This window comes from Acinetobacter sp. HA (genome assembly GCF_000264725.1).
GTDB classification, from domain to species: Bacteria; Pseudomonadota; Gammaproteobacteria; order Pseudomonadales; family Moraxellaceae; genus Acinetobacter; species Acinetobacter schindleri.
In genome coordinates this window covers 57,672-115,342 of the sequence record NZ_AJXD01000049.1, presented here as the reverse complement: position 1 = coordinate 115,342, position 57,671 = coordinate 57,672, and the positions used below count along the sequence as shown (strand labels likewise).

The 57,671-nt window shown below is 44.9% G+C and carries 51 protein-coding genes and 3 pseudogenes; 24 read left to right on the top strand and 30 right to left on the bottom strand.

The window, feature by feature from the left end:
- Positions 1 to 215: 215 nt before the first annotated feature.
- The 3 genes from mhpT to HADU_RS10105 all read left to right on the top strand — a co-directional run bounded on the left by mhpT (position 216) and on the right by HADU_RS10105 (position 3,735).
- A complete protein-coding gene (gene mhpT / locus HADU_RS10115) occupies positions 216 to 1,430 on the top strand; it encodes a 3-(3-hydroxy-phenyl)propionate transporter MhpT (RefSeq protein WP_008305867.1) in 1,215 nt (404 codons plus the stop codon).
- A 608-nt stretch (positions 1,431 to 2,038) separates the two neighbouring features.
- Positions 2,039 to 2,668 (top strand): bifunctional nicotinamidase/pyrazinamidase, encoded by a 630-nt coding sequence (gene pncA / locus HADU_RS10110; protein ID WP_008305864.1) that lies wholly within the window; start codon positions 2,039 to 2,041, stop codon positions 2,666 to 2,668.
- A gap of 113 nt (positions 2,669 to 2,781) precedes the next feature.
- The gene (locus HADU_RS10105) at positions 2,782 to 3,735 is read left to right on the top strand and encodes a bile acid:sodium symporter family protein (RefSeq protein ID WP_008305862.1); all 954 of its coding nucleotides are present in this window, start codon (positions 2,782 to 2,784) and stop codon (positions 3,733 to 3,735) included.
- A 67-nt stretch (positions 3,736 to 3,802) separates the two neighbouring features.
- Here the strand turns inward: HADU_RS10105 and HADU_RS10100 are convergent, their stop codons facing one another.
- A complete protein-coding gene (locus HADU_RS10100) occupies positions 3,803 to 5,056 on the bottom strand; it encodes a hypothetical protein (RefSeq protein ID WP_008305860.1) in 1,254 nt (417 codons plus the stop codon).
- A 77-nt stretch (positions 5,057 to 5,133) separates the two neighbouring features.
- Between HADU_RS10100 and serB the strand changes: the two genes are divergently transcribed.
- From serB to HADU_RS10085, 3 genes are all read left to right on the top strand, one after another.
- The gene (gene serB / locus HADU_RS10095; RefSeq protein WP_008305858.1) at positions 5,134 to 6,360 is read left to right on the top strand and encodes a phosphoserine phosphatase SerB; all 1,227 of its coding nucleotides are present in this window, start codon (positions 5,134 to 5,136) and stop codon (positions 6,358 to 6,360) included.
- Between the two features lie 411 nt (positions 6,361 to 6,771).
- Complete coding sequence (gene aciT / locus HADU_RS10090; RefSeq protein WP_004890907.1) at positions 6,772 to 7,107, top strand: ciprofloxacin tolerance protein AciT; 336 nt, start codon at positions 6,772 to 6,774, stop codon at positions 7,105 to 7,107.
- Positions 7,108 to 7,250: 143 nt separating this feature from the next.
- The gene (locus HADU_RS10085; protein ID WP_008305855.1) at positions 7,251 to 7,730 is read left to right on the top strand and encodes a hypothetical protein; all 480 of its coding nucleotides are present in this window, start codon (positions 7,251 to 7,253) and stop codon (positions 7,728 to 7,730) included.
- Between the two features lie 319 nt (positions 7,731 to 8,049).
- Here the strand turns inward: HADU_RS10085 and dtd are convergent, their stop codons facing one another.
- Positions 8,050 to 8,490, bottom strand: a complete 441-nt coding sequence (gene dtd / locus HADU_RS10080) for a D-aminoacyl-tRNA deacylase (protein ID WP_008305853.1) — start codon at positions 8,488 to 8,490, stop codon at positions 8,050 to 8,052.
- 222 nt (positions 8,491 to 8,712) lie between these two features.
- On the opposite strand from dtd, the gene HADU_RS10075 reads away from it, so the two are divergent.
- The 5 genes from HADU_RS10075 to asd all read left to right on the top strand — a co-directional run bounded on the left by HADU_RS10075 (position 8,713) and on the right by asd (position 14,133).
- Positions 8,713 to 10,227 (top strand): catalase, encoded by a 1,515-nt coding sequence (locus tag HADU_RS10075; RefSeq protein ID WP_008305852.1) that lies wholly within the window; start codon positions 8,713 to 8,715, stop codon positions 10,225 to 10,227.
- Between the two features lie 185 nt (positions 10,228 to 10,412).
- Positions 10,413 to 10,943: an ankyrin repeat domain-containing protein gene (locus tag HADU_RS10070; protein WP_008305849.1), complete on the top strand. Its 531-nt coding sequence runs from the start codon at positions 10,413 to 10,415 to the stop codon at positions 10,941 to 10,943.
- A gap of 118 nt (positions 10,944 to 11,061) precedes the next feature.
- The gene (gene pncB / locus HADU_RS10065) at positions 11,062 to 12,273 is read left to right on the top strand and encodes a nicotinate phosphoribosyltransferase (RefSeq protein WP_008305847.1); all 1,212 of its coding nucleotides are present in this window, start codon (positions 11,062 to 11,064) and stop codon (positions 12,271 to 12,273) included.
- A gap of 163 nt (positions 12,274 to 12,436) precedes the next feature.
- On the top strand, positions 12,437 to 13,285 hold the full coding sequence (locus HADU_RS10060) for a sulfurtransferase (RefSeq protein ID WP_008305845.1): 849 nt from the start codon (positions 12,437 to 12,439) through the stop codon (positions 13,283 to 13,285).
- A complete protein-coding gene (gene asd, locus HADU_RS10055; protein WP_004813864.1) occupies positions 13,282 to 14,133 on the top strand; it encodes an archaetidylserine decarboxylase in 852 nt (283 codons plus the stop codon). Before HADU_RS10060 ends, asd begins: the two co-directional genes overlap by 4 nt.
- Before the next feature lie 91 nt (positions 14,134 to 14,224).
- On the opposite strand, the gene HADU_RS10050 is transcribed toward asd, so the two are convergent.
- Both HADU_RS10050 and argS read right to left on the bottom strand, forming a co-directional pair.
- Positions 14,225 to 14,839 carry an SPOR domain-containing protein gene (locus HADU_RS10050; protein ID WP_004813862.1) on the bottom strand — a complete coding sequence of 205 codons (615 nt, stop codon included), beginning with the start codon at positions 14,837 to 14,839 and terminating at the stop codon, positions 14,225 to 14,227.
- Between the two features lie 238 nt (positions 14,840 to 15,077).
- Positions 15,078 to 16,867, bottom strand: a pseudogene (gene argS, locus HADU_RS10045) (arginine--tRNA ligase).
- A 255-nt stretch (positions 16,868 to 17,122) separates the two neighbouring features.
- On the opposite strand from argS, the gene HADU_RS10040 reads away from it, so the two are divergent.
- Positions 17,123 to 17,410: a DUF2798 domain-containing protein gene (locus HADU_RS10040; RefSeq protein ID WP_004890882.1), complete on the top strand. Its 288-nt coding sequence runs from the start codon at positions 17,123 to 17,125 to the stop codon at positions 17,408 to 17,410.
- A 298-nt stretch (positions 17,411 to 17,708) separates the two neighbouring features.
- Here HADU_RS10040 and HADU_RS10035 read toward each other — a convergent pair whose 3' ends face one another.
- Genes HADU_RS10035 through HADU_RS10025 form a run of 3 tightly spaced genes read right to left on the bottom strand, consistent with a single transcriptional unit; the run spans position 17,709 to position 20,162 of the window.
- Positions 17,709 to 19,010 (bottom strand): DUF445 domain-containing protein, encoded by a 1,302-nt coding sequence (locus HADU_RS10035; protein ID WP_004890880.1) that lies wholly within the window; start codon positions 19,008 to 19,010, stop codon positions 17,709 to 17,711.
- Between the two features lie 8 nt (positions 19,011 to 19,018).
- Positions 19,019 to 19,573, bottom strand: coding sequence for a CC0125/CC1285 family lipoprotein (locus HADU_RS10030; protein WP_004890876.1), 555 nt, complete (start codon positions 19,571 to 19,573; stop codon positions 19,019 to 19,021).
- A 49-nt stretch (positions 19,574 to 19,622) separates the two neighbouring features.
- The gene (locus tag HADU_RS10025; RefSeq protein ID WP_004813851.1) at positions 19,623 to 20,162 is read right to left on the bottom strand and encodes a DUF924 family protein; all 540 of its coding nucleotides are present in this window, start codon (positions 20,160 to 20,162) and stop codon (positions 19,623 to 19,625) included.
- Positions 20,163 to 20,372: 210 nt separating this feature from the next.
- On the opposite strand from HADU_RS10025, the gene gshA reads away from it, so the two are divergent.
- Together gshA and HADU_RS10015 are read left to right on the top strand one after the other, a co-directional pair.
- Complete coding sequence (gshA, locus tag HADU_RS10020; protein ID WP_008305840.1) at positions 20,373 to 21,950, top strand: glutamate--cysteine ligase; 1,578 nt, start codon at positions 20,373 to 20,375, stop codon at positions 21,948 to 21,950.
- Between the two features lie 18 nt (positions 21,951 to 21,968).
- A complete protein-coding gene (locus HADU_RS10015; protein ID WP_008305837.1) occupies positions 21,969 to 22,496 on the top strand; it encodes a disulfide bond formation protein B in 528 nt (175 codons plus the stop codon).
- Positions 22,497 to 22,539: 43 nt separating this feature from the next.
- Here the strand turns inward: HADU_RS10015 and HADU_RS10010 are convergent, their stop codons facing one another.
- Positions 22,540 to 23,871 (bottom strand): hypothetical protein, encoded by a 1,332-nt coding sequence (locus tag HADU_RS10010; protein WP_008305835.1) that lies wholly within the window; start codon positions 23,869 to 23,871, stop codon positions 22,540 to 22,542.
- 247 nt (positions 23,872 to 24,118) lie between these two features.
- Here HADU_RS10010 and HADU_RS10005 point away from each other — a divergent pair, with 247 nt between their 5' ends.
- Positions 24,119 to 24,712: a YqiA/YcfP family alpha/beta fold hydrolase gene (locus HADU_RS10005; protein WP_008305833.1), complete on the top strand. Its 594-nt coding sequence runs from the start codon at positions 24,119 to 24,121 to the stop codon at positions 24,710 to 24,712.
- A 1-nt stretch (position 24,713) separates the two neighbouring features.
- Positions 24,714 to 26,594 carry a DNA topoisomerase IV subunit B gene (parE, locus tag HADU_RS10000; RefSeq protein ID WP_008305831.1) on the top strand — a complete coding sequence of 627 codons (1,881 nt, stop codon included), beginning with the start codon at positions 24,714 to 24,716 and terminating at the stop codon, positions 26,592 to 26,594.
- A gap of 59 nt (positions 26,595 to 26,653) precedes the next feature.
- Here the strand turns inward: parE and HADU_RS09995 are convergent, their stop codons facing one another.
- The 9 genes from HADU_RS09995 to urtA form a co-directional block, all read right to left on the bottom strand.
- Positions 26,654 to 26,950: an FmdB family zinc ribbon protein gene (locus HADU_RS09995; protein ID WP_008305829.1), complete on the bottom strand. Its 297-nt coding sequence runs from the start codon at positions 26,948 to 26,950 to the stop codon at positions 26,654 to 26,656.
- A 108-nt stretch (positions 26,951 to 27,058) separates the two neighbouring features.
- Entirely contained in the window at positions 27,059 to 28,237 is a 1,179-nt protein-coding gene (fmdA, locus tag HADU_RS09990) for a formamidase (protein ID WP_008305828.1), read from the bottom strand.
- Positions 28,238 to 28,268: 31 nt separating this feature from the next.
- Entirely contained in the window at positions 28,269 to 29,393 is a 1,125-nt protein-coding gene (locus HADU_RS09985; protein WP_004890859.1) for an AAA family ATPase, read from the bottom strand.
- Between the two features lie 26 nt (positions 29,394 to 29,419).
- Complete coding sequence (locus HADU_RS09980) at positions 29,420 to 30,463, bottom strand: aliphatic amidase (RefSeq protein WP_004813842.1); 1,044 nt, start codon at positions 30,461 to 30,463, stop codon at positions 29,420 to 29,422.
- A gap of 242 nt (positions 30,464 to 30,705) precedes the next feature.
- The gene (gene urtE / locus HADU_RS09975; RefSeq protein WP_004890856.1) at positions 30,706 to 31,404 is read right to left on the bottom strand and encodes an urea ABC transporter ATP-binding subunit UrtE; all 699 of its coding nucleotides are present in this window, start codon (positions 31,402 to 31,404) and stop codon (positions 30,706 to 30,708) included.
- A gap of 10 nt (positions 31,405 to 31,414) precedes the next feature.
- The gene (urtD, locus tag HADU_RS09970) at positions 31,415 to 32,173 is read right to left on the bottom strand and encodes an urea ABC transporter ATP-binding protein UrtD (protein WP_008305820.1); all 759 of its coding nucleotides are present in this window, start codon (positions 32,171 to 32,173) and stop codon (positions 31,415 to 31,417) included.
- Positions 32,170 to 33,333 (bottom strand): urea ABC transporter permease subunit UrtC, encoded by a 1,164-nt coding sequence (urtC, locus tag HADU_RS09965; RefSeq protein WP_004890852.1) that lies wholly within the window; start codon positions 33,331 to 33,333, stop codon positions 32,170 to 32,172. The genes urtD and urtC overlap by 4 nt, the downstream gene beginning before the upstream one ends.
- A gap of 18 nt (positions 33,334 to 33,351) precedes the next feature.
- Positions 33,352 to 34,272: an urea ABC transporter permease subunit UrtB gene (gene urtB / locus HADU_RS09960; protein ID WP_000365952.1), complete on the bottom strand. Its 921-nt coding sequence runs from the start codon at positions 34,270 to 34,272 to the stop codon at positions 33,352 to 33,354.
- Positions 34,273 to 34,353: 81 nt separating this feature from the next.
- The gene (gene urtA / locus HADU_RS09955) at positions 34,354 to 35,592 is read right to left on the bottom strand and encodes an urea ABC transporter substrate-binding protein (RefSeq protein WP_004813834.1); all 1,239 of its coding nucleotides are present in this window, start codon (positions 35,590 to 35,592) and stop codon (positions 34,354 to 34,356) included.
- 204 nt (positions 35,593 to 35,796) lie between these two features.
- Between urtA and HADU_RS09950 the strand changes: the two are divergent.
- Together HADU_RS09950 and HADU_RS09945 are read left to right on the top strand one after the other, a co-directional pair.
- Positions 35,797 to 39,250, top strand: a pseudogene (locus tag HADU_RS09950) (ATP-binding protein).
- A 13-nt stretch (positions 39,251 to 39,263) separates the two neighbouring features.
- Positions 39,264 to 40,184 carry a response regulator gene (locus HADU_RS09945; protein ID WP_008305806.1) on the top strand — a complete coding sequence of 307 codons (921 nt, stop codon included), beginning with the start codon at positions 39,264 to 39,266 and terminating at the stop codon, positions 40,182 to 40,184.
- A gap of 77 nt (positions 40,185 to 40,261) precedes the next feature.
- Here HADU_RS09945 and HADU_RS09940 read toward each other — a convergent pair whose 3' ends face one another.
- The 4 genes from HADU_RS09940 to alc all read right to left on the bottom strand — a co-directional run bounded on the left by HADU_RS09940 (position 40,262) and on the right by alc (position 43,520).
- Positions 40,262 to 40,819, bottom strand: coding sequence for a hypothetical protein (locus tag HADU_RS09940; RefSeq protein WP_004813826.1), 558 nt, complete (start codon positions 40,817 to 40,819; stop codon positions 40,262 to 40,264).
- A 135-nt stretch (positions 40,820 to 40,954) separates the two neighbouring features.
- Positions 40,955 to 41,677, bottom strand: a complete 723-nt coding sequence (locus HADU_RS09935) for a hypothetical protein (protein WP_008305805.1) — start codon at positions 41,675 to 41,677, stop codon at positions 40,955 to 40,957.
- A gap of 71 nt (positions 41,678 to 41,748) precedes the next feature.
- Positions 41,749 to 42,258: an ureidoglycolate lyase gene (locus HADU_RS09930; RefSeq protein WP_008305804.1), complete on the bottom strand. Its 510-nt coding sequence runs from the start codon at positions 42,256 to 42,258 to the stop codon at positions 41,749 to 41,751.
- Between the two features lie 254 nt (positions 42,259 to 42,512).
- Positions 42,513 to 43,520: an allantoicase gene (gene alc, locus HADU_RS09925; protein WP_008305803.1), complete on the bottom strand. Its 1,008-nt coding sequence runs from the start codon at positions 43,518 to 43,520 to the stop codon at positions 42,513 to 42,515.
- Positions 43,521 to 43,737: 217 nt separating this feature from the next.
- On the opposite strand from alc, the gene hpxO reads away from it, so the two are divergent.
- Entirely contained in the window at positions 43,738 to 44,895 is a 1,158-nt protein-coding gene (gene hpxO, locus HADU_RS09920) for an FAD-dependent urate hydroxylase HpxO (RefSeq protein ID WP_008305802.1), read from the top strand.
- Between the two features lie 127 nt (positions 44,896 to 45,022).
- Here hpxO and HADU_RS09915 read toward each other — a convergent pair whose 3' ends face one another.
- The 6 genes from HADU_RS09915 to puuE all read right to left on the bottom strand — a co-directional run bounded on the left by HADU_RS09915 (position 45,023) and on the right by puuE (position 49,822).
- A complete protein-coding gene (locus HADU_RS09915) occupies positions 45,023 to 45,541 on the bottom strand; it encodes a GNAT family N-acetyltransferase (protein WP_008305800.1) in 519 nt (172 codons plus the stop codon).
- Positions 45,542 to 45,619: 78 nt separating this feature from the next.
- Complete coding sequence (locus HADU_RS09910; protein WP_008305798.1) at positions 45,620 to 46,357, bottom strand: outer membrane protein OmpK; 738 nt, start codon at positions 46,355 to 46,357, stop codon at positions 45,620 to 45,622.
- A 120-nt stretch (positions 46,358 to 46,477) separates the two neighbouring features.
- On the bottom strand, positions 46,478 to 47,836 hold the full coding sequence (locus HADU_RS09905) for a nucleobase:cation symporter-2 family protein (RefSeq protein ID WP_008305796.1): 1,359 nt from the start codon (positions 47,834 to 47,836) through the stop codon (positions 46,478 to 46,480).
- Positions 47,837 to 47,875: 39 nt separating this feature from the next.
- Positions 47,876 to 48,202: a hydroxyisourate hydrolase gene (gene uraH, locus HADU_RS09900; protein WP_005220531.1), complete on the bottom strand. Its 327-nt coding sequence runs from the start codon at positions 48,200 to 48,202 to the stop codon at positions 47,876 to 47,878.
- Positions 48,199 to 48,702, bottom strand: coding sequence for a 2-oxo-4-hydroxy-4-carboxy-5-ureidoimidazoline decarboxylase (gene uraD / locus HADU_RS09895; protein ID WP_008305794.1), 504 nt, complete (start codon positions 48,700 to 48,702; stop codon positions 48,199 to 48,201). The genes uraH and uraD overlap by 4 nt, the downstream gene beginning before the upstream one ends.
- A gap of 145 nt (positions 48,703 to 48,847) precedes the next feature.
- Entirely contained in the window at positions 48,848 to 49,822 is a 975-nt protein-coding gene (gene puuE / locus HADU_RS09890; RefSeq protein ID WP_008305791.1) for an allantoinase PuuE, read from the bottom strand.
- Positions 49,823 to 50,061: 239 nt separating this feature from the next.
- Here puuE and HADU_RS09885 point away from each other — a divergent pair, with 239 nt between their 5' ends.
- The 4 genes and pseudogenes from HADU_RS09885 to dsbD all read left to right on the top strand — a co-directional run bounded on the left by HADU_RS09885 (position 50,062) and on the right by dsbD (position 53,723).
- Positions 50,062 to 50,427 (top strand): HPF/RaiA family ribosome-associated protein, encoded by a 366-nt coding sequence (locus HADU_RS09885; RefSeq protein WP_004813805.1) that lies wholly within the window; start codon positions 50,062 to 50,064, stop codon positions 50,425 to 50,427.
- Between the two features lie 128 nt (positions 50,428 to 50,555).
- The gene (locus HADU_RS09880; protein ID WP_008305788.1) at positions 50,556 to 51,098 is read left to right on the top strand and encodes an ankyrin repeat domain-containing protein; all 543 of its coding nucleotides are present in this window, start codon (positions 50,556 to 50,558) and stop codon (positions 51,096 to 51,098) included.
- Between the two features lie 26 nt (positions 51,099 to 51,124).
- Positions 51,125 to 51,880 (top strand): transporter, encoded by a 756-nt coding sequence (locus HADU_RS09875; RefSeq protein WP_008305786.1) that lies wholly within the window; start codon positions 51,125 to 51,127, stop codon positions 51,878 to 51,880.
- Between the two features lie 18 nt (positions 51,881 to 51,898).
- Positions 51,899 to 53,723: pseudogene (dsbD, locus tag HADU_RS09870) on the top strand (protein-disulfide reductase DsbD).
- Between the two features lie 42 nt (positions 53,724 to 53,765).
- Here dsbD and HADU_RS09865 read toward each other — a convergent pair.
- Together HADU_RS09865 and HADU_RS09860 are read right to left on the bottom strand one after the other, a co-directional pair.
- A complete protein-coding gene (locus HADU_RS09865; RefSeq protein WP_008305784.1) occupies positions 53,766 to 54,968 on the bottom strand; it encodes a GGDEF domain-containing protein in 1,203 nt (400 codons plus the stop codon).
- 284 nt (positions 54,969 to 55,252) lie between these two features.
- Positions 55,253 to 56,164 (bottom strand): alpha/beta hydrolase, encoded by a 912-nt coding sequence (locus tag HADU_RS09860; protein ID WP_008305782.1) that lies wholly within the window; start codon positions 56,162 to 56,164, stop codon positions 55,253 to 55,255.
- A gap of 158 nt (positions 56,165 to 56,322) precedes the next feature.
- Here HADU_RS09860 and HADU_RS09855 point away from each other — a divergent pair, with 158 nt between their 5' ends.
- Positions 56,323 to 56,760 (top strand): DUF2147 domain-containing protein, encoded by a 438-nt coding sequence (locus tag HADU_RS09855; RefSeq protein WP_004813793.1) that lies wholly within the window; start codon positions 56,323 to 56,325, stop codon positions 56,758 to 56,760.
- A 92-nt stretch (positions 56,761 to 56,852) separates the two neighbouring features.
- On the opposite strand, the gene HADU_RS09850 is transcribed toward HADU_RS09855, so the two are convergent.
- On the bottom strand, positions 56,853 to 57,203 hold the full coding sequence (locus HADU_RS09850) for a Spx/MgsR family RNA polymerase-binding regulatory protein (protein WP_008305779.1): 351 nt from the start codon (positions 57,201 to 57,203) through the stop codon (positions 56,853 to 56,855).
- Between the last annotated feature and the right edge of the window lie 468 nt (positions 57,204 to 57,671).

The following is a 57,671-nucleotide window of genomic DNA, read 5'->3' as shown; positions in this document are numbered from 1 at the left end:
GGTTTGATGTATAAGTCTAAATCCAAAAATACTGGGATTTTAATACTTCTCATTAATTGCTTTTTTGACTTTATCGAACAGCATCTTAAAGTCATTAATTTTCTGGATTTTTCAGTATATCCGAGCAAATTGTTCAACTTATTGGTAGTTAATTCTCTTTAGCGGCTCATAGATGATGGCCTCTCTTTTGAACGCTGATTGAACAAGGATATTCCATGGAAAAATCAGACAATAAGCACGCGATCATCACGGTAGGGATCTGCTTTCTGATCGCTGCGATTGAAGGCCTGGATATTCAGGCTGCCGGGATTGCCGCTGCTGGTATTCGTGAGCACTTTGGTCTTGATAGCTCACAATTGGGTGTATTTTTTAGTGCAGGGATTCTGGGCTTATTGCCTGGTGCACTGGTCGGTGGTCGTATTGCGGACCGTATTGGCCGTAAGACTGTTTTGATCTGGTCTACAGCGGTGTTCGCTGTATTCACACTTTGTACAGTATGGGTCAATAGCTTTAACTCATTATTGGCTGTACGTTTCTTGGCAGGTGCGGGTCTTGGAGCGGCAATGCCAATTTTAATTACGCTTGCATCTGAAGCTGTCACACCTGCAAATCGTGGTCGTGCAGTCGGCTTGATGTACTGTGGTATGCCAGTCGGTGCAGCAATTCTGTCACTGATTGCAGCGACTGAATTTGGTGCAAACTGGAAAAACATTTTCTACCTTGGGGGATTATTACCAATCATCGTGATTCCAGTGATGATGTTCTTATTGCCTGAGTCTAAAGAGTACTTAAAAGCGAAAGATCTAGCAGAAAATGCACCTGCTGATGCTGCGCCTAAAGGTGCGTTTAAAGACCTGTTTAACTCACAAAACCTGCTACGTACCATATTCATCTGGGTAAGCTACTTCTTCACATTGATGGTGGTATACATCATGCTGAGCTGGTTGCCATCTCTATTCCAAGAACTTGGCTTCACACATAAAGAAAGTGCTACGGCTCAGTTCTACTTCATGCTCAGTGCGACTGTAGGTACAGTGATTTTAGGTGTGTTAACTGACCGCTGGAAGAAAGCATACGTCATTCTATTAATGTACGGCGGTATCTTGGCAGGTCTATTGGCGCTAAACGCCGCAGGTTCATTAACACAAATGTACATGGCATCAGCGCTAGTGGGTGCATTCGTTATTGGCTGTCAAGGTGTATTGTATGCCTTCGGTGGTATCGTTTACTCAACAGAAGTTCGTGGTACGGGTGTTGGTGTGGCATCAGCAGTAGGCCGTATTGGTGCAATGCTTGGACCAGCAATTGCAGGTAGTCTGTTAACTGCAGGCTTCGGTGCGGCGGGTGTAATCTCAGCAGCGATCCCATGTATTATTATCTCAGCAGTATTCATGTTGTTCTTGGTTCGTAAAATGAACAGTGCGGCATAAGCGAAACTGAATAAAAAACCCGCAGGATGCGGGTTTTTTTATGCCTTAAAGGATGATTCAAACGACATAAATGAACCTCTTAAAACTTATATCGCTATTCGACTTTAGCCATATTTGTCATGATTGCACTGAAAAATAATTACAAATAGGAAAGAGTGCTTGGCTCAAAAACTGCGCATCGAGCATTTCCTACAACCACATCAAAACTATACGCTATGAATCATTCAGGACGAAATTGAGCTTGAGTTATCTCATCTCCTTGAAACTCAAACACACTCTTTCTGGACGGGCATAGCTCAGCTTTGAAGATCAAGCGCGTATGATGATGTCAATCTATAGATCAATGTCTTTAAGCTAATGATGCAATGCCGGAATATTTTGATTGGCTATATACGACGTTACACACGGGCTTATTGTTACTTTCATGTGGCATCGCTAGGTAAAGCCAAAATCTACTTACGTTTTTGTGCGCCATTTGGCCCAAGAATTGCCCGAATATGATTTTTGTCAGAATGCGCAGTCATTCTATTTTTGTCACTGGGACTAAAAAACAGCATGGTTTTTAGGCTATGCTTGGGCATCATCAAGATTTCAAGGAATGAGAGCGTATGCAGCAGAATGCCGCGTTGATTGTTGTGGATGTTCAGAAGGGATTTACCCCGGGAGGTAATCTGGCAGTCGCAGGTGCGGATCAGATTATTCCGAATATCAATCAACTAGGACAATACTTTAGTAATATTGTACTGACCCAGGACTGGCATCCAGAAAATCACATTTCCTTTGCAGCTCATCATCCTGACAAAGCTGCCTATGACACGATCCAGCTAGAGTATGGCCCTCAGGTGCTCTGGCCAAGCCACTGTGTGCAGGGCACTGCGGATGCTGAACTGCATCCAGAATTGGATCTGCCACAAGCGCAGCTGATTATTCGCAAAGGCTTTCATCAAAATATCGACAGTTACTCTGCTTTTATGGAAGCAGACCGGAAAACCAGTACCGGTCTGGCAGGTTATCTGCGAGAACGTGGTATCGATACGGTATTTATTGTTGGAATTGCCACCGATTTCTGTGTGGCGTGGACAGCGATGGATGCCTGCAAACTGGGCTTTAAGTCCTATGTAATTGCGGATGCTACTAAAGGCATTGACCTGAATGGTTCACTGCAACATGCTTGGCAGGACATGCTGGCTCAAGGGGTAAAAAGGATTTATCTGAAAGATATAATCGATGTGGCTTAAGCGCTGGCTTTTTATTTTTGAGCTGATCTGCTTTCAGACGAGTTGATATATTTATATATTTTGAGGCATCAAACGATGCCTCGATTTCCTTTTAAATGCCCCCGGATTTCCCCATGTCAGCACTCCTTCAATTTAGCCAGTTTGTCCAAAAGACCTTTGCTTTGTGGGTGATTCTGTTTTCTGCCATTGCCCTGATGCTACCGGAGCTTTTTGTCTGGCTACGTGCCTATATTCCCTGGATGTTGGGCCTGATCATGCTAGGTATGGGCATGACCATGACAGTAGGCGATTTTAAAAGTGTGTTACAGAGTCCAAAAGCAGTGGCAATTGGAGTTGTGGCCCAGTTTATGGTGATGCCAGGGCTGGCTTTTCTCCTATGTCAGCTGTTCCAGCTCCCGGCTGAAATTGCGATTGGGGTAATCCTGGTGGGTTGCTGCCCGGGTGGAACTGCATCCAATGTGATTACCTACATGGCCAAGGGCAATACCGCGCTGTCTGTGGCCTGTACTTCGGTTTCAACTTTGCTGGCACCTGTTTTAACCCCGGCTATTTTCTATCTGCTGGCCAGTCAGTGGATTGAGATCAATGCCTGGTCAATGCTGGTATCAATTCTGCAAGTGGTATTATTTCCGATTATTTTGGGCCTGATTATCCGTGCCATTTTAAAGGCTAAAGTTGAGGCTTATATCCAGGTAATGCCACTGATCTCGGTGATTGCGATTGTCGCAATTGTCGCCGCAATTATTGCTGGCAGCAAAACCCAGATTCTGGAATCCGGACTAATGATTTTAGGCATTGTCGCCTTACACAATGGCCTGGGTTATTTACTCGGTTATTGGGCCAGCAGGATCTTTAAACTGGCTGAAATTGACTGCCGTGCGGTATCGATAGAAGTGGGCATGCAGAATTCTGGTCTAGGTGTGGCTTTGGCTGCGACTCATTTTGCTGCATCTCCCATCACAGCCGTACCGAGTGCCATTTTTAGCTTATGGCACAATATTTCTGGACCAGCCTTGGCCACTAATTGGGCAGCCAGAAAACCCGCTGAGACTGATCAGCAGAACTGATGCCAGCAGAAACAAGGAATAAAAAAAGCCCGATGCTAAGATCGGGCTTTTTACTCTTCAAAATTTATTAGGATGCTTTGGATTGTTTAGATTTCAGGATATCGGTTCGGAAGCTTTGCGCCAGTTCTGCCATCTCGGCATCCATCCCATTCATCACGAAAGCATGACGGGTCAGGACATTGGTTGGATTTGGCATGCTGACCAGTTCATAGTGATCAGAAATAGATTTAAGTAAGAAGTTCGGGACATGTACCGCACTTTCACGCGCTATCAGTTGCTGTGCCAGACGTTCAGCCGCTTGAGCTGAATTCAGCTGCATTTCATCCACTTTCGAAGCAATCGCGCTACGTGTCTGCAAGACAAAACGTTTATCTTCACGGTAGCGTTTGTACAGCACTTCAGAAAGTAACTGGAAGACATAGCTGATTAGGGTGAGGCAGGCGAGGGCATTGGGCTTGTCTGCGGCAATACTCAGTGTTGCACCTTTTTCATCAAACTTGTGTACCGTCCAGACATCCGAACTGTTCAGTTTATAATGTTGTACGCACAGTTCAGTGGCCTTATTTAGGAAGATCTGACACAAGTTGAAATAAGGCACAGACACAGTCTTGTTGACCGAATCCAGCAGCTGTTTGGGATCATAGAACTGGATATTCAGTGAAAGAGTATCTTTTTCGACTACAGCCGGCGTGCTGTCTTTTTCCTTTGGCTTATTGTGAACCGCTTGCTGTGCCTGAGCAATTGCCAAAGCTGCATTGTGTTTTTCCTGTTCCAGTGCCTGAGTCAGCGTCTGAATTTCAAATTTCAGACGTGATTCATTATTGATGCGCGCCAGGTATTCACTGCGGCTTGGACGGGCAATGGAGCGATAAGCTAACCATAATAAACTATGCAGAATGAAAGAGAATAAAATCGCTGTCCACTGGGTACGCAGAATTTCACCGATACTTGGCTCAATCAAAGTAATCTCAACTGAACCGACTTTTTTCTCGTTAAGTAATGCTTCGCGGACAAAAACCTCGCCATCTCGGGTTTTCGTCAGACCACCAGTGGCTAAAACCTGAGCATTTGCATCCAGGATGCGAATTGAGGCAACACTTGGGTTAGTGGAATAACGATTCGCCAGTAAAGCCAGTGAAACACGATTGGCTGGATCCAGCTCAGCCAGGCTGTCTGTCACCAGTTGACTGGTCATGAGCTGACCTTGGCTGGCACGGTTTTCATTCAGCTGGTGAGTGGTTGCCAATACCAGTAAGAAGGTATGAAGGGCAAAACTTATAATCAGTAGGCTAGCAAATAGCCCTTGTCTAGGCGCATTCAACGTAAACTTCCAAGGCAATTCTATTCAAATTCGATTATGATTCTAACAATAGTTGTAGCTCAGACCCGAGTCAATTCATGCGAGAAATCATTCTTATATCATTCTTAGGACCCGACCAGCCTAATCAATTTACACGATTAATGCAGGTTTTGTCCGCTCATTCCTTACAGATCCTGGATGTTGGACAAGCGGTTATTCATAACCAGTTGACCTTAGGTATTGTTGTATCTTCGGACGATCAGACCGCTACCGCATTAGCCATGAAGGAAATCCTCATTCTAGCACATGATATCGGGTTAACAGTGCGCTTTAAACCGATCTCTGTCACAGAATACAATCAATGGGTCAAAGAAGGTGGTCAGACCCGCTATATCGTGACCGCATTGGCCCCGGAATTAAAGGCTTCTCACCTGCAAGCCGTGACCCAGATCGTGTCCAGTCAAGGCTTTAATATTGAAACTGTAACCCGACTCTCCGGTCGTCCGGTACTGGACGGTGATGATACGGAGGCTGGACCAAAACGTGCCTGTATACAGTTCAGCCTGAAAGGCCAGATGCTAGATGCCGCAGCAATGCGTACAGCCTGCCTCAGCCTGTCTACGGCACTGAATGTCGATGTTGCAGTTCAGGAAGATAATGTTTATCGCCGTAACCGTCGTCTGGTCTGCTTTGATATGGATTCAACCCTGATCGAGCAGGAAGTGATTGACGAGCTGGCGATTGAAGCAGGTGTCGGTGCACAGGTGGCTGAAATCACCGAACGTGCAATGCAGGGCGAGTTAGACTTCCAGCAAAGCTTCCGTGCACGTGTAGCACTACTAAAAGGCATGGATGCATCTGTGCTGCCGAAGATCGCAGAACGTCTGACCATTACTGAGGGTGCAGAACGTCTGATCTCTACCTTAAAAGCACTGGGTTATCGCACTGCAATTCTTTCTGGCGGTTTCCAGTACTTTGCTGAGCATCTGCAAGCCAAACTAGGCATTGATGAGGTCCATGCCAATGTCCTCGATGTTGAGGATGGGATTGTGACAGGTGAAGTCAAAGGTCATATTGTTGATGGTGCGCGTAAGGCGCATCTGTTAATGACGATTGCTGAAGAGATGGGTATTTCCCTGGAACAGGCAATTGCCGTGGGTGATGGGGCCAATGACCTGCCAATGCTATCGATTGCCGGTTTAGGTGTCGCATTCCGTGCCAAGCCACTGGTCCGTCAGAATGCCAATCAGGCGATTTCCAGTGTCGGTCTGGATGGCGTGCTGTACCTACTTGGTGTGCATGATAAAGATCTCAGCCGTGCCTGAGATTAGCGATTTTTAAGATAGAAACGCGGTCAAATGGCCGCGTTTTTTTATGCTGATTGATCACGCGCTGAAGAGTAGTAGAGGGAACTGTATAGAAATATACCGATCATCTTAAACGGAAAAATAATTTTTTCAGTCCAGAAAAACGGCGTTTATTTTGTAATGACACGCCAGCATCGATGGGGCAAATGTTTCGGAAAAACTCTAAAAATAAAAAATGTAATGACAAAATAATATCGCGACAGAATATGTCGTTGAACAGAAATAAAGGACTTTTTTTAGTCAAAAAACTCATCATAATGCTGGCATAGATAGACAAATCAATATATTCCACGAAGTGGATTTTACGACATTCAACCATGAGAACCGCTGCATTACTTGCATGATCTGGGGTTGGACGGAGGGGATTTTATGGTAACAGCGAATTTAGCAACAATTGTGGGCTTTAGTCTGGTAGCCGCTGCTGTACTTGTTGTGTTCTTCTCGCCGTATCGTCGCTGGTTAAGTTTTATGGTGGCTGGAATGTTTACCTGGGGGCTGATTGAAGTCATTCGCCTGGGAACACAGACACTATTTGAACTGCCAATGACCTATGGTTATTTAGCGGCGTTATCGAGCGTGATGGTCATAGTAACTCTATTGTTGCTACGTGAAGATCGTCGTGCCGAGCGCGCACTGGCCAAGCGCCGCTGCATCGAACATACACCTGTTTATGAAGATGACCAGCAGCAGTTATCCAGCCGATAATTGCGCTATTAAAAACAATAAAAACAAATGCACCTTAGGGTGCATTTTTTGTTAACGATCATCTACAAACTGCATGCTTAACCTCCTTGTAATTTATGCTAGGATAGCTATCAATTTTCGTACAATTACAATAGGCATAACTCATGAAACTGTCGTCAATTCCTGTCCTGAAACTTCCTTTGGTCGATCTCAGTACCGACCCGCTTGATTTACTGGTTGCAGGCTTGGCTTTGCGTATGAAGCAGTTGGCACGTACCAGTCCAAAATTTATTGAATTGGTCTATGAGCGTCAGTTCCGTATCCAGATCGGTACAGATGAAGGTCTGGCGCGCCAGATTATTGTCAATAACGGTGATATTGATACTGTATCAGGTAATGCTGAGCCGGCAGATTTTGTATTGCAGTTTGCAGACAGCGAACAGGGTGTTAAAACGCTGATGAAAGGTGACCCAACCGCATTCATGACGGGTATGCAAAACGGCACTATCAAAATGGAAGGTGACTTTGGCTTGCTGGTCTGGTTTAATCAGGTGGCGAAGATGCTTCCACCAAAATTGCCAAAACCAGTCAAAGAAAAGGTGAAGCTGGTACGTCAGTTCATCAAAGAGAAAACGGGTAAATAAGATTTAAATTTTTAAAAAGATCTGGAATGCTAGTCAATTAAATAATTGGTTAGCATTTTTTCGAGCTTAGAAAATATTGGACACGTGAAACGTAATCAGCAACTGTTTCAGGCAAGACTAGATTTAAGAAAGATTGTTTCTGCGAGACATATATTCATTGATCAGACCTGACGAGTTTTGCGGTCAGGAGCATTGCTTCGCAAGAGACCTCCCTTGCGAAGCTTCACTTCTCATTCAGGCAAAACCAAATTAATAAAGACCGATCTAAAAGAATAATTTATAAAGAAAAACTTTCGAGAAAAAAGTATCAGAGAACTTGTTATTCAACTTCTAAATTAAACGTCACCGGTCCGTCATTGACCAGATGCACTTTCATGTCGGCAGCAAAAATACCAGTTTGTACATGATCGAACTGGCTTTGTGCATATTCAACTAGCTGTTCATACAAGGCTTTTGCTTCAGCCGGTGGCATGGCCGGACCAAAGTCAGGACGTAAACCTTTTTGGGTTTGGGCCATCAGGGTAAACTGTGAAACCAGCAATAAACCACCGCCCGCCTGGGCAACGTTCCAGCCCATTTTTCCCTGTTCATCATCAAAGAAACGGTATTTCAGAATTTTATCAATCAGCTTCTGGCCTTTTTCTAAGGTATCTTCCTTACCAATCCCTAAAAAGACCAAGATACCGTGCTGAATTTCTCCGGTTGTTTCACCCTCAACAACGACTTTGGCTTCTAGCACTCGCTGTAATAATGCGCGCATATTTGACTCAAAAACTGAAAATTATGTGCATTGTACAAGAACCGCAGCAAGTCTGCAGATTAGCTCTGCTTAAAATGTATTCTAATCTATTGACTATATTTGATAATATTTTAAGAAATCTAAAAACACGATTGAATTTATAAAAATTATCTGTTTTATCTATTTTTTACTCTCGAGTATCTTAGCCCATGCAGGAAAGGTAATAAATTGAGAGATTTAGAAATGTTTAAGCGTTCATTACTGGTTGCAATGCTTGCAACTGTCACAGCCGCACAAGCTGCCCCATTAACTAAAGATAACGGCGCGCCAGTGGGGGATAACCAGAACTCGATCACCGCCGGTCCAAATGGTTCCGTTTTACTTCAAGATGTACAATTAGTTCAAAAATTACAACGTTTTGGTCGTGAGCGTATTCCTGAGCGTGTGGTACATGCGCGTGGTACAGGAGCATATGGTGAATTCGTTGCAACCAAAGACCTGTCTGATCTGACCCTTGCTTCATTGTTCAAAGCCGGTACTAAAACTCCAGTTTTCTTACGCTTCTCTACCGTAATTCATGGTAAAGGCTCACCAGAGACTTTACGTGACCCGCATGGTTTCGCAGTGAAATTCTATACCCAAGAAGGTAACTGGGACTTGGTCGGTAACCAGACACCGGTATTTTTTATCCGTGATGCAATCAAGTTCCCGGACTTCATTCATGCCATGAAGCCAAGCCCGGTCACCAACGTACAAGATGCCAACCGTGTATTTGACTTCCTGTCTAGCCAGCCTTGGGCAACCAACATGCTGACTTATGTTTATGGCAAGCAAGGTGTCCCAACCAGCTACCGCGAACAGGACGGTTTTGGTGTGCACGCTTACAAACTGTATAACGACAAAGGCGAATACAAGTACGTGAAATTCAACTTCCGCTCTAAACAGGGTGTGAAGGGTTTGAATGTAAAAGAAGCGGCTGAGCAGCAAGGTAAAGATTTCAACCACTTGACCAATGACCTTTATAACAACATCTATGCAGGTAACTTCCCGAAATGGGATCTGTATATTCAGGTGCTTGATCCTAAAGACCTGGGCAAGTTTGATTTCGATCCGCTAGATCCAACTAAAATCTGGCCAACTGAGCTGGTTCCAGAAACTAAAGTCGGTACCTTGACCCTGAACCGTATGCCGAAGAACTTCTTCAACGAGACTGAACAGTCGGCATTTGCGCCAGGTAACCTGGTACCAGGAATCGAGCCATCAGAAGACCGTCTGCTACAAGGCCGTATCTTCTCTTATTCAGATACACAAATGTACCGTCTGGGTGCAAACCACCAGCAGATTCCGGTCAACCGCCCAGTGGTGAATGTGAATAATAACAACCAGGATGGCTACATGAATGTATCTGAGCGTGACTCAGATGTGAACTATGAGCCTAGCCGTAAAGAGCCAAAAGCTGCAACTGCGAAAGCACGTGCGGTTCAAACTCCACTTACTGGCACAGTTCAACAGATCGGTGCCAAAGAACAGAACTTCAAGCAGGCTGGTGAACTTTACCGCTCATACACAGCTAAAGAGAAAGATGACCTGATCATGAACCTGGCTGCTGACTTAGGTGCAGTGAAAGATTCAGAAACCAAGCACATCATGTTGTCTTATTTCTACAAGGCAGATGCAGACTACGGTACCCGTATGACCAAAGCAGTCAACGGTAACCTGGCGACGGTTAAAGCCAAAGCTGCAAAATTAAAAGACTAATCTCGATTGGTCTTGAGGAACTGGTGACTAGGGTATAGCACATCACCTCCGAAAAGTCCTGTAAAACTCCAAACCTTTCCTGCACCCTAGGGGGAGTTTTACAGGCACTCCGTTTCTATCTCATCTCAGGTGAATTGAATCCTGAGTGACTGAAATTTTCTTTTCGATTTCTGTTGGAGTTCATCATGAAATTTATGCCAAAAGCATTTTTAGCCAGTATTCTTGCCTTCAGTTGCGTATTCGCAACTGCTGCTGAAGTGAAGAATGTCTCCCCTGCAAAAACTGTGGCAAGCGTTCAGATGACTTCACAACAGGAATTGGTCGACCTCTTCTTCGCTGCTGCCAAAATTGGCAATAGCGAAGTCATCAACGAATTTTTAAAACATGGCTTTCCGGTCGATGTGCGCAATAAAGACGGTTATACCCCGCTGATGATGGCGACCTATTATGGTCATCAGAGTATTGTTACAACCTTGTTGAAACATGGTGCAGACCGCTGTGCCCGAGACAACCGCGGCAATACCGCTTTAATGGGAGCCTTGTTCAAAATGGAATTTGCCATCGCCAAACAGCTGCGTCAGATGGATTGTGATGCCCAAGCCAAAAAGGCCGGACAAAAAACCACGGCTGAATTTGCTAAAGTGATTGGCCAGGAAAAACAGCTACAAAAAATCATCCATGAAGCAGAAAAACCTAAAGTAAAAGCAGACAAATAAGCTGTTATTTATGGCAGTACTTTGGTCTATATTTCTCCTGGCTGTATGTAATTGCTGCAATATTGCAGGGCTTTTTATGCTTTAATGCAAAGATAAGCACAGCGATATTTCCTAAGTTATGGCGCCAATCATCCAATCCCTGCTTGATACTGACTTGTACAAATTCACCATGTTACAAGTGGTATTACACAAGTTTCCGCAAACGCACAGTCTTTATCATTTCCGTTGCCGTAATCTTGAAGATACGGTTTATCCACTCACGGATATCCTGGATGATCTGAACCATCAGCTTGATCTGCTGTGCCAGCTGAAATTTAAAGAAGATGAACTGCAGTATTTACGCAGCTTGCGTTTTATCAAAAGTGATTTTGTGGATTATCTGGAGCTGTTCCAGCTCAAACGCCGCTTTATCAAGGCGACCATCGACAGTGAAGGTCGTTTAGACATTACCGTTGAAGGCCCAATGGTTCAGGCCATGATGTTTGAAATCTTTGTCCTAGCGATTGTCAACGAACTGTATTTTAGCCGGATCCGTACTCCAGAAGTGCTGATAGAAGGTGAACGTCGGCTGCAGGCCAAAATGCAACTACTGAAACAGTACGATGCTTCGCAGGATTCAAATGATCCGCCATTTCTGGTATCTGATTTTGGTACCCGCCGCCGTTACAGCTTCGAGTGGCAAAAGCATGTGGTGGAAGAATTTAATAAGGCAGCGCCACAAGTCTTCCGTGGAACCAGTAATGTACTATTAGCCAAAGAACTGGGTATTACGCCAATTGGTACGATGGCGCATGAATTCCTGCAAGCTTTCCAGGCACTGGATGTACGCCTGCGTGATTTCCAGAAAGCAGCACTTGAAACCTGGGTACAGGAATATCGTGGTGATCTGGGAATTGCCCTGACTGATGTGGTCGGGATGGATGCCTTCTTACGTGATTTCGACCTGTATTTTGCCAAGCTGTTTGATGGCCTGCGTCATGACAGTGGCGACCCTTATGAATGGGGCGATAAAGCCTATGCCCACTATAAAAAACTGAAAATAGACAGCAAAACCAAGATGCTGACTTTCAGTGATGGCCTGAATCTGGAAAAAGCCTGGAAACTGCATCAGTACTTCAAAGATCGCTTCCAGGTCAGCTTCGGGATCGGAACGAATTTGACCAATGACATGGGACAGACACCGCTGAATATCGTGCTGAAACTGGTGGAATGTAACCGTCAGTCAGTCGCAAAAATTTCCGACAGTCCAGGAAAAACCATGACCGACAATGATACCTTCCTTGCGTATCTGCGTCAGGTATTTGACATCAGCGAAGTCGCTGAAAAGTAATCTCAATCAGCCGTCTTCAACCTGAGGCGGTTTTTTATGCAATGTCCTGTGTGTCAGGGTCTTTAGCATAAATTGTGATAAATAACCCAATAAAAACCGCATAATTGTAAAAATGAGCTGTGCTAAGATCAGACTGATTTGAACCAGAATACCTATGATAACGATGACAGCTTCAGCTTTTAATTTGGGTCTGCTGATAGAAACAGAAGACTTGGTGCCGCATCTGGGCAATGAAAAACTCCGTATTGTTGACCTGAGTCGTGCCTCTGTTTATGAACAGTTGCATATTCCGCATGCACTCCATTTACAGCCAAAAATGCTGGTTCGTCAGGAAGAGCAAGCTTTGGGTCTATTACCGGATCAAGAAGGCCTGGAAGCACTGGTTGGTTATCTGAACATTTCTCCTGAGCATCATGTCGTGGCTTATGATGATGAAGGTGGGGCTTGGGCAGGGCGTCTGTTATGGAACTTACATTGTTTAGGATTTGAGAACACCAGCTTACTTAATGGTGGTATTCATGCCTGGTTAGCGGCTGGGCTGCCGACTTCCTCTGATCCGGTGAAGCTGGAGCCAGTCGAACAACTGGTGCAGATCAACCTGAACCAGGAAAATACAGTACGAATTGACTATGAAGCCCTACGTCAGCAGGTCGATCAAGGGCAGATCCAGCTCTGGGATTGTCGTACTGAAGATGAATATACCGGCCTGCGTCTGACAGCACGACGCGGCGGTCACATTCCGGGAGCACGTCATTTTGAATGGAGTACTGCCCTTAACCGTGAAAATCATTTAAAATTACACCCTTTGCAGCGCACACAACAGCGCCTGGAACAACTGGGTTTTAATCTTAAGCAGCCTGTGGTGGTGTACTGTCAGTCACATCACCGCTCCGGGCTGGCCTATATCTTAGGACGTCTGCTCGGCTGGAAAATCCAAGCTTATGACGGTGCGTGGAGTGAATGGGGCAACCGCCTCGATAGTCCAATCGCTACAGGGGAGTTGCCATCTTGAGCATCACATCGCGTTTAAAACAACAATTATTTATCCAGGCTCAGAAAGTGGTGCCACAGCATCGTCTGTCTCGTGTGGTAGGTAAAATTGCAGCCAGTGAAAATCCGGTTGTAAAAACTGCGGTGATTTCTGCTTTTAAAGCCAAATACGGTATCGACATGTCGATTGCGGAGCAGACCAATGCCTTGAAGTTCAAGTCATTTAATGATTTCTTTACCCGTGGTCTAAGAACCGGAGTGCGTGCGGTCGACGCTGACCAGGGCAGTATTGTTTCTCCTGCCGATGGTGCCATTTCCCAGCTCGGCAAGATTGAAAATGGTGATGTGTTCCAGGCCAAAGGCCAAAAGTTTACAGTTGAAAATCTGATTGCCGATCCACAACTAGCGCAGCCATTCAAAAACGGTGAATTTGCCACAGTATATCTGTCACCACGTGACTATCACCGTGTGCATATGCCATTTGCTGGCACACTGACAGAAACCCTGTATGTACCGGGTGAACTGTTCTCGGTCAATCAGACGACAGCAGAAAATATTCCAGGCCTGTTTGCACGTAATGAGCGCATGGTGTGCCTGTTTGATACTGAGCTTGGTCGTATGGCAGTGGTGCTTGTTGGGGCCATGATTGTAGCCGGTATTGAAACCGTGGCGACGGGTAAAGTAAAACCTTCAGGCCGGATTGAATTGAACCAGCATAATCTGTTTCTAGAAAAAGGTGCAGAACTTGGCCGTTTCTACCTGGGCTCAACGGCTGTCATTCTGTTTGAAGAAAACAAGATGCAATGGGATGAGAAGTTTAAAGCCAATTCAACAGTGTTGATGGGTGAAGCTTTAGGGCATACCGTTTAAGAAAATTCCTCCCGACCTTCCTTTGAAAAGGGAGGAATTAAAAGGTACAAAAAAAAGCGCCATCAGGCGCTTTTTTAGATCTAGAATTTATTTATTGCTTCACAACAATCGAATCGATACCACTATGCTGCAAAGTCTGTTGTGCAATCACCGCCGCTTCTACAGAATCATAAGGACCGGAAACCACACGGTACCAGACCTTGCCATTTTCAACACTTCTGACCACATCCGCAGATAGGCCATTCAGGATAATCTCGGCACGGCGTGCATCTGCCTGATCCGGATCATCAAAACTGCGTACTTGTAGAATATAGGTCGCTACTGGTGCAACAGGTTCTTCAGTTACCAGTCCCGGCTCATTCACAGTTTCAGGTGCAGCTTCCTCAGTTCGAGGAGCTTCTACAATGACCACAGCATCCTGTTTATTGGTTTCAGGCACAGCCTGTTCAGGAATTGGAGTAACCTGCTGTTTCGGCAACAGGTCATAGAAGCGATAATCCTTGTTGGTGTCTTCCTCTTCATAATGCTGAGAAGTGATCTGATCATTGTTTGGTTTTACAGGTTCCCATGGCTTCCACAGCATGAGCGCCACCAGAAAACTTAACACGATTAAAATGATCACGAGTGTGCCTAGCCATGCAGGAATCAATGGCTTCTTTGGCTTGTTCGGACGTTCAGATACACCGCGTTGCGTTTTTCCAAACACTGGGGATTTCCTCTTGTATTTATTTTACCAGACAGAAAAAGGCATAACCGGTGTTATGCCTTACTCTCTGCATCGTATGTGATCGTAATACAAATGTCATTATACAAATCACCCACTCCACAGGATATTTTTATGAACTAGATGTCAAATCGGACATCTAGTTCATAGTTTTGGCTGTCTGCTTGTATGCTCACTTCGAACAAAGTTCTTCGTCTTGCGTCAATGTAAAAGCAGTGCTTTACATTGACTCAGGAGCTGATACGCCAAGAAGTTCCAGACCATTACGGAGCACTTGACGTACATTTACAGACAACAGCAGACGAGCTTGAGTCAGTTCAGCATCATCACCGAGTACTTTGTTCTCATTGTACCAACCATGGAACAATGCAGCCAATTCTTTCAGATAGTTACCCACCTGGTGTGGTTCATAGCTGTTTGCAGCACGAACCACAATCTCAGGGTAGGCTGCCAGTTTTGCCAGGATTTCAGTTTCAGCATCCAGCTCGAGTTTAGCGGCCAGACCACGTGCAGTCACAGCATCAAAGTTTACGCCAGTCGCGACCGCCTTTTCTAACATACGGCAGATACGTGCATGGGCATACTGGATATAGTACACAGCGTTGTCCTTGCTTTGTGACACTGCAAGGTCAAGGTCAAAGTCAATGTGCTGCTCAGACTTACGCATCACATAGTAGAACCGTGCTGCGTCATTACCCACTTCTTTACGCAGGTCACGCAAAGTCACGAACTGACCTGAACGAGATGACATTTGTACCATCTCACCACCACGCCATAAGCTGACGAACTGCACTAACAGCACAGTCAGTTTCTTCGAGTCATAGCCTAGTGCATCAATCGCGGCTTTTACACGTGCGATATAACCGTGGTGATCTGAACCCCAGATATCAATGATATCGGTATAGCCACGTTGGAGTTTATTTAAATGGTATGCAATGTCAGATGCGAAATAAGTCGTTTGACCATTACGGCGTTTGACCACACGGTCTTTTTCATCACCAAATTCAGTTGATTTGAACCAGATATTGCCATCTTTTTCGTATAAGAAACCACGTTGATCCAGCGTTTGTAATGCTTCTTCAATTTTTCTGTCAAAGATGCTTCACTGAACCACTGGTTAAAAGTCACACCAAATTCACCAAGGTCATCTTTAATATCATCAAGAATCGCTTTAAGCGCTGCTTGATGGAACACACGGTAACCTTCGCCAATTAAGCTTTGAGAATTGAAGATCAAGCCATCGATATGTTTTTCTTTATCGCCTGAAAGTATGACTTTATTGCCTTCAGCATCCGGTTCAGCCGCAAACTGCACATCTTCAGGTACGTCTTTGTAGACATCTGCTACCGGGCGTACATAGGCATCGCCATCCTGGTCGATAATGCTTTGTGCGATCTCTTTAACATAGTCGCCTTGATAGGCATTTTTCGGGAATACCAGTTCTTGGCCAGTCAATTCCAGATAACGTAAATAAGTTGAAGTCGCCAGAATATCCATTTGACGACCAGCATCATTCACATAATATTCGCGGTCAACTTTGGCACCTGTTGCCTCTAACAGGTTCGCTACGGTCATACCATATGCAGCACCACGGCCATGACCCACATGCAGGCTAGAAGTTGGATTCGCAGAAACGAATTCCACCTGGATGCGTTTTTCCGCATTGGCCTGGGTACGACCATAAGTCGCTTGTTGCGCCTGGATCTGGTCCAGAACTGCGAAACGCTGGTCAGCATTCAGGAAGAAGTTAATGAAACCCGGGCCTGCAATCTCGGCTTTGCTGATATCTGCAACTTCTGGCAAGGCAGCAAGGATTTTTTCTGCTAAATCACGCGGCTTCATACCCGCAGCTTTAGACGCGATCATGGCAATATTTGATGCAAAGTCACCGTGGCTACGGTCTTTGGTACGCGTCAAATTACTTGTATTGTTCCAGTCAGATGGGAGTACGTTTTGTGCCTGTAAGGTTTGCACTGCATGATCGAGAGCTGCTTGGATTGCCGTATTCATAATCAGTCGAAAATAGATATCGCAGAAAAACAGCAAATATAGCAAATTTCCGACTCTTTAGGTAAAACCATTTATGGGGAATAAAAAATATACGATCGGTAGCTGGAAGATTTATACAAAATTGTCATTTATTCGTTCGTATATCACATAAAGAATATCGTAATAAGCAAGTTGCAAAATTTGCTATAAAAATGAATCCTCAATCACTGAAAATAGCCTATATTAACCAGATTGAAATAACAAAAAGAGCTTGCAGTGGATTCGCAACAACGTCCGGTTATCTTTGGCAATACTCCTAAACTTCCCGCTAAATGGGCACTGATAATTATCCCTTTCATCCTGTCCTGCCTGATGAGCGGTATCATTTCTTTCATTAATATGCTGCGTACTTTGGGCTGGATTGAAGGTTTTATTTCATTATGGCTGCATAACTGGATGATTTCCTGGGCGTTCGCTTTTCCGATCGTGCTGCTATTGTTGCCATTCGTACGTAAGCTCACTGGCCTGTTGGTGGATATGAGTGGCTCACAACTACCGAAGTAGATTTATTGATTGCATACCACTCACGCGTTGATTGAGTTGATTTACCTGCCGATTTTGAAAAGTATACAGCTGGCCCGAATGATCAATTTTCAGGACTCTGGCTTGCACTAGAGCAAGCCGGAAGATCTCCAGCTTTTTGAGATTAAGCAGAACAAAAGGATTACCAAGATTGTTCTAGCAGGAACTACACCTGACCTTGTACTGCTTAAAACACGTTTAAGGTTTTCTAGAGTTCTTATCTGGCAAATAGAAAATTGAATGATGGCTCAATCCCTGAGATTTGAGCATAAGCTAAGAATCAAAGCACATATTCGACAATGGCCCGGATAATCCCCAGTACCAGACCGATAAAGGCCCCGACCACCACGCCGTTGACCCGGATCATATGCAGATCGCCACCGACCTCATTTTCAATCTTGTCAATCATTTCACGTGAATCCCATTCATGAATCCGTTCACTGATAAAACGGATGACTTTCTCGCTGTATTGATCACTTAAGTCAACTGCCATATTACTCATACGGTTATTCAGTAATTCACGCACTGAACTGTTGGAAATGATATTTTCACCCACTTGCTGAATGGCAATACGTAGATTCTCTGCAATACCGGAATCCGGTTTTTCCAGATCTGCCTTGATCGCATCACAGAGAATCACCACGGCACCACTAATGAAGTTCAGTACCTGTGGGCTGTCCAGCAGGGCATCTTTAGCAGAATTTAGACGCTGACTGGCATCGCTATCATTGTCAGCTAGTTGCAGCATCAGCTGATGGGCGGACTCTTCAATCTTCAGGCGCCAAGGATGATCCGGATCTGCCAGCATGGCTTCGACGCGCTGAATTACCGAGTCGATACTGCGCTGTTGCACGTCAATCCCGATCCAGCTGGCACCCTTTGCCAATTTCCACACCCCCATTTCCTTAAACAGGGTACGGGTCAGTTCACGGGTCTGCTCCGGATGAGACGTCATCCAGGCATGTACCAGATCCAGGCCACGTTGCAGAACATCCTGATGAAAATCATTTTCCAGTACAGCGCGCAACATCTCACTGGCCAGATGATTGATCTGGGTGCTTTTCACCCATTGCACACTATTGCTCTGAATAAAGCCGGAAATCTGTTCCTGACCGACAAATTCAAAGATCCGTGGAGCAGTCTGCTGGATGACCTGAGTCACCTGACGGTTATTCTCCGGATTTGCCAGCCAGCGGCCTGCTGCCAGGCTCAGGTCGGTACTGGCCAGACTACGCTCCACAATTTGTGGAGACAGGAAGTTTTCCTGCACAAAGCGACCCATCGACTCGGCAATACGGGCCTTATTGCGTGGAATGATCTCGGTGTGGTCACGCAGAAACCTGGGAATGGGCAACTTGCCAAAAGGATTGCGGAACAGAACGGTAATTGCGTACCAGTCTGCCATTCCACCTACCACACCTGCTTCTGCAGACAGCATCAGGATATGGATCAACCATACATATTCTGGCAGTAATTTGGCAGCGACCATCAGTGCCAGCCAGGTGACGACAGCCACAATTAAGGCAATGGTGGCAAAACGTTTACTGCGTTGCAGGCTCGGTGAACTGGTCTCTGTCTGCATAAAGACTCCTATTTAGTCATAGTCACAGGCTGTGGCTGCAGTATCTCACCTGTTGGGCTCAGACCATATTTAGCGCCGAGCGATTGTAGAATCAAGCGAGCATCGAAGGCATCTTTGGGCGCCTGTCCCTGTTTAAAGCATTCAATCGTATAGGCAATCTGTGCTGGCTCTACAGTGACACGATACGGCATGTCATAGAAGGGATCAGGCCAATAAAATGGATAACGGCGATAATAGCCATAGGGATATGGCATGGGTGTGGGATAGACGATTGCTTCACGCGGAGGTCGTTGGGTACGGTTGCTTGGATCATCCAGCACCCGAAAGAACTGGAAACCATTCTGTATAGTCGTCTGGGCCGCCTTAACTAAGGTAATTTCTTCAGCTGTCCCAAAGCTCATGTTTGGACGCGCCTTGAAACTGATCCGGTAAGTCTGGGCATTGAGAGGTGTAGTACTGTACTGGCCGAGCTGATCAAAGGTCAGTGGTTTGGAAGGCGTCGTTGCACAGCCTGAAAGCAGGGCAGTGCTTGCAAATGCTAAGGCGATGATGGTCTTCTTCATCTTCGTTCTCCTGATGGGGTGATCCAGCGACAGCAGTACCTGAAAATACCTAAAAACTGCTATCCGGCTGGGTCAGGAAACTTAATTCTTCCTCGGTAGATTCACGGCCCAGAATCTGGTTGCGATGTGGGTAGCGTCCAAAGCGTTCGATAATGATTTTATGCTTGATTTCATATTCGAGATTAGACGGATTACCGAGGCGTTGAAATAGTTTGAAGGCATATTCATGAATCAGTCTGGATTCACTGTGCATGAACGGCATATATAAAAAAGCCCGCTGTTCCGGACTGAGCTGCTTGTCCAGATCCAGACTAATGGCTTCCTGTGCCAGAGCTAGAGCCAGGCTATCCTGGGCAAAAGCACGTGCAGTACCCCGAAAAATATTGCGAGAAAACTGGTCCAGAACAATGATTTCTGCCAGACGGCCTTCAGCAGTTTTACGCCAGGACCATAATTCAGCCTGACTCGCCTGTTCCAGAATTTCTGAAAATTGCTCAGTCAAACTTTGGTCGAAATGGTCGCTTTTGGCAAACCAGTTCGGCTGGGTTTCGGCACTAAACCAGAAGTCCAAAATATCTTGATAATTCATAAGGTTTACAATTCGTTAGCATTTATTCGTTAATAAAATCACAAATTTCACATGTCTTATAGAGAAAGTTTGTGTTAAAAATTTGCGGAATTAAAATCAATGATTTGCCTGAAAAGCAGGCAGGGTGTAATGTGCGGATCTAAAATCACGTTATACTCTTATAAAATGATGATTTTATATTAATAGTTTAGCCCATTAAGCGAGATTGTAATGAGTCAACCTGAATCGACCAGCCAAGCTGTATTACCAACTTGGGTGGATTCGTCGCTCATCAAGGGGATGCTGCGCGGAATTGAGCGAGAAAGCCTGCGTATGCAAGGTAATGGCTTTCTGTCGCAAAGGCCGCATCCTGTAGCACTAGGTTCAGCCCTGACTCATCCGCATATCACCACTGACTATTCTGAAGCTTTGATGGAGTTTATTACTCCGCCAAAAGACAGTATTCGTGGCGCTTTGGATTACCTGATGGATATCCATGCCATCGTACATCGCAAACTGGAAGATGAAGAAAAGCTGTGGCCGATGTCGATGCCATGCATGCTCGATAGCAGCGATGACAGCATTCCACTGGCGCAGTACGGTTCTTCCAATATTGGTTTATTCAAGACACTTTATCGTCGTGGTCTAGGTGTGCGCTATGGTCGCCGTATGCAGACCATTTCGGGCGTACATTATAATCTGTCTTTCCCGGATCATTTCTTCGAAGCGTTACAGGCCAACGAAAGTGACGCGTCACTGCGTAACTTAAGCCTGCAGGATTACCGTAGCCACCGTTATATGGGGCTGATCCGTAACTTTATCCGACTGACACCATTGGTGATGTTCCTGGTTGGTGCTAGCCCGGCAGTGTGCCAATGCTTTATGACCGGACGTGATCATCAACTGTTGCCACTTACTCGTGGCACCTTATATACCCCATATTCAACTGCATTGCGCATGGGCCGTTTTGGTTATCAGAACTCAGCCCAAAAGCAGCTCGGTATTCATTACAACAACTTGCAGGACTATCTGGAAGGTCTGCAAAAAGCAGTTAAAACACCATATAAACAATTTACCCGTCTGGGCCTTGAAGATGCAACAGGGCAACCCATCCAGATCAATGATCATGTGCTACAGATCGAAAATGAATACTACAGTCTGGTACGTCCAAAACAGGTGCCAGAAGCAGGTGAAACTCCATCACAGGCACTGGCAAATCGTGGTATTGGCTATGTGGAACTGCGTGCAGTGGATGTCAATCCATACAGCCCGATCGGGATTGATGAACATACCGCAGGCTTCCTGGAAGTAGTTGCACTGTACTGTTTATTGCAGGACAGCCCGGCACTGCTCAGCGATGAGCAGGACATCATCGAAAAGAATCAGGCTGAAGTGGTCAATCGTGGTCGTGCTCCGAATGCGGCTATTCTGGAAAATGGTCAAAAATATCTAATCGAAGACTGGTGTGCAGTTCATCTGGCGCGCATGCAGCCGCTGGCAGAATTATTGGATGCAGCATATGGCAATAATCTTTACACGACGGCCATGAAGACCATGCAAATCCGTGTTGATGAAGTCGATGCGACACTTTCTGCGCTTGTGGTGGGTGATATCCGTAAGCAGGGTGGCATGTGGCATTTCGGCCAGGTGCTGGCACAGCAGCATGCTGCGGTTTATCAAGCGCATCAGCTCAGTAAAAAAACCACTGCATATTTTGATGAATTATCACAAAAGTCCTTGCAGCAACAGCAGGAACTCGAGCAAGATAGCAGCATCAGCTTTGCTGAATATCTCGCTCAATTTCGATAAAAAACAAGAGGATCGACCATGAAATGGGGTTACCGCTTCGTGAGTGGTGCGTTATTTGCCGCATCCGTGATGGGGATGGCATTTGCATTATATCTAGAACATGTGCAGGGTCTTGAGCCTTGCCCGTTGTGTATTTTTCAGCGTATTGGCCTGATTGGTCTGGGGATTATTTCTTTCATTGCTTTCTTGCATAATCCGAAAGCAAATGGCATGAAACGCCTGTATGCCTTTTTAGGATCACTGAGTATTTTGTGGTCCGCAGGTGTGGCAGCACGTCATGTCTGGCTGCAAAACCTGCCGCCGGATAAAGTCCCAAGTTGTGGTCCGGGTCTGGATTACTGGCTGGAAACCTTGCCAATGAAGTCGGTGTTCCAGCAGGTACTTAGCGGTTCAGGTGAATGTGCCAAAGTGGACTGGACTTTTCTGGGGCAGTCTTTACCGGTCTGGTCACTGGTATTTTTCAGTATCTTGTTGCTGGTCAGTTTATGGCAGTTATTCCGTAAATATCAGACAGCGCCAGTCAAACGCCTAAGAGATAAATACTGATGCAAATAAAAGCCCTCATTTGAGGGTTTTTTTTATAACTGAATCAGGTCAGAGCAATGCCTTCAACACTTTCCAGATCCATCATATATTCATGGATCTGGTCAAAGACTTTGTCCTCCACACTCGGATAGAACCAGCGCACGATCTGTTCAGCCACTTGTGGGTGAAACCGGATTTCAAAATGGTTCAATCCATAGAAAATTGCTTTATGGGAGTCTGGAACTTTCAACTGAAAACGCGGGTTCGGATGCTCACCCAGTGCACTTTTGACACTGACCAGATAATCCCCAATCACATTGCGGGTGCGGTTATGCCGGTTTTCATATTCAATTGTACCGGCCACCAGATAGGTCTGGATATGTGATGGAATCGGTGCTGGCTTACGGTTATCATCCATCAGGCCAATCCTGACTTCATTATGTTCCCAGTCATCATCCCGAACACTGCCGTAGCGCAGATCCAGAATGCCATTACTGCGGATATTCACCACATGACCAATAATCTTTCCAAACGGGAAGCGTCCTAGTTTATCCTGCAGGCTAAAACCAAAGCGCTCTAATGCCGCGCCATGATGTGGTGAGCCGAGACAGACCAGATTGTCGACCATATTGACCCATTCATAGACATGCTGTTTGCCATAGAACAGGGCACTACGAGCGACTAATCCGCCCATACTGTGTCCGATCAGATCAATACTGGTAATGCCGGGATTGCGGGTGATCAAGTCATGCAGGGTATTGGCCAGACTACGGCCATTGGCGGAAATGCGGCGTCCGGAGTTATAGTTGAGATATAACATGGTATTGTTATCGCGCTGTGCCAGCAGCTTTTCACCAATGCCTTCATGCTTATGATTGGACCAGGTCAGATGATTCATACATAAGCCATGCACGAATATAGTAATCCGGCCAGTCAGTTCGCCTTGCTGCAATGAAGTATAGTGATCATAAACTACCATCGGCAATGCCATCGGATTTTGATGCTTGAGCAGATAGTCGCCAATGATGCCATTTAGCACACCAACCAGAAAATGCAGGCTCGGCGTCAGCGGCTTGTCATGCAGACGTGGGAATCTGGTAATAATACGGCGTAGTCCAGGGGCAACCATGGTATTGCCATAGTGAAACAACAGGTCATAGGAACGTTGATAGAGCCGGACAATGGCAGGCAGGTTCTGGATTTTTTCTGAATGACGTTCACTTAAACCAAAGAAACTATATAAGATTTCACGCTGGATAGTCTTGATCAGTTCTTGGGCAACATCATTAAACCGCATGGTAACAAGCTGAGCAAGTCCTTCCAGTACATCTGCCTGGGTAGGAGGAGTACGATCCCACTTGCAATAGGTTTCATGCAATGGCGTTAAGCTTGTCATCGGATCCGTTCCTTTCATCAATGCGAATATCTGAGACCTTTCTTTTTAAAGATGTTCGCGGTATAAATTCTTCTGAACTTTGATGTTTCTAATTTTTCTGGGAATATTCTTAAAATACCGAGGAACGTGAAGAACTGCGGTGTTTTTTGTCGGACAATTCACCAAAAACAGATTAGATAACGATGATCCATCTCTCATATATAAAATAGATTTTGATTAAAATATAGGCGCTTTTTATTAATAATTGATGAATGTCATTTACTTACACGGCTTTCGAAGCAGCGCTGCCTCGATCAAAGGGCAGCTGCTTCAGCAGTATTGCGAAAAAAATCCACAAATTCAGGTGCATTTGCCGGATCTGAACATGTCACCTGTGGAGACAATTCAGCACATGTCAGCGCTGATTGAGTCACTGGATCATGTAAGCTTAGTGGGCAGTAGCCTGGGGGGATTTTATGCGACACATCTGGTCGCCAAGCACAGTGTGCCGGCTGTACTGATCAATCCGGCCATGCGACCATGGCAGCTGTTCCGCGAACTGTTCGATGATGAGCTGCCGTTACAGGTGCATCCGAACTGGCGTCTGGATGATTCACATCTTGATCAGCTGGAAGGACTGGCACTGCCAACTGCACAAGATGCAGACAAAATACTGGTACTGTTACAACAAGGCGATGAAGTTTTGGATTATCGTGAAGCACATCGCTATTATAGTGCTGCTCATCCTCCGGCGATGCTGATGACTGAGGCCAATGGCAATCACGGGATGGATGATTTTGCGGAGAAAATTCCGCTGGTGTTACAGTTTTTATTGGACTGCATAAAAAAGGAAACCGAATAACGTGTCTCAATATACGGCTCAATCTCTTGAAGTTCTGTCTGGTCTGGACCCGGTCCGTCGTCGTCCGGGCATGTATACCGATACCACTCGTCCGAACCATCTGGCGCAGGAAGTGATTGACAATGCTGTGGATGAGGCACTGGCCGGGCATGCCAACAAAATTACCGTGACAGTCTATAAAGATGGCTCGTTATCAGTCGAAGACAATGGCCGTGGTATGCCGGTGGATATTCACCCGGAATATGGTCAGAGCGGGATTGAAATCATCCTGACTAAACTGCATGCCGGTGGCAAGTTTAGTACCGATAATTACCAGTTCTCTGGTGGTCTGCATGGTGTCGGGATTTCAGTGGTCAATGCGCTGTCGACCCGTGTCGAAGTGGCCGTCCAGCGTCAGGGTAACCTGTACAAAATGGCCTTTGAAAATGGTGAACCGACAGGTCCGCTGGAAGTGCTGGCAGGTAAGGCACCCAAACGCGCGTCTGGGACTACGGTGCAGTTCTGGCCAGAAGCCAAATACTTCGATTCACCAAAATTTGCCCTGAAAGCGTTAAAGCATAATCTTAAAGCCAAAGCTGTTCTGGCCGCGGGTTTAGAGATCAATTATATCGATCAGATTAATGATGAGAAGATCACCTGGCAGTTTGAAAATGGTCTGGTCGATTATCTGATGGATGAGCTGGAAGACCGTGAGATTATCCCAGCACCCGCTTTTGTTGCAACGGGTGATGCCGAACGAGCCAGTGCTGAATTTGCCATTTGCTGGAATGTTGAAGGTGGCGAAAGCATCCAGGAATCCTACGTCAACCTGATTCCAACTGCGCAGGGCGGTACGCATGTTAACGGCCTGCGTTCGGGTGTGACTGATGCGATGCGTGAATTCTGTGAATTACGTAATCTGTTGCCGCGTAACATGAAGCTGTCTGCCGAAGATGTCTGGGATGGGGTGAACTACATCCTGTCACTGAAATTCCAGGAGCCACAATTCTCAGGTCAGACCAAAGAACGCCTGTCGAGCCGTGAAGCAGCAGGGATTGTGCAGAATATTGCCAAAGATGCTTTTGCCCTGTGGCTGAACCAGAATTCTGACATTGCCATGCAGCTGGCAGAAATGGCCATTTCCAAAGCAGGACGCCGTTTAAAAGCTGCGAAAAAAGTTGAGCGTAAGAAAATCGTTGCGGGTCCAACTTTGCCGGGGAAACTGTCGGATTGTGTAGGCCATGATCTGGACCAGTCAGAACTGTTTATTGTAGAAGGGGATTCTGCAGGCGGTTCAGCCAAGCAAGCACGTGATAAGAACTTCCAGGCCATCATGCCGATTCGAGGTAAGATTCTGAATACCTGGGAGGTCTCTTCTGATGAGGTGCTGGCGTCTCAGGAAGTACATAATATCGCGATTGCCATTGGGGTGGATCCGGGTTCGGATGACCTGTCTGAACTGCGCTATGGCAAGATTTGTATTCTAGCCGATGCCGACTCGGATGGTCTGCATATTGCAACCTTGCTGTGCGCACTGTTTGTGAAACATTTCCCGACGCTAGTCGAAGAAGGCCATCTATATGTCGCAATGCCGCCTTTATTCCGGATTGATGACAACAAAGACGTGCACTATGCTTTGGATGAAGACGAGCTAAATAGCATTCTGAAAAAATGCAAAACCAAGAATCCGCAAATTACTCGATTCAAAGGTTTGGGTGAGATGAATGCCAGCCAGTTACGTGAAACCACACTTGATCCAAACACACGTCGTCTAGTGCAACTGGACCTGGATGATGCCCATCATACCGCAGGTTTACTGGATAAATTGCTGGCGAAAAAACGTGCCAGTGACCGCAAAGACTGGTTAGAGCAAAAAGGTAATCTGGCAGATCTGGTGGTTTAAACTACCGATTTTAAGCAATCAAAAAATCCCGCCAGAGCGGGATTTTTTATGAATCAAGATTAGACATCGCATAAAGCACAGTTAACGCCGCGGCAATTATGTAAAACCGAGCTGCGTGCGCTATTTTTGTTGGTACCGGGTCCTTCTACCAGAGGCCCTGCAAGTTGTTCAGCACCTGAACCCGGACGCCATTTGCTTTTCATATTAATTTGCTGATGACCAGTAATCATCGGTTTAGCTAAAGTCTGCTGTTGGCAATAATTACATTCAATCGTATCGGTCGAGATACGGGCAATTGGAACCCGTTGTTCAAAAATTCCCTCGCAATGCTCACAGCGGAAATCATATAACGGCATTTCTGTACTCCTGTAGCATGAAGGCCTTAAATTAAAAAGACGAGTAGCCGAAAGTTTTAAGTTGGATGACTACCCGTTGCGAAGCTAAAACAACAATAAATTGTAAAACTAGCGTTTATGCCCCCAGAATTTGTCATCGTTCAGTGCACCCTGAGGAAGGATGTTCTGCTCGAAGATTGAAGTTGGCAGAGATACAGTACATGCACAGTTTGGAATATCCACGATACCGCCGATACGGCCTTCAACTGGTGCCGCAGTCAGTAACATATACGCCTGTGAGCCGGTAAAACCAAAATTCTCAAGGTATTTAATCGCTTTTAAACATGCCTGACGATAGGCCACAGTGGCATCCAGATAATGGTTTACGCCATCTTCAACACTGATGCCTTCAAAGGTCAGCCACTGGTCATAAGCCGGACGGACATTACTCGGCACAAAGATTGGAGAATCGATATTGTATTTTTCCATACCGCCCTTGATCAGATCGAAGCCCACACGGGTAACACCATCCATTTCGATCGCGCCACAGAAACCGATTTCACCATCTCCTTGCGAGAAGTGCAGATCGCCCATCGAGAAGCCAGCACCTTTCTGATAAACAGGGAAGTAAATACGGCTACCGGCTGCCAGGTCTTTAATGTCCGTATTTCCGCCATGTTCACGTGGTGGAACAGTGCGCGCAGCTTCTGCTGCCATACGGTCGAATTCGGCACCTGTTACGCCACGCAAAACGGCAGTACGCGGATCAGGTGGGTTGGCTTGGCCTTTAGGCACCAATAGTGCCTCACGACGGTTCCACTCTTTTAGCAGGTCATGTGAGGGTAAGGTTCCCATCAGGCCTGGGTGTTTGAGGCCGGCAATACGCACGCCCGGAATATGACGTGAAGTCGCAAATAAGCCTTTTAAATCCCAGATGGCTTTATCAGCTTCAGGGAAATAGTCAGCCAGGAAGCCACCACCATTTTCCTTGGCAAATACGCCAGAGAAACCGACATCTGAAATTGGCTGAATGTCGAGCAGGTCAATTACCAGCAAGTCACCTGGTTCAGCACCTTCTACATAGAAAGGTCCGGTCAATGGATGGGCACGGGTCAGGTCGACATTTTTGACATCAGAAATGTCATCGGTATCCTTAATCTGCGCATCCAGGAAATCCAGACTTTCAATCAGGATTTCTTCACCCGGTTTTACCGAAGTCAGAAATGGCAAATCCGGATGCCAGCGGTTATGTCCAATTTCCGCCTGTTCTGCCAGCGGAATCCCCGGTTTAATTTTAATATGTTGCATGTTTTATCCCCTGTGTTGAGGTCGAATAAAGCTAGTTTTTGATGTTATTGCCCGTGTCATCCATGATGAACAGCGGATCTTCGATCACGCTTTCAACAGGAACTGACTGAACCTGGATCGTTTTGCCGTCATAATCAATGATGATTTGACCGGCTTCTGGATGCTGAATAAAAAACCTGGCGAGTTGTGGCTCAACCAGAACCCGAAAGCGGCGACTCAAGCCTCGTGCACCGAAGCGAACATCGTGTCCGGTAGATAGAAACTGAGTTGCAGCTGGTGTGAGTTCAACCGTGCGGCTCTGCTTACAGAGTCGCTGATTCAGTTTCTCGATTTCCAGGCTGACCAGTGTTGGCACAAAATTAGCTTCTACCGCTTCATAATTCAGAATGCGTTCAATACGATTCAGAAACTCTGGATCAAATTTCTTGTACAGGGCGCGTTCGGTAATCTGGCTGTCATCCAGTTTGGCCAGTCGGGCCAGTTTCTGGATGGGTTTTGGAAGCTTGGTCAGCTGTCTTAAACGTGCCTGGGCATCTTTGGCACCGACGTTACTGGTCATAAAGATCATGCAGTTTTTGAAATCCAATACTTTGGTACCCGCGGTCAGCTTTAAGGTTCCGGTTTCCAGAACGTTGAGCAGACCCCGAATGACTTCGGTACTGGCTTTTTCAATTTCATCAAACAGCACAATACCTGGCTTGGAAAAACTGCCCTGAATATGGGCTTCATCAAACAGGGTATTGCCTTCTTTAGACCCGACATAGCCTGGAGGGGCACCTGTCAGTGCTGCAGCATAATGTTCCTGTGCCAGTGTGTTCATGTCGATCCGGCAGAATGCATCGGGCTTGCTATGGATTGCCTCAGCAATCAGCCGAACCGTTTCAGTTTTCCCCACACCCGTCGGTCCTAGCATCAATGTGACTGCCAGTGGCCGGGTAGGAGCATTAAAATCTGCCTTGACGGTTAAGAGCATGTTTTCAATTTCATCCAGTGCGGCACGCTGCCCAATGATATGACCACGGACATGCTGCATGACTTTTTCAGGATCAAAACTAAAGCGAGAGGTACGTGCAATACGTTCTTTGCTCTGCATCTCATAACGCTGTTTGGCCAGGTTTTCCTGATTGGCACTGATGCGGTCGCTGGCAAATGTCATATCGAATACCTCCTCTCAGACCAAACTTAAGATGCTTCTTTTTCTAGGCCTTCATGTGGCAGATTGCCGATTGGGCATTCCGCAACACCGATGGTAGAGCGGGTAATTTTTTCCACGTTCTCTTGCGCTTTTTGAGCATCCAGAACCCAGGTCTTGTAGAAGTCAAATGGACAGTCCGCAACGCCTTTATCGCCGTCACCATTGTTATAGACACCGGTATAGCCGCGGTGCAGCAATTTAAATAAATGGTTTTGTGACTGGTCGTATTTACGTGCATCACGAATTTCATGCAGTGACAATTGCGCGTATTGGATGCCGTTTTCTTCCGTACCACATTCACCCAAAGTACGGCCGTCGAAGCCGACTACTGCTGAGTGACCGAAGTAGGTGTAGACCCCATCAAAACCGGTACAGTTGGCAACAGCAACATAAACGTTATTTGCCCATGCCATGCATTTCGCCATATTGATCTGCTGATCTGCAGCCGGGTACATATAGCCTTGGCAACGCACGACCAGTTCAGCGCCTTTCATGGCACAGTCACGCCAGATTTCTGGATAGTTACCGTCATCACAGATGATCAGTGACATCTTGATGCCCTTCGGCCCTTCAGTCACATAGGTGGTATCACCTGGGCACCAGCCTTCAATCGGGCACCATGGGATAATCTTGCGGTATTTCTGAACGATTTCGCCCTTGTTATTAATCAGGATCAAGGTGTTATAAGGCACCTTGTTTGGATGTTCCTCATGTTGTTCACCGGTAATTGAGAACACGCCCCAGACGTTGGCTTCAATACAGGCTTGCGAGAAAATCGCGGTTTCATCGCCTGGAATGGTGGCAGCGGTTGCCATCATCTCGTCATGGTCGTACATAATGCCCATGGTGCTGTATTCAGGAAAAACAATCAGGTCCATACCCGGAATACCCTGTTTGATTCCTTTCAACATCTCAGCAATTTTTTTTGCGTTCTCAAGAACTTCCGCTTTGGTATGCAAACGAGGAATTTTGTAGTTTACAACTGCTACACCTACTGTATCTGGGCTGCTTGAGATATCACCGTGACGCATTCAAATTTCTCCAACTCTTTTATCGATTCAACTTTATGATTCGAGTGTCGCGTGAAATGCGTTACAGCAAAATACGTTGAATTGCGTATATGGAGGCGGAGACTGAAAAGAATTTTTAAATGTGAATAATCAAATAAAATATTAAAATCAGCTGCCGATTAATTAAGTGAAATAGAAATTAAAAATCCCCCGACGAATCGGGGGAGGTGGAGAAAAATTACAACCAGATTAAACCAAGAAGATTAAACAGAGAGATATTTACTGATGGTCGTCTCATCGACATTTTCACGGACATTTTCATAAGCAAAGCGGCCCTTATCGATCACCAGGAAGCGATCGGCCATCGCCATGGTGAAACTCAGCACCTGTTCAGAGACCACAATGGTCAGATCACGCTGATCCCGAATCTCTTTTAGTGTTCTGGCAATGTCCTTGATAATAGAGGGCTGAATCCCTTCCGTCGGCTCATCCAGCAGCAGTACTTTAGGGTTGGTCGCCAGAGCACGGGCAATTGCTAATTGCTGTTGTTGCCCACCCGATAAGTTTCCGCCTTTACGTTTGCGCATATCCCAAAGCACAGGAAACAGCTCATACAGGTCATCCGGTACTTTGCCATGGGCAGAAGCCGGTAAACCGGTCTGAATATTTTCCAGCACCGACATGGTGGAGAAAATCATCCGGCCCTGCGGCACATAAGCCACACCGTTTTCTACGCGCTGGTAAGGATCCAGTTTTTCCAGATTCTTGCCATCCAGCTTGATTTCACCTTTGCTATTTTTAATATCACCAATCAGGGTTTTAAACAGGGTGGTTTTACCCATGCCGTTACGGCCCATGATCGCTACAATTTCCTTCGGCTGGATCTTCAGTTCCAGGTCGTGAATCACCTGACTTTGTTTATATCCTGAACACAAAGCATTAATTTCTAATAATCCGCTCATAGTGGCCTCCTTAGTGTCCCAGATAAACTTCAATCACTTTCGGATCATTTTGCACATCGTCCATTTTGCCTGCTGCCAGAATTTTGCCCTGGTGCAGTACCGTGACTTTGTCCGCAATGGTTTTGACAAATTCCATGTCATGTTCAATCACCAGCACAGAACGTCCTTTGCTAATCTCCCGCAACAGTTGCGCCGTCTGCTCACGCTCTGACACACTCATCCCTGCGACAGGTTCATCCAGCATGAGCAGCTCTGGGTCTTGCATGAGTAACATGCCAATTTCCAGCCACTGCTTCTGGCCATGAGAGAGCAGACCGGCGGAGGTATCCAGCAGGTCAGTCAGGAAAATCTTGCCAGCAACTTCACGAATACGCTCATCGACATCTTTGGTGCATCTGAAGAACAGCGCACCAAAGACATTACGGCCACGCGGGAAGGACATTTCCAGGTTGTCATAGACCGACAGATTTTCATAAATATTCGGGTTCTGGAATTTACGCCCAACCCCTTTACGGACAATGTCGAACTCTTTCAGTTTGGTCAGTTCAATATCATTAAACTTGATCGTGCCTGAAGTTGCTTTGGTCTTGCCGCAGATCAGATCCAGCACTGTGGTTTTGCCGGCTCCATTGGGACCGATCACCACATGGACTTCGTTTTTATCCAGATAGAAGTTGAGATCACTGACTGCCTTGAAACCGTCGAAGGACACGGTGAGATCTTCAATGACCAGAACCGGTTTATTCATTTCTATGCCGACTTTATTCATTTCACGCCTCCTTCTACAATTGGATCGATCGTTTTATCCGGATTACTACTTGGCGGTGGTGAAGTGCTGTCGATCGGTTTCTTTTTCAGGAACAATGGACGAACATATTTTTCATACAGACCCGCTAAGCCATTCGGTAAGAACATGACCACACCGATGAACAATGCACCGAGGAAATACAACCATACTTCAGGAAAGGCTTCAGAGAAGTAAGTTTTACCCAGGTTCACCAGAACAGCACCATACACTGCCCCAATCAGCGACAGACGACCACCGACTGCAGCCAGAATGACCATTTCAATCGAAGGTACGATGCCGATAATCGTTGGTGACATGAAGCCGACTTGCAGGGTAAACATCGCACCACCAATAGATGACACCACAGCTGCGAAACAGAAAATGAATACTTTATACATGGCCACGTCATAGCCAGAGAAACGTACACGTTCTTCTTTGTCACGCATCGCAGAAAGCAGACGACCGAGTTTAGAACTGAGGACAAAACGGCTGATCATGATCACTGCAATGAGCAGCAGGGCATTGATGTAGTACAGGACATATTTGGCTTCATCGGTACGGATATCCCAGCCATGCAGGGTTTTCAGGTCTGTAATCCCGTTAATGCCGCCAGTGAAACCTTGTTGACCAATAATCAGAATGGTCAGGATCGCTACAATCGCTTGCATGATGATCGAGAAGTACACATCACCGACACGACGGGTAAACATCGCGAAACCGATGATGAAGGCAAGCAAGATTGGAATGATGATGATGGCAAACAAAGTAAACCCGAAGCTATGGAAAGGTTCCCAGAAGCCTGGCAAGCTGGTGATCTGGTTCCAGTCCATAAAGTCTGGAATTCCTGGCGTGGTTTGCGCTGCTGTAGATTGCATATCTGAAGCTTCAAGTTTCAGGAACATGGCCATGCAGTAGCCGCCAATGCCAAAGAAAATCCCTTGACCTAAACTTAAGATACCCCCGTGTCCCCAACACAGAACCAGGCCGATTGCGACAAAAGCAAAAGTCAGATATTTACCCATCAGATTCAGACGGAAAATATCCAGAAACATTGGCATGACCAGCAGGATCAGTACGGCAAGAATCACCAGACCAATCGCACCTTCTTTACCGCCTAAAAAGGCATTCATTAGATTCTTCATAATATCTCTCCTGAATCCCTATTTACGTACTTTGATTGAGAAGAGACCCTGAGGACGCAGCATCAGGATAATAATGACTGTAGCCAGTGTGAGGACTTTAGCGACAGAACCAGAAAGGAAGAATTCCAGAATAGATTGTGCTTGCGCGATACTGAATGCGGAGGCAACGGTGCCAAGCAAGCTTGCAGCGCCGCCGAAGACCACGACTAAGAATGTATCGACGATATACAGCGAACCGGCTGTAGGACCAGTAGAACCGATGGTTGTGAAAGCTGCACCGGCAATACCTGCAAGCCCACAACCCAAGGCAAAGGTTAAGCTGTCAACACGTTTGGTATTGATCCCGACAGCACCACTCATAAAGCGGTTCTGGTTGGTTGCACGAAGCTGTAAACCCCAGCGTGAACGGTAAATCAGAAAGTAGACAAATGCAGTAACACAGAGGGTGACGCCCACCAGGAATAAACCGTTGATTGGAATATCGATGGCTTCCGTCGGTTGATAAGAACCCATTAACCAGTCAGGTAGAGTCGGGCTGACTTCCTTAGGGCCGAAGATAGAACGAAACAACTGCTGCATGATGAGGCTCAAGCCCCATGTTGCAAGAAGTGTATCGAGTGGCCGTTGATAGAGCCGGCTGATCATGAGCCGTTCCACCATGTAACCGATAATGCCTGCTGTGAGGAAGGCTGCAATGATTGCAATCAGGAAATAGTAAGGTAGGAGTTGAGGGAAAAAACTTTCAGTCAGTGTGGAAATGAAAAATGTCGTATATGCACCAATGGTCAGAAACTCACCATGTGCCATGTTAATTACGCCCATTTGCCCAAAGATAATTGCAAGGCCGAGCGCCATCAATAACAGCACACAGAACACAGAGAGACCATTAAAGCCTTGCATGGCAAATATTGCACCGAATTCTGCAAATGATAGATCCATCGCATCATCCTCCAAGCTTTAAAAATTGTGTGGAATAAAAAGATCAGGAGAATGGCTTCCCCTGATCATGTGGCTGTTAACTCAGTAACCTTTAGGGAATGGGTTTGGTTTGATTAGACCTTTAGACTCGTAAACAACTTTGAACTGACCATTTGGTTGCACTTGACCAATACGTGATTTGCTCCATAAATGGTGGTTCGGGTCAATTTTTACATAGCCTTCAGGTGCAGTTTTCATTTCTAGGCCTTTAGATGCGGCAGTCACTTTCGCGACATCGAAGCTACCGGCTTTTTCAACTGCGGCTTTCCATAACCATGGACCAAGGTAGGCTGCTTGTGTTACGTCACCTACCACCGCTTTAGGGCCATATTTCGCTTTAAAGGCTTTTACGAATGCAGCATTATTGGGGTTATTCAGGCTTTGGAAATATTTCATTGAAGAGTAGAAGCCCTTCATGTTTTCGCCGCCAATCCCCAGCAATTCATCTTCAGTCACTGAAAGGGTAAGCAGTGTCTGTTTGTCGCCTGTTACGCCCGCAGCTTTCATTTGTTTGTAGAAGGATACGTTCGAACCGCCCACAACTGCTGCAAAGATGGCATCTGGTTTACGCAGTTTGGTTTTGTTGATGAGGGAGCCGAATTGTGTATGGCCCAATGGATAGTATTCTTCACCAACCACTTTACCTTTCAGTACTTTTTCGATGTGGGTACGGGCAATTTTCATGGTGGTACGTGGCCAGATGTAATCAGAACCAATCAGATAGAAGGTTTTGGCTTTTTTCTCTTTTGCCAGCCAGTTCAGTGCTTCAAGTACCTGTTGAGTTGCTTCCTGACCGGTGTAGATCACGTTTTTAGATTGTTCTAAGCCTTCATAGAAGGTTGGGTAATAAAGTAGAGAGTTGTTGCGTTCAATAATCGGCAGTACGGCTTTACGAGAGGCTGAAGTCCAGCAGCCGAAAATTGCAGCAACACGGTCTTTTTCAGACAGTTTACGTGCTTTTTCTGCAAAGGTTGGCCAGTCAGAAGCACCATCTTCCTGAATAATTTTGATCTGTCGACCGAGAACACCGCCCTGTTTATTGATCTGTTCAATGGCCAGACGTTCTGCCTGAATCGAACCGGTTTCAGAAATTGCCATGGTACCGGTTGCTGAATGTAGCTGCCCTACATACACAAACTTGTCATCGACTTTAAGTTTGGTGGTATTGACCTTTGCTGTTGCAGGAACGCTGGCATTGGTCAGTGCGGGTGCCAGCAGGAATGGAACAGCAAGTAAACCTGCCAGTAATCCAGATGTCTTTACTTTTGATTTCAAGCTCATGTCGGGTTCCCCTATAGAATTAGATGTGCTGATGCGCTTAGTGATTGGTTTGCGCTTGGTATGGAACTAAGCCTAAGGGGAGTTAAAAAATGAGCATATACGTCACTTTACGTATATAGCATTCAGTCGGATTATTTTTAGATACTGATAGACTGGGCATAGTTATTGCTTTTAAGAGCAGATATTTAGCTTTATTTGATCTGTATGGACCCAACAGCGAATACCAGTCAGGCACCGCAGCGCGTCATTCATACCCGGCGTAAATACAATACCTGGGTGGTCGATGAAAGTATTGAGGATTATGCCCTGCGCTATGCGCCTAAATCCGTCCGGAAATGGTCACTATGGACAGTGACCAATACGGCGCTTGCGGCCGTCAGTTTCCTGGCAATGGAGGCACTTGGAGCCACCATGCTCTGGCAATACGGTTTCGGTAATGCTTTCTGGGCCCTGGTGGTTGTGGCGATTATCATTTTCCTGACCAGCTGGCCGATTGGTTATTATGCTGCCCGTTATAATGTCGATATTGATTTACTGACCCGTGGTGCCGGATTTGGCTATATTGGCTCCTCCATTACCTCGGTCATTTATGCCAGTTTCACCTTTATCTTTCTCGCCTTTGAAGCCGCCATCATGGCGCTGGCATTGGAGCTAGGCTTAGGGATACCCCTGAGTATTGGCTACCTGATTTCAGCACTGGTGATTTTGCCATTGGTGGTCAAAGGTATTGGCTTCATCAATAAGGTGCAGGCCATCACCCAACCACTCTGGTTATTCCTGCTTTTATTACCATGGTGCTTTGTGTTGGTGAAGCAACCTGATTTGATCAGCAATCTTGCATTGATTGAGGGCGCAAAAAGTCAGAGCGCTGCCTTTAACCTGTCTTTTTTGGTGCATCCTGCACGGTGCTCTTTGCCCTGATCACCCAGATCGGAGAACAGGCGGATTATCTGCGGTTTTTACCCGATAAAAACATATTCAGCGTAAATGGAATTGGGCAGTCTTTTTAGGTGGACCGGCCTGGATTCTAGGCGGATTTATCAAGATATTCATGGGTATGCTGCTCATGGCACTCGCAATGCAGTATCTGGTTGCTGATTCCGAACTGAGTAACCCCAATTATCTGTACTGGATTGCTTACCAACAGGTGGTCAATCATCCCGGGATCGCTTTATTTCTGACTGTTCTATTTGTCTGCGTCGCTCAGATCAAGATTAATGTTACCAATGCCTATGCAGGGTCATTGGCCTGGTCGAACTTTTTTGCGCGTCTGACGCATAGCCATCCAGGGCGCGTAGTCTGGCTGGTATTCAATATCTTTATCGCTTTGCTGTTGATGGAACTTGGGGTAATCCATGCGGTGGAGCGTGTGCTTGGCTTATATAGTAATGTGGCCCTTGCCTGGATCGGTGCCATTGTTGCGGATCTGGTGATCTGTAAACCACTGGGACTGAGTCCCAAAGGAATTGAATTTCGACGAGCTTATTTATATGACATTAATCCGGTTGGAGTCGGTAGCCTGATCATTGCATCGGTCTTATCCATGCTGTGTTACTGGGGCGTTTTTGGAGAGATTGCCCGATCCTTGGCCGGTTTTATTGCATTGGGTACGGCGATGTTATGTGTACCGCTAATTGCTTGGTTTACCAAAGGTAAATATTACTTGGCACGTCAAGAAAAGCCTGAGTTGGAGCTGCTCGAAACCCAAACCTGTGTAGTCTGTGAGCATGATTATGAAACTGCAGACATGGCCAGTTGTCCAGCCTATAGCAGTCAGATCTGTTCTCTGTGCTGCACGCTTGAAGCACGTTGTCATGACCTGTGTAAGCCGCATGCACGCTGGTCTTCACAGCTCAGAGTTTTTGCGGCCTGGTTCCTGCCGAAATACTGGGTACAACATATTAATACCCGTTTAAGTCTGTATATCCTGCTGATTTTTGTCTTGGGCGTGGTGCTGGCAGTCAGTCTGAGCCTGATTTATTTACAGGAGTCTGCCAGCCTGGGCGCTTTGTCACAGCAGCAGGATGCGCTGACAATGCTGTTCGTCAAAATCTATGCCGTACTGTTCCTGCTACTGTGTGTAGCCGCCTGGTGGTTAGTGCTGAATGATGAAAGTCGACGTCAGGCGCAATTGGAAAGCAATACCCAGACCCAACTGCTGATGGATGAGATTGAAGCGCATAAAATTACCGATCGCCAGTTACAGGATGCCCGCATTCAGGCAGAAAAAGCCAATGAAGCCAAAAGCCGTTATGTAATTGGTATCAGTCATGAATTACGCACGCCGTTGAACAGTATTCTCGGTTATAGCCAGCTACTGCAGAAACAGGAAAAACTGTCTGAACAGGGCGAGTCTGCCCTTGGCGTGATTAGCCGTAGCGGTCAGCATCTGACTTCTCTGATTGATGGTCTGCTGGATTTGGCACGGATTGAAACTGGCAAGATTTCTTTGGAAAATTCCAATATCGACCTGCCAAAATTTCTTAAACAGATCGTGCATATATTCGAGCCACAGTTTGCCCAAAAGCAGCTGAACTTTGATGTGGAGATCAGTAGCAAGATTCCACAGTATGTCCGTATTGATAAAAAACGTCTGGAACAGATACTGATTAATTTGCTGGGTAATGCTTTGAAATTTACCCTGGAGGGGGGAGTCAAATTTAAGGTCGATTACCGTTTTCAAACTGCTTATTTTGAAATTCAGGATACCGGTTGTGGGATTGCTGAGTCGGATGTTGAGCGGATATTCCAGCCTTTTGAGCGTGGTCGTAATGTGGTACAGGGCAGTTTTGCCGGCACGGGTTTAGGGCTGCCGATCGTAAAACTTCTGGTTGATATTCTTGGTGGCGAGCTGACCCTGAGCAGCCAATTAAAACAGGGTTCAGTGTTTAAAATAAAACTGTATTTGCCTTCTAAATCCCTGATCCATCCGATCGCTGACGTTGCCTCTAATACTGTAACCGGTTATACCGGAGAACGCCGTAAAATACTGGTGGTTGACAATGAAGCGACCGACCGTGGCCTGGTTCTGAATTTTCTTAAACCCTTAGGTTTTATTTTAGAAGAGGCAGAATCAGGTTTAGCCTGTTTGCGTCAGGTTCCAGAATTTAATCCTGATCTGATTTTGATGGATTTAAGTATGCCTTTACTGGGCGGCTGGGAAACGGCGAAATTGCTGCGCCAGAATAAAATCACCAATGTCCCGATTATTATTATTTCTGCAGATGCCAATGAGCGGATGATTAATCCGGAAACGGATGTATTGAATGAAGACTTTTTAGTAAAACCGGTCGATCTCAATTTATTATTAAACAAGATTGGCGATAAGCTGGGCTTAAGCTGGCTTCATCAGCATGAGCAGCAGCCAGAACAAGAACAGCCTTCTGACCAGAAAGTACAGATCTCCACGGTTGTGGTTGAAAGCAGAAATGAATTGAACCCATCCATTCCATTGTTGAGCGTGGCAGAGGTGGTCATTCAGCTGGAACAGCATTTAAGTATTGGTTTTATCCGGGGGGCAAAAGATGTACTGCATGATTGTGGTCAGCACTTTGAACAATATAACGATATATGGCATCAGATTGAGCAGGATTTAAAACAATTTGATTTTAAAAGAGCAATTCAGCGACTTCATGAGCATGCAGATGTGCTGAAGTAGGGGTAAGGTGGACATGTTGGAAAGTATTTTGATTGTGGATGATATACCTGAAAATCTAAGTCTGTTGCATGAGAGCCTGGATCAGGCTGGCTATCAGGTACTTGTAGCGACCAATGGATTTGATGCAATTGAAATTGCGCATCGTATTCAGCCTGACATGATCCTGCTTGATGGCAGTATGCCGGAGATGGATGGTTTTGAAACCTGCACTCAGCTTAAAGCCAGTCCAGTGACTGAACATATTCCAGTGATCTTTATGACCGGGCTGACTGAAACCGAGCACATTCTTAAAGGCTTTCAGGCAGGTGGGGTAGATTACGTAACCAAGCCTTTAAATATTGATGAAGTTCGGGCACGAGTAAAAACCCATTTGTTACAGGCTCGTTTAATGCATCAGCAGCGACAAATGCTGGATGCAACCGGCAGTGCGATTCTATCGCTGAATCTGGAAGGTGAAATTATCTGGCAGACCCCAATCGTCAGTGAATTACTGAAAAATCATCAGGTGGATGTACAGCATTTTCAGTCCAGTTTAAATCAGTGGCTACAGGACTTGCTCAAGCAGCCAGATCAAGCACACTTACTGCATGGTCAGTATGGTCATGGCCATCAGCAGTTACAACTTAACCTGCTCACCAAACTGTATGCAGGCCATATCTCTAAACATGTTTTGGTACAGTTGAAAGAGCAGACCCAAATGCCGAGCGCAGAGGAAATCGCGCAGGCCTGTCCAAACCTGACGCCGCGTGAAGCAGAAGTGATGCATTGGGTCACGATGGGGAAGACCAACCGGGATATTGCCGAGATCCTGCAACTCAGCCCGCGGACGGTGAACAAGCATCTTGAGCATGTCTTTGAAAAGCTCTATGTAGAAACACGGACGGCTGCGGTATTGCATGTCATGTCAGCTTGTCAGAATCAGGCAGTGGCTTAGTTTTCCTTTAGTAGAAGAATGTTTGGAGGATTTTTGACCTCACCCTAACCCTCTCCTAGAAGGAGAGGGAATTTTCTTTAGATTTTTAATAATTTTAATAAATACTCTTCGATCTGAAATGCTAGTACTCGCTTTTTATCAAAGGCTTTATCTAACCATGATGTAGTCCAACCTTTTTCACTGATTTTGATTATATCAGGATGATCAAATCCGATTAGTTCATCAGACTCAAAAAACATGTAAATTTCAGATATAATTTCAATGTATTTTTCTGAAAGCGTATCAAAATATTCATCATTTTGGATTTTGCTTAAACGATTTAAAACCTTGTCTAAATTAATCATACTATGTCCTAATGACTCTAGTAAATTTGGATAGTTAGCAGGTATTGGATTCAAATAATATTCTGACATAAGTAGAAAATTATTATCTTTTTCTGTCTCTGCATTGAATTTATCAACGATTTTAAAATTCAATGCAGAGACTGCATGTATAGTATCTAGCGCATCTAAAACAAAATCTCGTTGTAGGCTTTTATTAAACTGTTTTTTCCAAGAATGAAGTGCAAATACAGCAACAATCAATGTGCCTAAGCTAGTAATAAAACTACCTAATGCGAGTAAGTTGGAATCCAATTTTTTAGCTCTTAAAATTATTCTTAGTTATTTGAGTATATAACAAAAAATAATTCGGCAAGATATAGCTTATTCTGAAGGTTCAATAGTTTAATTAAAGTATAAAATCACTCTGAATGTCTAAGCTCAAAAGCGCTATTCCACCTTTAAATAAACTCCACTCGCCGACACATTATGACCAAAACCACAACTCATGATGTTAGTTTCTTTTACATGAAGCTGCTGCCCAACTTTTGAATCAAATTTAAAATCCAAATCAATTTTACAGTCATCTGCACGATAGCTGGTTTGAGTTTTCTTAAATGGCATGGTGGTCTGGAATTCACCGATATTCGGTCCATAAATCAGACTGCGAATTCCCATATATAAGCCATTAAATTCTATTGCATAGGACTTTGCAGTACGTTTCACTTCAATAGTATTCCATTGCCCAAAACCCGCGTAACGTACATATTTTCCAGACAGGTGAGAACTTTGCCTTGGGGCAGGAAGCTGTTTCAAGTTGAACTGGCTGTTTTTAGCGTCAGGATAGACAGAAAACCAGGCACGTGCCCATTGCGGTTTGCCTAGTTTGGCATAACTCAGACCAACATTATTAAACGCAGTACTAATTGCGTGCTCGGTAAAAGCAATGCCCCCATCTTCTACATTCATACTGCAAAAGCTTGACCATGCTGCCTGTTGTTCAAACTGTTCAACGGCCTGAGCATACTGTTTCTGATCATAGAATTGCTTGCCAGTGGCTGCATAGCTTTTGACTTTGGCACAGCCAGCCCGTAATTCCTGTTGAAAGGGGGTATCTGAAAAACAAAGAGGACTCAAAGCAGTCAGGGCGATAGCAGCTAAAGATTTATACATGGTTTGCTCAGTTTTAATTCTTATTCTGAATAAAACACACAGCATACTTCAAGTAAATATTGGTCTTGTGATTAGAAGAGATTTCCTTCGATTTTGAAAGTTTCAGGAAACTGATATACATCGCAATTATGTCCGGTACCAATCCGGTCGACCACGGCAAAATCACTGGGTTCCTCTAGTGTCAGCAGGGGATGATGCCAGGTACCTGCCCGGTAATTGATCCCCTGTGTCCCATCTGTAATAAATGCACAAAGCTGAGACAGATCCGGAGTATCTGTATCCAAACTTGGCGCAACGACAATCAGGAACTTTTGTCCCTGCATGGGGATAAAGGCTTGAGAACCATTCGGATGTCGTTCCAGCATGGAGATTTCAAAAGGAATTTGAGTACTTTTAATATTTCTAAAAATACTGATCCCCGCTTTGGCATCTCCCATAATTTCAGTCATCACCAGTGCATGATAACGCTCGGTATGTGCATCGTTGATATGGAAATAGTCATTACCCTGACAGCTGATGACTTCACCAAAACGAGCAAAGTTTTCACTGGTTAATAGCTGAATTTGGATGGTATTTTTCATTCTTTTATATTCCTTTTGCTCGTATTTTTATGACAAGACTTTCTTGATTAATCTCACTATTTTATCCCTGTATATTAAGTAAGCAAGAAGGATACTTTGATGAAAATGTGAGTAGAAAGTAAATGAGCGAATTCGATCTGTCAGAAAGTATGGATAAAGTTTGGCAGTGAACCCGATTCTGAGATCAGGTCCACTGCCATCTGTTAAAACAGCTGTTCGATTGACCATCCTGTGGAGAGGGAGGGTCAATCGCATTAATCAGCTACCTTTCCCCATAAACGGATACGGCTAATACCGCCATCAGGAATCATATTCACACGGATATGTGAAATCTTTTCATGTGCCAGAATTTCATTGATAAAGCTATGCACATGATCCATCTGCATGGGCTGGGCTTCAAGCAGGAAAGGCCAGAACATACTTTGTGGAATCAGTTGCGGATCAGTCGCATCTTCTATATAGACAGCTTGAATGGAGACTTCTGCTGGATAGTTGCCTTTGAAGTGTGCAGTATCAATATCAATTTTTTCAATTTTTCCAGCTTGGCCTAAAGCCAGAATACACCAGTCAAAACCTGGAGCACGGCGGCGTTTAGTTTCCCAGCCATCGCCCATATTGATGCCACGGCCTGGGTTAATCAGGTTACGTGGATGACCAAAGTGCGCATCACTGTAGGCAATCACACGACCGCCATTTTCCAGTGCCAGCAGATCCAGAGTTTCATTGCTGTCTTTTAACTGAATCTGGACCTCCCCATAAACGCGTAGACGGGCTACACCACCATCCGGGTAGATATTTAAACGTAAATGGGTATAAGTGTTTTCTGAAGCAACTTGAAAAATATGATGCTGGCTTGGACCTAATATACTGTTTGGTAAAATTTGGTGCCATTCAACCTGCTCCAGGTTCTGATCTGGTGCATAGCAGGCTTCAACTGCAGCAGAGGCAGGATAGTTGCCACTAAAAAAAGTGGTATCAATATCCAGTGCACTAATTTTTCCCGCAACACCGAGCTTTACAATTGCCCAGTCATAGCCGGCATGACGCTTGCGGCGGGTTTCCCAACCGTCCATCCATTTACCATGATTATCGAACTTATCTTCGACAAAAATAGGTGCTGTAAATTGGAGCATGCGCTGTGCTTCAGCAAAAAAATCATCTGAACATTGCAATACTTTTGCACCAATACGTTCATCTGCCAGATTAGTAAGTTGCTGTAACTGTGCAGGTATTTCAAAAGCAGGTGCAAACAGGGTCGCCATATCAATCTTCCATTCTAAATTTATTCAACTGTCATTTCTTACAGGCTAAACATAGCCAATGCCCTGTTCTTTTCTCCCCAAAACAAGGCAGTACTTTAAAAAATGATGCACAGCATGTGCCAACTTGAATCTGGGTATTTGAAACTATTCGGATAATGGCACACTTTTCGCTTTGTCTCCCTGAGATGGATCAACATTTATGAACTTAGGGGGAACAATGAATATCACCATTATTGGCGCCGGGATGGCGGGCTTAACCACAGGTATTGCATTAAAGAAGTTCGGACATCAGGTCAGCATTTATGAGCAGGCCGAACAGATCTTGCCCGTGGGTGCTGCGATTTCTCTCTGGTCCAATGGGGTGAAATGCCTGAATTATTTAGGTTTAACTGACCAGGTCGCCCAACTGGGCGGGCAGATGGATAATCTGGCTTATGTTGATGGCCTGACTGGCGATGTTATGACCCAGTTCAGCCTTTATCCGCTGATTGAAGAAGTGGGACAGCGTCCATATCCGGTCTCTCGTGCCGAATTACAGAATATGCTGATGGATGAATTTGGTCATGCTGATATTCATCTCGGTAAAAAAATGGTGGCGCTCAATGATGATGGACAACAGGTCACCGTTAGCTTTGCAGATGGTTCAGAAATTCAAACAGACTTGCTGGTTGGTGCCGATGGAACCCATTCCATGACCCGCGCTTATGTGCTCGGTGAAACTGTATCGCGTCGATATGCCGGTTATGTGAACTGGAATGGTCTGGTTGAGGTATCGGAAGCTTTAGCCCCTGCTGATCAATGGACCACTTTTGTCGGTGAGGGCAAACGTGCTTCACTGATGCCGGTTGCAAATAACCGTTTCTACTTCTTTTTTGATGTGCCATTGCCAGTAGGACTGGAGAATGAGCGTAGCCAATATAAAACATTACTCAAAGAATACTTTAAAGACTGGTGCCCTCAGGTTCAAAAGCTGATTGAGGCAATTGATGAGCAGCGTACCAATCGTGTCGAAATTCATGACATCGAACCATTTGCCGATTTTTACAAAGGCAATGTCGTCATTGTCGGCGATGCAGCCCACAGTACAACGCCGGATATTGGTCAAGGCGGTTGCCAGGCGATGGAAGATGCAATCTATCTGGCTCGTGCACTTCAGATCAATACACTGGGATTACAGGACTCATTACGTCGCTATCAGAATAAACGCAATGAACGTGCGAATGAACTGGTGCTGCGTGCGCGTAAGCGCTGTGATGTCACTCATATGAAAGATAAAGAGGTAACAATGGAATGGTATGAAGAATTACGTCGTGAAAATGGCCCACATATTATGAAAGGCATTATTAGCAATATTATCGGTAACCCTTTGGACTGAAACTTGTATGAAAATTCATGATAATAAGCATATAAAATAATAACAATGATTGATCAGCAGAAGGGCGTAAGCCCTTTTTTTTATCTCTGTATTTTCTTGTTGCAGTCAGTTTTTAATATAGAAAAATCTAAAGTGAATTTTGATCCAGGTTCAGCTGAAGCAAGACCAGATCACGCCACTGACCAAATTTTTCTCCCACCTGTGGCATATAACCCGTTTGAATAAAGCCAAGTTTTCGATGCAAATGAATGGAGGCTATATTTTCCGAATCAATTGCTGCCACCATGATATGCATGCCCTGCCTGCTGGCAATTTCCATCAAGCGCAATAACAACTGTTCTCCTATCCCTTGACCAGTATAGTCAGGATGTAGAAAGACCGCATGTTCAATTGTTTTAGAGAAACCCTGAATACTACGGAACTCATCATAATTGGCATAGCCAATGATTTTAGCTGTAGGCTGATGTTCTGCAACGAGTACCGGATAGTTCTGATCTTGAAGGGTTTTGAACCAGGCCTGTATATCTGACCATGCCATCGCAGTATGGTTCCAGGTGGCAGTACCGTTGATAATCTCCTGATTATAAATATTAAGGATACTTTCAAGGTCGTCTATATTGGCTGTACGGATCTGAACTGCACTCATTGAACCACCTACTGATTAAGTTAAATTAAAGAAATAAAAAAAAGCAGAACCGAAGTTCTGCTTTTAAGATAACATCTCTTAGAAGTGATACTTCACAAGAGCGCTGACATCGTGTTGATCTAAACCTTTAATGGCATATTTGTTATTCCAGACAGAATGCTCAATACCAAGGTAAAGTTTAGTCTCAGGAGAAATGTGTTTGCCTACATTCCATTTGTACTGAGATGTCCAGTTCAATTCACTTGCGTGACCATTTTTCTCAGCAGTTGACCAATCCAGGAAAGCATCTGCCAGGAATTCTTCAGAACCGATTTTAAATGGCACTGCATAAGTGATGGTCATTTGATAATCATCTGGTGTGTCATCGTTGTCAGCTTTGTAGAAATTGATATTCGCATAACTTGTGTATGGAATATCAAGTGCAAAACCAATACCATATAAGTAGTTGTTAAAGTCAGTATTAGCGCTAGCGCTGCCTTCCCAAGTTGTCGCGATAAGAACGTCTTTAATTGGACCCAATTCAAGTTTTTGACCTGTTACAGCGCCCAGGCTTAAACGTGGTGCAACTTCGAAATAGGTTTCATTACCAAAGTCAGTATTACTACGGTCAGCAAAAGCAAAAAAATCGCCATACTTAAGACCTGCTGCATATTCAGCAGTAATCGTGGTCTGTTTGTTGTCATCACCTGCAAAAGGGACAGCATAGTTTTTACCATACAGACCTGTTAAGCTAAAGTCTTGCCAGATAGGTGCTGCTTGAGTAACAGCCGCAGTAGAAGCCAATGCACAAAGTGCTACGATTTGTTTAAGTTTCATTTAAAATCTCTCCCCCAAGAAAGCAGATAAAGCATACAGATTAATAAGTAAAAATAAAGTGAAAATTGACCGGTAACTGAAATTTATATGCAATATTCCGACCAACTTTTTAACCCAGGTTTAGTGGTGGCTATCTACTGCCGGTTCAGCATTGGCCAAAGTCTTAGTCTTAAACCAGTTTAAATGGTTGAATAAGATATTCAGTAAAATGGCCATTAAACAAGTTGAACTAATACCAGAGTGGAATAAAGTTTGAACCCATTTTGGAAAATCTGCATAAAAACTATGATCAATAATAGGCACCATGCCGGCAGCGATTGACGTTGCTACAATGATCAGGTTCTTTTGCTCGTTATAGTCAATCTTCGCTAAGGTACGAATACCACTGGCTGCAACTGTTCCAAATAACACCAAGCCTGCGCCCCCCAGCACCGGTACGGGAATAGACGCAATTAAACGGCCCATAATTGGTAGCAAGCCCAGTACCACCAGAATAATGCCGCCTGCGGTCACGACAAAACGGCTCTTAACTCCAGTAATCGCTACCAGTCCAACATTCTGTGCAAAAGCACTTTGCATAAACGAACCGAAGATAGGGGCTGCGGCACTCGATAGCATGTCCGCACGCAAACCATCAGAAATACGGTCAGCATCGACTTTGGTGCCAACAATTTCACCAACTGCAATAATATCAGCCGTGGTTTCAGTCATGATCACCAAAGTCACAATCAACATGGAAAGAATAGCTGTCAGTTCAAAAGTAGGCATGCCAAAAGCAAAAAAACTTGGGAATTGTAACCATGCACCATCTGCCACTTTAGAAAAGTCACCAAAACCGATTAAACCTGCAATTATGCTTCCTAATACAATAGATAGCAGAATGGACAAACGACGTACTGTGGCATTGCGGGATAAATTCAGCAAAATCACAATAGCTAAGGTCATTAGCGCCAAGCTAACATTTTCTGCGCTACCCCAGTTTTCAGCATTTTTGTTGCCACCCATCATCCAGCGTACTGCAACTGGCAGTAAGGACAGACCAATGATGGTGATCACACAGCCAGTGACTACCGGTGGGAAAAACCGGATAATTCTAGAGAAATAGGGTGCCAGGAAGAAACCGATCAGACCAGAGACAATTACAGCGCCATAGACTGCCTGCAATCCTCCTCCGGTGGTCACGATCGCCACCATAGTGGCTACGCCAGCAAAAGATACCCCTTGTACCAAAGGCAAACGAGCACCGACATATTTTACGCCTGCTGTTTGTAAAATCGTTGCCAGGCCACCTACAAATAGTGCTGCGGCAATCAACAGACCGATTTCCATACCACTCAGGCCTGCAGCAGTACCCACAATCAGGGGTGGGGCAATAATACCGCCATACATGGTCAATACATGCTGCAAGCCATAAGCCGCACTTTTTCCAACCCCTAAAAATTCGTGTTCGGGTGAGACAGTTTCTTCTTGTTCTGACATATAAAATCCTTCTCTATTCTGAATAATGAGCGGGCTAACTTAACTACCGCGATAGGTCGAATAAGCAAAAGGGCTGATGAGTAATGGAATGTGATAATGCTGAGCAGCATCTAAAATGCTGAAATGGATCACAGCCTTTGGGAAAAATGTAGCCAAGCCTTGGACATCAAAATAGGCTTTGGTTGCAAACTCGATGCTGTAGTCACCGGTGCTAATAATGTCTAAGCCAAAATCCGGCACCAGTACCCGGCCATCATTATTGGTGCTAGCAGTCGCCAATACCTGACCTGTGGCATCCATTAATTTGACTTCAACATCGGCTGCAGGTTTACCCAGATGAGTATCAAGAATATGGGTGCTGATCATGAATCAATCTCCTGTGCCAGACGTAACAAAGCAATTTCTAAAAGTTGCTGATGAACAATACGCTTTTCAGTATCCAGGTCATTCACCAGGCGGTAATTCAATGCTGTCAGAATCTCTTCGCTACTACGACCTGCTGCGCGAATCAGGAAGATGAAATCAAATTTTTTCTCATAGGCCAGATTGCCTTTTAGCAAAGCGGCTTGAGTTTCTTCATCTTGTGAAATCGAGGCCTGTTCCCGTTCGGAAAAACCTTCTTCTTTGGCGGTTAAAGCAGTCTGTGCCTGCTTTTCACCAATCCGAGGATGGGTTGCGAGCGCCTTGTAAATTTCTTCCCAAGTCCAGGTCTGTGCCTGTCTTTTGGCAGCTTCGAGCAGCTCATCGCGTGAAGTAAAAGGTCGTTGCTGTTTTAATTCTTTAGCCCAACGGTCAATATGCACACACTGCTTGAGCAGCAGTTCAATATCGCTGTCAGATGCCTGGTTAAATTCAGTTAATTGCATAATTTAAGCTTTGTAATCTGTGTTTCTCACTGAAAACTGCAATAACAATGCCAAAGTATCGACAATCGTATGACAAGCGAGTCCACCAAAAGGTCAAAATAAAAAAGAGAGCAGCATGCTCTCTTTAGGGGATTTCAGTGAATGATTAGTCCTGGTGCGCAGGAAAATGGTGGGTGTACCAATGTTGTGCAATATCGTTGCGACGACAGACCCATACTTTGTCATGGCTCTGTACATAATCCATAAAGCGCTGCAAGGCTTTGAAGCGTCCCGGACGTCCGAGCAGGCGACAGTGCATGCCAATTGACATCATTTTTGGTGCAGTTTCCCCTTCACTGTAGAGCACATCGAAGGCATCTTTTAAATATTGGTAAAATTGCTCACCTGAATTGAAACCACCCGGAGAGCTAAACTTCATATCATTGCACTCTAATGTATAGGGGATGATTAAATGAGGGCGTTTTTGACCATTTGGTTCAGTTAAGGTGCTCCAAAATGGGAGGTCATCACCATAATAATCAGAGTCATATTTAATCTGAGAAAATTCAGCTAATAATTGACGTGTATTGGGACTGTCGCGTCCGGTATACCAGCCAATTGGCGTTTCCCCAAAGAGTTCAGTCAGCACACTTAAGGCCTGATCCATATGCTGACGTTCAGTTTCAATCTCCATATCCTGATAATGCAACCAGCGCTGGCCATGTGAGACCACATCATAATCAGCCGCCTTAATGGCCTCGACGATATAAGGATTACGAGCCAGTGCCATACCGACTCCAAAAATTGTCATAGGCCAGCCACGTTTTTGAAACTCCTCATGAATACGCCAAAAACCAGCACGTGAGCCATATTCATACATTGAATCCATGGAGCGATGTACTGCTGGAAAACTGGCAGCACCCACGATTTCGGACAGAAACTGCTCGGAACCGCTATCACCATGTTCAACATGATTTTCACCGCCTTCTTCATAGTTCAATACAAACTGTACTGCGATCTGGGCAGCATTGGGCCACTGTGCATGGGGTGGTTTGCCGTGATAGCCGATTAAATCGCGTGAATATTCTTGCTTTTGTATCGTTTCAATCAATTGTTTTCCGCGTAAGTAAGCAGTTGTCACTATTGGTTGTCCTTTTGCTAAAAAAATCAAAATATCACTTGCATATTTTTAAGAGAGGACCGATATTCAAGGTATAAGGACACGGTTCTGCAGACTCAAAAATGTGTTCATCATTCAATGTGGAGGGTTAATCCAAAACGATTTGAAGAAGTGAAATGCAATACAAAACAACAAGCTACAAACGTGCCAAGATAAAAAATCTGCACTAAAAAGTTACAATGATTTGAGGATGGTATTTTATGAACATTGAACTCCGTACCGATAAAAATATTCGCAATAGTGATCGTCTAATTACTTACGTTCGTACCGAATTAAATCAGGAATTCCAGCGCCACAGTGAGCGTATTACTCATTTCTCCGTGCATCTTAGTGATGAAAATGCCGCAAAAGGTGGCGATGATGATATTCGCTGCATGATCGAAGCACGTCCTGCTGGCTTGAAGCCAATTGTGGTCAACCATCATGGTCACAATATTGATACCGCAATTCGTGGGGCCATTGATCGTTTAAAACGCAGCCTGGAACATGTAATTGAGAAAAAAGACAATGTGCGTGGTAATCCGCTAAAACTTGCCGAAGAAACGGTTACAGATATAGAAGAATAAAAAGTTTGCAGATGAAAAAGGCCCCTACGGGGCTTTTTTCAATTTTAGATAAAATAAACGAATGAGAATAAAACAAATCCTGCTTTATTCGGCATAATAGTCGAAAACGAATTGAAGTGAGCTCCATCATGTTAACTGCGCAACAACAGCTTTTTGTGCAAGCACTCGAAGAACTGGATCTGAATCAGGTGAAAAAGCTCCTGGCAGATGGACTCAACCCAAATTTTATTGATATGGAAAAAGGCCCGGTCATTTCTGTCTGGTCAGATGGTCTGTTCAAGTGGTGGGAAGAAGTTTGTGAGGCTTATGAAGCAGGCAATGTTCTATCTAACGAAGAAAAACAACAGAAGCTTCAAGTGCATCTTGATATTCTGGATGCCCTGATTGCAGCCAAAGTGAATCTGCACCTGTGGGATGCCGAAGAAATTTATGGTCCACTTTGGGACGCTGCCAGTGCTGCCTGTGTACCTGCCGTACAACGTTTACTGGATGAAAATGTCGATCCAAATACCCGGGATGAAGACGGTCTGACGATTCTATCTTCAATCTGTGATCTGTTCTTTGACTGTGACTTTGATGAAATTAACTGGGCAGAAGCACTGGAAGAAGAAAAGCAGACACTGGAACTGCTGCGTAGCCGTGGCGCGAAGATGTCCAAAGAACTCGGTTAAGACTTAAAAAGAAAGAGTAGCAATCTATGACAACATTAAAGACATTGGGTTTTGTGGCACTGGCAACTGCGAGCGCGCAGGTATTTGCTGCAGATTTTGCTTTCGACCGTCCAGGCACGGGGTTTAGCACGACGACGATACCAGTAGGGCAGTTAGTCTGGGAACAGGGCCTGCCTTCTGCCAGCTATGTTGAATCAGGCAGTGACTATAGCACCACACTCAATGCCGATATGTTGTTGCGTACCGGTTTAAGTGACAGCCTAGAATTACAACTGGGTTGGCAGGGCCCATCCTGGTCTAAAAGTAAAATAGATGGCATTAAATCAGAAGATGATGGTCTCGGTGATGTCAGTATCGGTTTGAAAAAAGCCATTGATCTGGATGATGAGCGACTTTCAATGGCCTTATTGGCTGAAGTACTGATTGCGACAGGTAATCAAGGCTTTAGTAATGAAGAAGATATTTATAGTTTAAGTTCAGCTGTGGCTTATCAATATAATGATCTGGTCAATACTTCAATTACCATGCGCTATGAATGGCAAGATGACCAGTGGGCAATTCAGGCAGTACCCACACTGAAATATAAAATCGCTGACAAATGGTCAGGCTTCTCGGAATTTGTCTATCGCAAGGCTGAAAGCCAGGATTATGAATATGGGCTGGGTACAGGCGTAATGTATGCCCTGAATGATCGTGTTCAGCTGGATGCCAGCGTGGGCGTGGATCTGAATGGTACTGATAAGAGTTATACCTCAGGTCTGGGCGTAGCCTTCCTGTTCTAGGAGTTTTGACCAGTCGTCATGGATGCCGAAAAACTGAAAGCCTGGAGTAGATCTGGCTGCCGAATCCTGTTCGGGAGCCTGCTGCTAAGTTGTGCAGTACAGGCGCAAGCACCTTTATTGTCGCCTGATCAGGCTTTTCCATTTACGGTGGTTTCCAGCAGTCCGCAGCAGGCGGAACTCAGCTGGGAAATTCCAGACAACTATTATATCTATCAGCATATGGTGGAAGTTCAGCAGGGTGGTCAAACACTGCAACTGGATTTGCCACCTGCTGAAGACCTGCATGATGATAATTACGGTCAGACTCAGGTTTACTATCAACAATTACAGTTCAATATTCCGACACAAGCCTCGCAAACCTATCAGGTGACCTGGCAGGGTTGTGCCAAAGATCGGCTCTGCTACCCACCACAAACAGTTGAATTTAAAACTGATCTGTCCGGTTTGGTGCAATATCAGCCTACAGGAGCTAGTTCTAAACAGTTACTTGATCTGAGCAATTCATCAGACCGGCAAAATACTATTCTGAATAATAGTTCTGAATCTGTCGAGGTGAGTACATTAGATAATAAGGATGGCTCCAGCTTTGCTGCCAAAGACCAAAAATGGTCTGAACAACTGGCAGAAAGTTCATTAGGCTATGGCCTGTTGCTGTTTTTTGGCTTAGGTATGCTGCTGGCTTTCACGCCTTGTTCCTTGCCAATGTTACCGATCTTGACCTCACTGATTGTGCGGGATCGACGCGGAATGCAGGCCTGGATGGTTGCCTTGTGCTTTGTCACCAGTATGGCTCTGGTCTATGCAGTACTAGGCTTGATTGCTTCTTCTGCCGGACTGAATTTCCAGCGCTGGCTACAGCAGCCCGCTACTTTAATTGCCTTTAGCTTATTATTTGTGGCTTTTGCCCTCAACCTGTTTGGTCTGTTTGAAATCAAGTTGCCACAGCGTTTGGTACATCGACTGGATCAGGTTCAAGCCATGCAACAGGGCGGGACTCTGGTCAGTGCCAGTATGATGGGCATGGTGTCAGCACTGTTGGTGGGTCCCTGTATGACAGCACCGCTGGCAGGGGCATTACTGTTTATTTCTCAAACCCAAAGTCAGTGGCAGGGTGCTTTGCTTCTATTTACCTTAGGCTTTGGTATGGGAACCCCTTTACTACTCGCCAGTGTTCTCGGTTCGCGTATATTGCCTAGAGCGGGACATTGGATGAATCAGGTCAAGGTTCTGTTTGCTTTTATCATGCTGGCGCTGGCATTGTATTTTATTCGCCCCCTGATTTCAGAAGCAGCACTACAGTGGCTCTCTCTTGGGTTGGGCTTAAGCTTTGTGGCCTACATATTGGCACGGCTGTTCTGGAAAAATAGCGGACTGCGATGGTTGTATATTATCTGCCTAGCAATGGCAGTGCCGTATATTATTTATAGTCAGTATCAGCACAGTCAGCGCTTTTTTGTTGAAACTTCTCAGCAACAAGCGACTTGGCATGTCGCAGCGACTGCTACCGATTTTTGAGCAGTTACTGGCTACAGTACCAAAAGGGCAGCGAGTTATTGTCGATGTCTATGCCGACTGGTGTGTGGCCTGTCAGCCCATCGAACACCGGGTGCTAAAATCAGCTCAGGTACAGCAGGCTTTGGCACCGTATTTTCTGATCAAACTGGATCTCAGTCATTATGATGTAACGCATCAAGCACTGTTAAATCAGTGGGAAATTCTAGGTCCACCTACATACCTATTCTTGAATGATCAGCAACAGGAAATTCGTGGCTTGCGTTTGACTGGGGCTTTTACTGAAGCTGAATTATTAGAACAAATAGAACGTTTTGTTCAAGCGCAATAAAATAATTTCATGTACTGTGCAATTATGGAAAAGTCAATTAAATCACGAATGATGCAGTTGCATCCCGCCATCAAGTGTAGTGTTATAAGCTTTAACCAGATTACGACCACTCGCTTTGGCTTGATACAGGGCTTTATCTGCCTGACTCAATAACTGTTGTGGGCGAAGTTCTGGACTAGATAATGCAATACCAAAACTTGCAGTGACATGAATGCGCTGACCATCATCACTATAAATTTCCAGTTGCTGAATTGCAGCACGGCAACGTTCTGCAACCTGACGCGCCTTTTCCAGATTGGAATTTTTCAGGATCAAAATAAATTCTTCACCACCAAAACGGCCAACCACATCACTTTCACGTAGCAGCAAGGTGAGCACCTCACTGACCCGGATCAGGGTTTCATCACCTTTATGATGCCCATAGTAATCATTAATTCTCTTGAAATGATCCAGATCTAACAAAACTAATGCATAACTTTCCAGTTTCACGCTATTCAGTTTATCCAGACATTGATTGATACTACGTCGGTTAAACAGATTGGTTAATGGGTCAATCTGGCTTAGGTGCTGAATCAGTTTTTCACGGTGTCGCCACTGGCTGAGCAGGATTTCAAACAGCATCATACAGATAGCCAGAATAGGTAGAATAAAATACAACATGGATACCAGCCAGAAACCGTTATAGAACAGTTTGCCTGGAATGGTAAAAAGTGGTGAATAAGTAAGCTGGCCGGTATAGCTCAAATAACCGCAAATACTGAGAAAAATTGAAGCTGGAATCAGCATGCTATATACCAGCGTTCGAGAAAACAGGACCAGCCCTACTGTAATCAGGCTCACATAGGCAATCATGGCCACTGGACTGACGACACCAACAATATAGGCATCACGGCAAAGGGAAACCACAAAGATGCCGACTGAGATATAGGGCAGATAACGTTCGACGCGGGTGTTATTTCGAAATTTATAACAGGGATAAATCAGGCAAAGCAGAATCAGTAAAAACAGGCTATTGAGGATAATCTGCATTTTTGCCACGCTTATATCCACATATTGCCAATATTCAGGACTGAGTAAAACAAAGATATCCCAAAGCATCCAGCTGAGATGGATACCACAGCCAAGTACAAGCATGAGGATACATTTTTTCAGTATCCCCCAATTCATCACCACTTCTTCTTCAACCAGATACTTGGTAATTTTATACTTGAAAATAGCTTGCAGAGCAGGCGAGATACGCTTCATACAAGGCTGTATCCTATAATGACCATTCTAAATTATAAATATCGTAATAAATAAAATGTTTTATTTCTTGGGCTTAAGATAACATGAATATACTGCGAAAGAGAATGGTTATATTTTGTACAGCTGGGTCATTTTAGTAAAGTTTGAAATTTAGATCGTTGTAACATGCAAAAAGATTACAGGATGGGGTAGGTCACAGTGATGTGTCTGGCTTTTTAAATATTTACCAAATAGAAAATTTTCCCGCACCATCCTGAAAATTGAAAAATATAAAAGCTGGGCATTTAGTCCTGATCCAGACGGTGTGCGAAGTCGGCCAAATCAGCCAGAGATTGTCGGGCTTCATCAAACCAGGCGCTAAACATCTGAAAATTGTGCCACATACCTGTATATAGCTTGAACTCTACTTCAACCCCTGCTGCGAGGGCCTTATCACGGAGACGCTGCGCATCATCCAGTAGAATTTCCTTGGAACCGACCTGAATATGCATGGGTGGCAGACCAGTTAAGTCAGCAAAATAAGGTGATACTTCAGGATTGCCATGCTCAATCGACGAAGGTACATAGTATTGAATGCCATTTTCTAATGTTTCAATGGATAACAGGGCATCATGTACCTGATTGTAGCGCAAGGATTCACTGGTCAGGGTCAGATCAACAAAGGGAGAAAGCAGGATCAAACCACTGGGCTGCGGAAGTTCCAGTTTCTGAATTTTCAGGGCTAGCGCCAATGCCAGATTTGCCCCACAAGAATCTCCAGAGAGAATGATATCTTTGGCTTGCACGCCTTGATCTAACAGTTGCATATACACATTGAAAACGGCATCCAGTGCGGCTGGATAAGGTGCTTCAGGAGCAAGTGGATAATCTACATGCAGCACCTGCATTTGGGTACGGGCAGCAATCTGGCTCATAAAAGCACGATGGGTCTTCATTGAACCCAAATAAAAAGCACCCCCATGAATATGGAAAATCAGCTGGGTAGCTTCTTGTTGAGGCTTGATTTCTTCTGCATTCAGGCCTGCCAGTTTTAAGGATCGTATTTCAACATTTTTGTCTACAGGAAAAAGTTTGCAGAACTGTTCAAGGGCTTTTCTAAGCGCAGCAGGCGGGAGATTAAACTGGCTGGGTTTACGGATGGAAGTCTTTAAAATCGTTTCTGTAATTAACTGTTTCGTAAGGGGACTAATCTTCATTTTCTTTCCATCTTTTTATGTTTTCATTGGTCTGGTATGTTATTTACCAACAATATTTACAAGGTTACACTAGATAGTCACATCCAGAAATTGAAAAATTGTTGTGACTTAATTAATACTACAACGGTCTACTCACAGACTTAGGGAAAGAAACAAAAATGAAAAAAATCGCGCTTATGTTAGGACTACTGGGTTTAAGTGCATTGGCGAATGCCGCAGATCCTTTAAACGGAACAGTCTGGAAAACAATTGATGACAAAACCAATCAGCCAAAGGCGATTGTAAAATTTACTGAACAAAGCAATGGGACGTTAAGTGCCAGCATTCAGAAGGTTTTGACCAAAGGTGAAGAAAATGCCTGCACAAAATGTGAAGGTCCATATCACAACAAATCTCTGAAAGGCCTGACCATTGTTAAAGGTCTGAAAAATGTTGGCGGTACCAACTATGAAAGTGGTTCGATTCTTGATCCACAATCAGGTAAGACTTATAAGCTAAAAGGTAACTTGGCTGATGGTGGCAAGAAGCTGCAACTACGTGGCTTTATTGGTGTAGCTGCGCTGGGCCGTAACCAGACCTGGATTCGTGCGAACTGATTCTGAGTCTGAGACTGTTAAAGCCTGACGATTGTCAGGCTTTTTTATGGCTATAAATCGGTTGCTATATTGAACTTTATTATCAGTTCGCTTTAATTATTCAACGCACGATAGGCAGTTTCATCAAAACCCGCGATCAAACCTGAACCAGTTGCCAGAATTGGACGTTTAATCAGACTGGTATGAGTCATTAAGGCAACAAGCAGATTTTCTTCATTTGCCAAAGCGGTTTGCTGCTCTTCTTCACTGAGTTTGCGCCAGGTGGTACCTTTTTTATTCAGCACAACTTCCTGACCCAATGTATCCAGCCAGGTCTTTAAAGTTTCAGCATCGATTCCCTGTTTTTTATAGTCATGAAACTCATAGCTCAAACCCAGTTCACCTAGCAGATCAAATGCTTTCTTCATTGAATTACAGTTTTTAATTCCATAGATCTTCAACATGATCATCACCCATCTAAATTTTACTGTAGCTTAGCGAACTTTAATGATTACAACCATGAGTAGGAAACAAAACTCAAGTAAAAAATGAGATAAAAATAGATACATAGCAGATACAGGAATGTCATGAAATTGACATCTGATTTGTGCAAAATAGTGATAAAGATAAGGACGCAGAATAAAAAGAAATGAGAAGCTGATAATGTTATAGAGGCGCTAAAATGAGAAAACCCGCATCTAATCATCCTGATTATGCGGGTCTCATCTCAACGTCCGATGTCACATCCATGCAAAACAAGCTAAATCTTGTAGTCTGTTTTATTTCTTCCTACGGCTTCCTGTCCTTTTGTTGTCATCCTGACATGTCCTTGTGCCGTGTAAATATAATGCTCTGTATTTAGCCCTAAAAATAGCTGTTAATACGTCTTGTTATGTAAGTGATTAACACCAACTCAGTGAACAATTGTTCAC

Bases quoted from the DNA above. Each gene is read 5' to 3' on its own strand.
- alc (WP_008305803.1), bottom strand. From the start codon at position 43,520: ATGGCGACCCTGTTTGCACCTGCTTTTGAAATACCTGCACAGTTACAG.
- pncB (WP_008305847.1), top strand. From the start codon at position 11,062: ATGGCGCCAATCATCCAATCCCTGCTTGATACTGACTTGTACAAATTC.
- HADU_RS10035 (WP_004890880.1), bottom strand. From the start codon at position 19,010: ATGCAGACAGAGACCAGTTCACCGAGCCTGCAACGCAGTAAACGTTTT.
- HADU_RS10070 (WP_008305849.1), top strand. From the start codon at position 10,413: ATGAAATTTATGCCAAAAGCATTTTTAGCCAGTATTCTTGCCTTCAGT.
- HADU_RS10025 (WP_004813851.1), bottom strand. From the start codon at position 20,162: ATGAATTATCAAGATATTTTGGACTTCTGGTTTAGTGCCGAAACCCAG.
- HADU_RS10010 (WP_008305835.1), bottom strand. From the start codon at position 23,871: ATGACAAGCTTAACGCCATTGCATGAAACCTATTGCAAGTGGGATCGT.
- HADU_RS09860 (WP_008305782.1), bottom strand. From the start codon at position 56,164: ATGAAGATTAGTCCCCTTACGAAACAGTTAATTACAGAAACGATTTTA.
- HADU_RS09915 (WP_008305800.1), bottom strand. From the start codon at position 45,541: ATGAGTGCAGTTCAGATCCGTACAGCCAATATAGACGACCTTGAAAGT.
- urtC (WP_004890852.1), bottom strand. From the start codon at position 33,333: ATGAAGAATCTAATGAATGCCTTTTTAGGCGGTAAAGAAGGTGCGATT.
- HADU_RS10105 (WP_008305862.1), top strand. From the start codon at position 2,782: ATGTCAGCACTCCTTCAATTTAGCCAGTTTGTCCAAAAGACCTTTGCT.
- fmdA (WP_008305828.1), bottom strand. From the start codon at position 28,237: ATGCAACATATTAAAATTAAACCGGGGATTCCGCTGGCAGAACAGGCG.
- dtd (WP_008305853.1), bottom strand. From the start codon at position 8,490: ATGCGCGCATTATTACAGCGAGTGCTAGAAGCCAAAGTCGTTGTTGAG.
- HADU_RS09850 (WP_008305779.1), bottom strand. From the start codon at position 57,203: ATGTTGAAGATCTATGGAATTAAAAACTGTAATTCAATGAAGAAAGCA.
- HADU_RS09855 (WP_004813793.1), top strand. From the start codon at position 56,323: ATGAAAAAAATCGCGCTTATGTTAGGACTACTGGGTTTAAGTGCATTG.
- HADU_RS10015 (WP_008305837.1), top strand. From the start codon at position 21,969: ATGAAATGGGGTTACCGCTTCGTGAGTGGTGCGTTATTTGCCGCATCC.
- pncA (WP_008305864.1), top strand. From the start codon at position 2,039: ATGCAGCAGAATGCCGCGTTGATTGTTGTGGATGTTCAGAAGGGATTT.
- mhpT (WP_008305867.1), top strand. From the start codon at position 216: ATGGAAAAATCAGACAATAAGCACGCGATCATCACGGTAGGGATCTGC.
- HADU_RS10030 (WP_004890876.1), bottom strand. From the start codon at position 19,573: ATGAAGAAGACCATCATCGCCTTAGCATTTGCAAGCACTGCCCTGCTT.
- HADU_RS09930 (WP_008305804.1), bottom strand. From the start codon at position 42,258: ATGAAAAATACCATCCAAATTCAGCTATTAACCAGTGAAAACTTTGCT.
- HADU_RS09935 (WP_008305805.1), bottom strand. From the start codon at position 41,677: ATGTATAAATCTTTAGCTGCTATCGCCCTGACTGCTTTGAGTCCTCTT.
- hpxO (WP_008305802.1), top strand. From the start codon at position 43,738: ATGAATATCACCATTATTGGCGCCGGGATGGCGGGCTTAACCACAGGT.
- HADU_RS09995 (WP_008305829.1), bottom strand. From the start codon at position 26,950: ATGCCGTTATATGATTTCCGCTGTGAGCATTGCGAGGGAATTTTTGAA.
- HADU_RS09880 (WP_008305788.1), top strand. From the start codon at position 50,556: ATGTTAACTGCGCAACAACAGCTTTTTGTGCAAGCACTCGAAGAACTG.
- urtE (WP_004890856.1), bottom strand. From the start codon at position 31,404: ATGAGCGGATTATTAGAAATTAATGCTTTGTGTTCAGGATATAAACAA.
- HADU_RS09910 (WP_008305798.1), bottom strand. From the start codon at position 46,357: ATGAAACTTAAACAAATCGTAGCACTTTGTGCATTGGCTTCTACTGCG.
- HADU_RS09945 (WP_008305806.1), top strand. From the start codon at position 39,264: ATGTTGGAAAGTATTTTGATTGTGGATGATATACCTGAAAATCTAAGT.
- HADU_RS09905 (WP_008305796.1), bottom strand. From the start codon at position 47,836: ATGTCAGAACAAGAAGAAACTGTCTCACCCGAACACGAATTTTTAGGG.
- HADU_RS10005 (WP_008305833.1), top strand. From the start codon at position 24,119: ATGAATGTCATTTACTTACACGGCTTTCGAAGCAGCGCTGCCTCGATC.
- gshA (WP_008305840.1), top strand. From the start codon at position 20,373: ATGAGTCAACCTGAATCGACCAGCCAAGCTGTATTACCAACTTGGGTG.
- HADU_RS09980 (WP_004813842.1), bottom strand. From the start codon at position 30,463: ATGCGTCACGGTGATATCTCAAGCAGCCCAGATACAGTAGGTGTAGCA.
- urtB (WP_000365952.1), bottom strand. From the start codon at position 34,272: ATGGATCTATCATTTGCAGAATTCGGTGCAATATTTGCCATGCAAGGC.
- HADU_RS09885 (WP_004813805.1), top strand. From the start codon at position 50,062: ATGAACATTGAACTCCGTACCGATAAAAATATTCGCAATAGTGATCGT.
- HADU_RS10060 (WP_008305845.1), top strand. From the start codon at position 12,437: ATGACAGCTTCAGCTTTTAATTTGGGTCTGCTGATAGAAACAGAAGAC.
- HADU_RS09865 (WP_008305784.1), bottom strand. From the start codon at position 54,968: ATGAAGCGTATCTCGCCTGCTCTGCAAGCTATTTTCAAGTATAAAATT.
- HADU_RS09985 (WP_004890859.1), bottom strand. From the start codon at position 29,393: ATGACATTTGCCAGCGACCGCATCAGTGCCAATCAGGAAAACCTGGCC.
- HADU_RS10075 (WP_008305852.1), top strand. From the start codon at position 8,713: ATGTTTAAGCGTTCATTACTGGTTGCAATGCTTGCAACTGTCACAGCC.
- HADU_RS10085 (WP_008305855.1), top strand. From the start codon at position 7,251: ATGAAACTGTCGTCAATTCCTGTCCTGAAACTTCCTTTGGTCGATCTC.
- urtD (WP_008305820.1), bottom strand. From the start codon at position 32,173: ATGAATAAAGTCGGCATAGAAATGAATAAACCGGTTCTGGTCATTGAA.
- serB (WP_008305858.1), top strand. From the start codon at position 5,134: ATGCGAGAAATCATTCTTATATCATTCTTAGGACCCGACCAGCCTAAT.
- uraD (WP_008305794.1), bottom strand. From the start codon at position 48,702: ATGCAATTAACTGAATTTAACCAGGCATCTGACAGCGATATTGAACTG.
- HADU_RS09875 (WP_008305786.1), top strand. From the start codon at position 51,125: ATGACAACATTAAAGACATTGGGTTTTGTGGCACTGGCAACTGCGAGC.
- urtA (WP_004813834.1), bottom strand. From the start codon at position 35,592: ATGAGCTTGAAATCAAAAGTAAAGACATCTGGATTACTGGCAGGTTTA.
- uraH (WP_005220531.1), bottom strand. From the start codon at position 48,202: ATGATCAGCACCCATATTCTTGATACTCATCTGGGTAAACCTGCAGCC.
- aciT (WP_004890907.1), top strand. From the start codon at position 6,772: ATGGTAACAGCGAATTTAGCAACAATTGTGGGCTTTAGTCTGGTAGCC.